We start from the raw sequence: 57,671 nt of genomic DNA on the forward strand, positions 1-57,671 counted from the left end.
TGGTTTGTGAGCACCCATTGAAAATTTAGATTGAAAGTTTTGTGTTCTGTGTTGGTGCTCTGGTTATTAACTTATATATAAGATACGAAAAATAATTGAATTTACCAAATATAATCTTTATCATGTTAAACTATTTTTCGTATACTATCTTTTAATATGACCCCCTGATATTTAGAAATTTGCATAAGCAGAAAGTTGTTTTTATATTGCCGTTTTTAACTTTAATAGGAAAATATGAAAGCAGAAAAATTGGAAGAAAATCGTTTTGAAGTCAATAATTTGGTAAAACAGTTAAGGTCCAAAATTACGAACTTGGAAGAGTTCTATAGTAAAGGGGAGGAAAGTAGATTCAAAGAAGTGCGTGATACCATTCCTGATATGACAAATGAGGAGATAAAACATTCTCTCAAGGAGATGGATGAGTTGTGCCGTGGAATAATATCAGCGAATTTGAGACGTTAGGATGAATAAACTGATGACTGGCATTGTAAAAACTATAGTTATTGTTTCCCATTACTACATGCGGGTCATTAGTTTTCCATTGAATTCTCCACAAGTTAAGGAGTAGATTCAGGTCTTTGGCAATCAACCCAAAGATTTTGGATATATCCCCAACTGTAAAAATGTTATCCCTACCTTTCAGGAAATCTCTGGTGTACTCAGCATCCGGCTTTAGTTCATTTACTCTGGCTCGAGTAAGTTTCAACTCATTAGCAAGACCAATGACCAGATCCGGGTTGTTAATCATTTCTTCCAGTTTAGCGTCGGTAGCTGTAAATCCATATTGTGTTAGTTCGTCAATACGATCATACACCCAGCTTTCAAATTCAGGAGAAAGCCAAGCAGCGAATTTTAGAGCAAGTTTTTTACAAAACCAGGTGCCTTGGGCTATGCCGGATACGTTTCCTCCTTGAATAACCTTAACTATCTGATTATCAACGTCAAGGGAATTCCCTTTTCGTTGATTTTCAAGTACTTGGATAAATGCCTTTGTTTGTCTTAATCTTTGGAAATCGTGAACATTCTTACCAAAACTCTTAGCCATCTCCGTGGCATTCACCATAGTATCACCATTCCCAAGCTGGAATGTGATTTCATTTCCATTGTACTCAAACTTTTTTAAACCCATTGTTTCATTTCTCATTTTATCATTTACTTTAGTTGGTTCTTCAATTTCAATTATCTCACCGGTTTCCACGGAGTAAGGTTCGAATTCGTGGGTTTCAACAGTTCCTGCAAGATCTGGGTTGTGACTACAATCCAATTCCCAGGCAAAAGTTTCTTCCCCATCTTTCTTTTTAAACTCAACAGTGTAAGAATTGTCCTTTGGCTCAGGTTCCCCGAGGAAGAAAGGTTCTTCACTCATTGGTTTCTCTTCCGGTGGTGTAATTGGTGCATTGTCTGGTGCAATCAACTCCCTTGGATATAAAAATACAAAGGCCCAAAACCGCCCCCGATTTGGCCCGAAGGGGCGAATCATTGACTTAAGACTAAATCTAGTTTCTCAATATAGGAACTCAATATAGTATTACTCCGTTTTTTTGTGAGGCGCACTCCGATAATTTTTAGGGCACACTCCGATTTTTTTCACCCTTAGCTTCAGAATAGGTGTAATTGTAGATTTACCGGTTGTCAGTAGCTCCTCCAATTTCTCATCTACCCATACAGAAAAATCTGGAGATAATTTCTGAGCTACCCTTAGTGCTACCCTCTGGTGAACCCAAGTTCCCCCTCCAGTATTTGGTGCTCCCTTTTTCACTGTAATGTACTGAGACTCACTAAAACTACAAATCTGTAGTTTTGAATCTGATTTATTCTCAAGAACTTGCAAGTATTCTATCAATTCCTTGGAATTAAGGATGTTAGTCAAGTTCTTATTAGGAAATGATCTTGCTACTTCCGTCAAATTGATCATAGTATCCCCATTCCCTAACTGGAATGTGATTTCATTTCGGTAAACATCAAACACTGGTCTGACTTTCTTGGCGATGAAATATTCGAGACAGGAGGTGGTGAGCATGTATTTTATTACAGTTGTGGACCCAATTTCTCGCTCAACTTTTTGGTTTATCGTTTGATAATCATGACCTTCGGTGAACATCACATCATCCTTTAAAGCTTTCACAGCTTTGTGCTTGTGAGAGTAGAGTAACCCCCACACCTCATCCAAATCCACAGGGAACTTCTCCCCTGATTCTATAATCTCAAAAATTATACTTTGATAATAAAACAGAGTGTGCCTTTTAAAATTTGCTTTTGAAAAATAGCTCAAAGACCTATAAAAAAGCTTTTGTAATATTTGTAAAATCTCAAAATTTTAAAACCAGTATCTGAAAATTTGGTCACGTTAAAAAATTTGCGTATATTGTTTATAAGTTAATTTCTAAAAACAGAACAAATGAGATACGAATCATCAATCAACAGCGTAAGACAATTCAACAAAGGCTATAAAACAATGGATAGTGCCGAAATAGGACAACACTCTCAGGTTGGGTATTCTATACTCAAACAGAATTTTGCTGCCTCATATAAGCTAATATACGCTTACTTGAGGTCTTTTATGAATCAGAAGACAGGAATAGCAATGGTATCAATAAAGAACCTAATGATGAAGACTGGTTACAGTAATGATACTATTGACAGAGCTATTAAAGCTTTGAAAAATGCCGGTGTAATTGAAGTTGAAAGGAGAAGGAAAGTTACCAAGGACAATGTTACAACCTACAATGTCTATAGATTTCCCAAGTTAGAAGGAGATATGTTTGCCATGATTTCCTTTTATTTCCTGGAGAGTGACCTTCTCACTACAAAGGAGAAAGAGTTCATACTCCTTATTTTCCCAAAAATTCTTACAAATGACTGTATTGGTTCTATCGAGAATCCAATGTTTGTTCCTCAGATAGCTGAATATACTGAGATGTCAAGACCAACTGTGAAACAAAGAATAAAGAGTTTGGAGAAAAAAGGATTGGTTAGAGAGAACTGGTCCAGAATATCTGGCTCACATATCCCTGAAATGGTCGGATATGAGTTCGATATGAAGCAAATCATGCTCAATGCTACTAAGAACCTTATGCAGGAAAGAAATGAGCTTATGGAAGCTCTGTTACAGTAATAGATTCTTTGTGATAAATCTTAAGAAGGAGCCATTGAGCTCCTTTCTTTGTAATGTAGCATTAGTGATGCTGTTAATGTGCTAATATACAATTAAAAAGGAGAACAGATACTTCCTCCGAAGTAAAGGGGTGACAGAAATCGGAAACGAGACCTACTATTATATTAGTAGATTGTATTTCCTATTTCTGTCACTGTCAATTTTTAGAAAACTAAATTTCTCATTTCTGACACTCCTTAAAGGGAGTAATTATAGTGTTACCCGAAAGCACTAAGTAAGGTCTCTTTCTCCGGTTCTGAATATTTCATCAGAGTTTTGATGTCGCTGTGTTGTGAGATCATTTGCACTATATTCAGTGGAATACCTTCTCCAAGTAACCTGGTAATTCCAGTTCTCCTTGCAGAGTGGGAAGAGATCAATTCATGTACTTCTTTTGCCGTATTTACACGCTTATTACCCTTATGCCGGGTAAGATGTTTTTTGCGTGTTAAACCGGCTATTTTTGCTACTTTTTTTATTTCCCGATTAAGGTACTGTTCCACTACTATCGGGAGCTTAAAATCGTATTTCTGGAGTATTTCATAAGCCCTGGCAGCTTTCCCATACAAGGGAACGGTTGTAAGCTTTCCAGTCTTTTGAGCTGTAAATTCCCATATAGGCCCTATTGCACTATCTTGAATCTGTTCCGGAGAGTAACTCTTTACATCCGAAATACGTTGACAGGTGTACATCTGAAATAACCACAGGTCTCTAATCTTATCCAACAAAGGAGACAGCTTAACTTCTTCCAGTTTCTTTATCTCAGATGGAGTTAGGGCCAGAACATCCAGTCTCTTCTCAGAAGAGGTTTGTAGATTTAACTTATATGTGAATAGTTCCGGATTGGTTTTCTTATTTGTCCTTAGAGCAGCTTTCAGAGCAGAGAAGTTTTTACGGATAGTATCATTATTCTGCTTTCTCTTTTCGATTAAGTATTCCCTGAATTGATGGCACCAATCGTGGTTGATAGAACGAATATCAGCATCATTCATTTTAGCTTTCTCCAGGAGAGTTATTAAAATATCATATTTCCTGATTGTTTCAGGCTGGAAAACCGATTTATTGTCCTCCTGATATTTTTGGATTGCTCTCACAACACTGAAGTCTAAATCCCGGTAATTAACCTTCTTAGTCTTGGCAAAGGGAGAGACTTTACCAACTCTTTTACCATTGAATATGTTAATGGATCGGTACTGGGAAGTGTTCAGAATCTCCTTGATTCTGGGCTTTAATTCCTCCAAAGAAACATTCTGATTGTACTGTAGAAGAGATCTCACATTGTAAAGCACATTTTGTATTTGTGCATTAAGGGCATCAACACCTTCGAGTTTGGATTTAATTCGTTGGGTTTTTGTGTCAAATTTCCCGTGAGGACACGAGAAAGGGGAGGAAAAAATCATTTGTTGACCTCTTCCAAAGGAGATACTAAGTCTTAATTTTTCTTCACTTTTTGTTCTCCTGATGTTAAATAGAACTGTCATAAGCTGTAAGTTTTAGTTAGTGAGTCCATTACGGGCCCAAATCCCGTATTACGACCCCCTCTAATAATTAAATGTAATACATTTTTGGGTTTTATACAAGCCTAACAGTCAATTATATCGTGAGTCCTTTACTGGGCACAAAAAAAGCTCTTAATCAATCGATTAAGAGCTTTTTTTGTGTTTGTATTCCTGTCTCAGGACATATCAAGAATGGTTTTTTTGATAATATCGATGGCCTTACGAATTTGTTCCTCGTTGATAACCAGTGGAGGAGCAAATCGAATAATATGTTGATGTGTAGGTTTGGCAATCAGGCCGTTTTCTTTCATGGCAACACATACATCCCAGGCTTCTTTGCCGTTGGTGGGCTTAATGACAATGGCATTGAGTAAACCTTTTCCACGCACCAGTTCAATCATCTTGGAGTCGATTTTTCTCATTTCTTCACGGAATATTTTACCTAAGCGCTCTGCATTTTCAGCCAGCTTTTCATTTTTTATTACCTGCAGGGCTTCCATGGCAACTTTGCAGGCCACAGGGTTTCCGCCATAAGTGGAACCGTGTTCGCCGGGTTTGATGACCAGCATGATGTCATCATCAGCCAAAACGGCGGATACAGGATAGACTCCTCCTGAAATGGCTTTTCCAAGAATTAATACATCCGGACGAACTCCCTCATGGTCACAGGCCAGCATTTTACCAGTGCGACCAATACCTGTTTGCACTTCATCGGCCATGAACAGTACATTTTTTTCTTTACATAGTTCGCTGGCCTTTTTCAAAAATCCGTCATCAGGAACGTAAACCCCGGCTTCTCCCTGGATGGGTTCTACCAGGAATCCTGCCACATTGGGATCTTCCAGTTCACGTTCCAGAGCTTCAATGTCGTTGTAAGGAATGGTGGCAAAGCCCGGTGTAAAGGGACCGTAATCACCATAACTGTCCGGATCGGTTGACATACTGATTATGGTTATTGTTCGTCCGTGAAAATTGCCTTCGCAAACGATGATTTTCGCCTTGTTCCCGGGAATTCCTTTCTTTTTGTATCCCCATTTCCGGCAAAGCTTCAGCGCGGTTTCATCTGCCTCGGCACCGGTATTCATCATCAATACCTTGTCATAATTGAAGTAGTGTGTGACATACTCCTCAAACTCTCCCAACACGTCGTTGTAAAAGGCGCGCGAAGTGAGGGTAAGCTTTGATGCCTGTTCGTTAAGGGCTTTAATGATTCGTGGGTGGCAATGTCCCTGATTGACCGCCGAATAGGCGGAAAGAAAATCGAAGTAACGCTTGCCTTCCACATCCCAGACAAATATTCCTTCTCCTTTTTCCAGTACTACCGGAAGGGGATGATAGTTGTGGGCGCCATATTGATCTTCTCGTGCAATGTAATCTGCGGGGGTGACTGGTTGTTTCATAGCTACTGATTTAAAAAAGTGTGTAGATTATAGACTTGATTACCTACTCAAAATACGGAAATCTAAATGGCAAAAAAACTGAAATTTATCAGTGAGTATAATCATATTCAGACTTGTTTGATTATTCTTTATGAGTTTTTGTGATGAAACTTCAGTCTTAACCTCAGTCTTCGCCTCTTAGAACGCCAGGTTCAGCGACATATTAATCCTGCGGCCGGTAAGATAATTGGGGACGGCATACTGACGGTTTTCCACGTCACTAACCCAATAGTGAGAAATGGTGTTGCTGATGTCGAAAAGATTAAAAACTTCAAAACCCAGCCATAGGTCTTTGATGAAAGCTGCGGTATTGTTTTGGTTAAGCCATGGTTTAAGATCTTTGGAAAACCCCATGTCTACACGCCTGTAGGGAGGCATCCGGTAGGTAGCCATATACCGTGGGGAGCGGGGAGGTCCAAATGGTAGTCCGGTTCCGTAGAAGAGGCTCAGGTGCACTTTAAAGGTGGGATTATTGGGCAGATAGTCCTGAAAAAAGAGCGAGAAATTTAATCGCTGATCCGACGGACGGGGAATATACCCCGGTCTTCCCGGTTTTTCCCAATCATCATTACTAAGATCTTCCTCTGTTTTGAGCAGCGAAAGTGTGGCCCAGGATTCCGTTCCGGGAACAAATTCTCCATGCAGTTTTAGATCAATTCCGGTGGCATAACCTTTGGCTTCATTTTTTCCCGAATAGAGGATTCTTACATTATCCACCTGATAAGGAATAAGGTCGTACAAGTGCTTGTAATAAACTTCGGAAGAGAACTTAAAGGGGCGTTCAAATATGCTGAAGTAATGGTCAATGCCGCCCAGTATTTGTCTGGATTTTTGAGCATAAATGGTGTTGATTTGGCCTGATTGGGCAGGCCTGTACTCTTTGTAAAAAGGAGGTTGAAAATACCATCCTCCGCTCAGTCGGAAACGGGTGTTCGGAGTTGCTATCGGACGAATGGTCACCTGGAATCTTGGTGTCAGATGTAGTTTTTCTTCCCGGTCAGAATAGATCAGGCGGGCTCCATAGTTGAGCCGTATATTTCCCCATCCGGGTTGAAAGGTTGTCTGATGAGCCACATAGGTTTTTATGTGCCGGGTGGCCACTTCAAAATCTGCATTTCGGCTGTAACTAAGCTCCAGATTTTGATTTCTGGGAATTGAGTAGCCGGCCGAGTCAATCAATTCCCATTCATTAATGCGGTCTTTAAAATTTTCTTCTTCCAGTGATATTCCCCAATTGACAGAATGGTTTTCGTTCAGATGATGGTCTCCCTTAATCGAAATGGTATTAACTGTTGCAAAAAGGTCGTTTCTGGCATGCTGAAGGTATTCGCCAATGCCAATATTGGTGGCTGCCTGTGTTTCGTCAAATCCCTGGATTTCCTGCAGCCAGTAAGCACCGGCAATGTCGAATGTTTCTTCCTCAAAAGCACGGTAGTGGCTGAGCATTAGTTCGTACCGATTGGTTGAGGATGGGGTGAAATTTAGCTTGACGGCTCCCATGCCCGTTTCAAATATGTCTTTTTCCTGTCCTGCGAAATAAATTTTCAGTCTTTTGATATCACTCATGGTACCAAAATCTGTTTCGCGGTCGGTGGGAATAAACCGGTATTTATTGAGCGCATAATAGCCAAGTGCCTCAACAGAAAGATTTTTGTTGACCTGATATGCAAAAAAGGCCTGAGCATCGGTGAAATCGGGCTGATAATCTCCCTTGGTATCAAGAGTACCCAAAAGATATCGGTTGGTTTTGTGACGGGCGCCGGCAAGCCAGGTCAGTTTTTCTTCTGCTGCCACCCCTCCGGCGTACGCGCTTACTCCCATGAGGTTGATGTTGGCTCCTGCCGAAACAGAGTCCGGTTTTTTGTAACGCACGTCCAATACCGAACTCATTTTATCTCCATAATCCACACCAAAACCACCCGATGAGAAGTAAACAGATTCCACCAGATCGGGATTGACGATGCTGAGTCCCTCTTGCTGACCGCTTCTCACCAGCTGGGGTCTTTGAAGTTTAAATCCGTTAAGATAGACCAGATTTTCATCGAAGTTACCACCTCTTACGCGGTACTGGCTACTTAACTCGTTGTTGGAAGAGACACCCATCTGTGATTTTACTATTCCTTCAATTCCATAGCCCGCAGCAGAAGGGAGTTGAATGGTTAAATCCGGGTTAAGGCGTTGTGAAGATTGGTCTGATTCTGAACGTGCGGTAACCTCCACTTCGCTTACTTCGCGAATACGCTTTTGCAGAATAATTAACAACGGTTTTTTGTCAGACTTCCCGGCTTCTATAGATATCTCTTTGGGCAGGTATTCGAGATGAGAAAATTGCAGAATACCTTTGAAGGCAGGGGGAACTTTGATTTCAAAAGATCCGTCAGCTTTGGTTGTGGTACCGGCAGAACTTCCGCGAATTATGATGTTGACCAACTCCAACGGATTTCCCGCTTCATTGACCACGTGACCATTTATATGTATGTTGTCCTGTGCCGAGACATTCATACCAATAAATAGAAAAAGTATAAGTAGTTGTTTTATTTTCATATTTGCTGGTGGTCACCAAGTCTAACCTGATCAATTGACTCTATTGAACTTCGTTTTATGAATTATCGTTATGAGATGGTAAAATACCAATAAATGCAGGCAGCTGCAAAGAAAATTGATGACAGGAATAATTAAATTTTTGCCTGTCAATATTCTTAAGGATTCCACTTTTTTATTGGTAGTTGAACATCTCAACAGTTGATTTGTGAATTTTTCAGTCCTCCCAAAAGCGAGGCTTTTTCCAGTTAAAGGAATACATAATGTTGTTACATTTTTTAAAGGCCGAAGGTCTTTAAGCAATAGCCTGGGGCAAGGCCCCAGGGAAATTGTAACAACTCCCCCTCTCATTATTGGGCGCGACGCGACCAATAATGAGAGGGGGAGTGAGGGATACCTCAAACTGGGATCTTGCTCTCAGGATTTCAGCCTGTTTACACCTTACCTGTCTTTTGTATAAGGTAGGTTTAACTTTTAAACGCAAAAATAACCAAAAAATTGGCAGGACAGAGATATTGATTTCTATACATTGGTGTCTGATAAAAATTTTGGGATTGCTTCACGGAATGGTCGGGATTTTCACTGACAGGTTGAAATTAGTGAAGGAATTTAGTAATTGCCACACTAGATACTCATAATTGTGATTATCCGACTTTTTATTAACAACCGATTTTTTCGGATTCCTTATCATTTTTGACTGCACAAAGATTGCCACACATGGAGCAGTGGTCTTCGTCGTGGCTTTCTGATTCCTGTTTGCGTTTTCGGGCCATATCCGGATCCAGGGCCTGATTGTACATGGTTTCCCAGTTAAGATCACGGCGCGCTTTGGACATGGTATAATCTTTCTCCGTCGCACCCGGGACTTTATTGACCAGATCTGCACTATGTGCCGCAATTTTGCTCGCAATAACTCCATTTCTGACATCCTCGGCATTGGGCAGACATAAGTGTTCGGCAGGGGTTACATAACAGAGAAAGTCTGCCCCGTGGATGGCTGCCACAGTTCCTCCAATGGCGCCTGTAATATGGTCATATCCCGGCGCGATATCAGTGGTTAGTGGCCCTAATACATAGAAAGGAGCTTCGTGACATACCCGCTTCATAAGGCGCATATTGGTCTCAATCTGGTCGAAGGGCATGTGTCCCGGACCTTCCACCATTACCTGCACCCCTCTTGCCCGGGCACGATCAACCAGCTCCCCCAGTACAAGGAGTTCGGCTATCTGGCCCCGGTCAGTGGCGTCTGCACCAGCTCCGGGTCTTAACCCGTCACCCAAACTGATGGTCACATCATGTTTTTCGCAGATGTCGAGGATGCGATCATATTGTTCATAAAGAGGGTTTTCAGCATTGTTTTGAGCCATCCATCGCTTGATGATGGCACCACCGCGACTTACAATTCCACAAACACGCTCATCCTTTTGCATAAAAGAAACGGTGGATCGGGTAACCCCGCAATGAAGTGTCATGAAATCAACACCCGCCTTCGCCTGAAATTCGATTTCCCTGAATAATTCTTCCGGATTCAGTTGGGCTACATTTTTTTCATCTGCCAGCAGGCGTGTTGCCACACTGTAAATGGGTACTGTTCCCACCATTACCGGGGATGTTTCAATGATTTTTTGGAGTATTTTTCTTAGATCACCTCCGGTAGAAAGGTCCATAATGGCATCTGCACCGTATTTTACGGCAATATTCATCTTTTCCAATTCCTCCCTGAGGTTACAGTGTTTTTCAGAGGTACCCAAATTGGCGTTTACTTTGGTGGTTAAACCGGCTCCAATGGCACGTGGTTCAAAATGGTGATTTGTGTTTTTGGGGATTACAATCCTGCCCCGGGCGATTTCGTGGCAAAGCCATTGCACATCTGCCTTTTCGTCGTTGGCAACGGCTTTCATTTCGGGAGTGATTTTTCCCGACATGGCGTATTGTAGTTGTGTTGGCATTTTTTTGATTTTAAGTGATTTTTTGAAGTTGGTTATAAAATGGATGAGTCCAACCTTTTTTGAAGTTCCTTTATGCGGCCTTCAAAATTTTTGGTTTGCATGAAATGTCTTACCATGGCAATATTGCGGGCTCCGGTTTCTAATACTTCATCCAGATTTTCCGGAAATATGCCACCAATGGCTATTACCGGAACATTGGCAAATGCCAGGACTTCTGCCAGAAGCTCTGTGCCGACCGGAGGATCGGGATTGGCTTTTGCATTGGTGGGATAGACAGGCCCGAAGCCAATGTAATCCGGTTTTTGCTTGAGAGCTGTTCGAGCTTGCTCCAGTGAGTGGGTCGATAGTCCGATTTTTATATCTCCAACAATTTTTCGGGCATCCTTCAAAGTCATATCATCTTGTCCCAAATGAAGCACATCGGCTTCACACAATCGTGCGATATCGGGGCGGTCATTGATAACCAGCCGGGTATTGGTGCCCCGGGTAACGGCCCGCAGGTCTTGTGCAATCTTTAGAAGCTCCCGGTCAGGGAGTTGTTTTTCCCGCAACTGTATCATGCTGATGTTGTTTTCCACACATTTTTCAGCGATGGTGATGTAGGGGAGTTGTGGTTGGGTAATTATGACATAAATACCCGGGTTTTGGATTTTTGAATGCAGCATCACAATTCAGTTTTTGACAGTTTCCATGGACGGTTCTTTGTCGAGTTTTTCTGAAATTATCCGGGCAACTTTTTGTCCTGAGAGCAGCATCCCGCCAAAAATTGGTCCCATGCGGTAACTCCCGCTGGTTCCGTTGGCCGCCATGCCCGAAACAAATAGCCCGGGGAAGACTTCCTTGGTATTATTAACGGTGGTTCTTTCAGCTTCTTCCACCGCCAGTGAACGTTCTCCCATGACCGCACCTGAAGGTGTATCAATCTTAATATCGTTTTTGCGTGCCACCGTGTGTACAATCTCACAATCGTGCCCCGTCCCGTCTATAACCGCTTTGGCCATGATGATAAGCGGATCCACATGCATTCCTTCGCGGTGAACAGGGGCCCAGTTGATTACCAGGCCGCTCACTTTGTTGTTGTGAAAGACCACATCTTCGATGGAGGTACAGTTGAAAATTCTGGCTCCGGCTTTGGTGGCATGATAGGTAAGGGCTGAGGTTGCGTGCACCGAGTCAACAGTGTAATAATCGTCGCGGTAATGTTTGTATTCGATCTCCAGCTCCTCAAGAATGTGCAGGGCTTCTTTCTGTACCATAATCTCGTTGAACATCATGGCACCACCCCACATGCCACCGCCGGGAGCCAGTTTACGTTCAAAAAGGGCCACCTTTTTTCCGGTTTTGGCAAGATAATAAGCAGCAACCAGTCCGGATGGGCCACCCCCGACAATGGCAACATCAACAGCAAGGTTCTCTTTGAGTTTTGAAAAGTAGGAATCAATGATTCCTGAAGAGACAATTTGTTCCATAGTGATTTATTTTAATTGATTGGTTAATAATCAAATATGCGTAAAGTATAATAGGCCTGCTTTTGTCAAAATCGAGGCTTTGAAAATTCTTGATCCGGAGTTAACTTGTTGTTAATTAGGGATTAAAAATTTCAATAGCAAAGAGTTTGGCAATAAAGCAGCCTTTTAGACAAAACTCATAAATCTATGGAGTGCATAATTAAAAAGGAGAGCATACGACGAAACACGTCTTCCCTTCGCAGGCATTACCCTGAGCAGGTTTAAAGGGTATGATCTCAGCCTTAAAATAAGGCACCCCCAGATTGTTTTGGTTAAACAAATGTAAGATTAGTTTTTTCAGGAATGAAGAGTAACAGCAAAAAAAAAACGCTGTGATCATGCCACAGCGTTGAAAAGTCTTTGCAAGAAAACACCAACTACTTCGTTATTCTTGTTTTTAAATCAGTCATTTACGAAAAGTAAACTCCTTGGATTTAAAAACTTCGAAAGCCTCGTATTTGGCGCTTTCTTATCAAAGACTGGAAAAGCTTAATTTCTTTGCCAGCATTAAATAAAATCTTTACCGGTCAATGCTACCAGCGTTGGTGTACATCACCCTTGATGTATTTCTCATAAATGTCATTCATCGCCTGAAATTTTTCCTGTGGTAGTTCAGGCAGATCGAAAACCGATAAGTTGGATTTGACATGATCAACCGATGAAGCCCCGGGGATGATACAACTGACTTCCTTGAATTGCAAAATCCACTGAAGGGCTATTGGAGCCAGATTTTCCTGTCCGGGGAACAGAGCCTTAAGTTCGTCCACTGCTTTCAGACCTTTTTCAAAATCTATTCCTGCAAAGGTTTCTCCTTTATCGAAGGCAGCCCCATCGCGGTTGAAATTCCGGTGATCTTCGGGGTCAAAAGTTGTGTTGGAGTCAAACTTTCCGGTGAGCAGGCCACTGGCCAAAGGTACCCTGACAATGATACCTACGTCCTTTTTAGCTGCTTCTTTGAAGAAGAGTTCTTTAGGACGTTGGCGAAAAACATTGAAGATAATTTGTACCGTATTGACATTGGGGTATTCAATCGCTTTGATTGCTTCTTCAACTTTTTCAACACTCACTCCGAGATTTTTGATTTTTCCCTGATCTTTCAGTTTGTCGAAGCGTTCGAAAATCTCCGGACGATAATAAACATCGGTGGGAGGGCAGTGCAACTGTATAAGATCCAACGCTTCCAGTCCGGTTCTCTTCAGACTGTCTTCCACAAATTTTTGAAGGACATCGGGCTGATATCCTTCGTTGACATGTGGATTGATCTGGCGTCCGCACTTAGAGGCCACATAAATATCCTCTGATCGTGAGCGCACTACACGTCCTACAGCTTTTTCGCTTAAGCCGTTTTCATATACATCGGCGGTATCGATGAAATTTACACCATTGTCGATGGCAGTGTTGATAATTTCGTCAGCTTTTTTATCGTCAAAGCCTGAACCCCATTTTCCTCCCACCTGCCAGGTTCCAAGAGAAATTTCCGAAATTTTCAGTCCTGTTTTTCCTAATGTTCTGTAATTCATGATTAAGTGGTTTATTTTTATTCTATAGCATTTCGAAGTATCAATACAGTGCAATCGATTGCTTTATTTGGTAAGTCAAATTTACAAAATAATAACGAGCTTAAAAATGGAAGGGCGCCTGATTATTTAGTGCCCGTCTATAAAGTCAGGAAAGTTTCTGGCTGGAGCTGTGTATGTTCAGAAAGTGCCAGTTACAAGGCTTGCGAAGCCGCCAAAAGCGGAGTTTACTTGGGTAAATGAGTCTTTTGGCGGCAAGCAGAACAAAGCAAATGGTACTTTATGGACAGACACTATTTAGGTGTTAGGTACTCAGTCTTTTAAACTGATTGATGAAGGTGCTGTTTTTTATCTGTTTATATATTTCAATTTTTTTTCAAGAGCTGAAATACTATTTTTGTCACTCACTTTTTTCAGGCAATATGAGTATTTCTTCTTTTATTATTCTCGGGGTAGGATTGTCTGTTGACAGTCTGGCAGCAAGTATTACCACAGGGGCATGCTCCATAAAACTCAGGGTTTCACAGATTTTTAAAGTGGCTCTTTATATGGCAGTTTTTCAGGCATCCATGCCCTTGATTGGTTGGTTCATCGGAAGCAGTTTTAAAGGTCTTGTTGCAGCATATGATCACTGGATAGCACTTTTTTTATTAGGTTCTATTGGTGGGAAACTGATTTATGATGGATTGAGAAAAGCAGAAGAGGAAACTTCTTGTTTTTGTCCCTCCAATCATCTTGTTCTTGCAGGTATGGCCCTGGCTACAAGTATAGATGCTCTGGTGGTTGGTATTGGTTTCGGGGTTTTAAGTATTCACATCTGGATGGCTGTTTTCATAATTGGAATCACTACTTTTTTCTTCTCTGTTGCTGGTGTGTTATTAGGAATGACCATCGGTGAACGACTCAATAGAGGACTTGAAGTACTGGGCGGACTAGTGCTTATAGGGATGGGATTTAAAATTTTTCTTTCTCACACTATTGAATTCATAAAATAAATATTTTAATTTAGGGAACCCTTTTTGAACGGTATTTTTATTGAAGCGGATAAGCTTTATTCGTTAATAATGATTGGGTTGCTTGTTTTTTAATTGTTGCATTTATTTCTGGTTTTCGGATTTTTTCAGTAAACCTATTTATTTCTAATCAATAAGAGTCATTATGAAGAAACAAGCTATTACATTAGGGCGTATAGGTATTCTTTTGCCTATCGCAAGTTTTATCCCTTTATTGGGGTCTGTTGCCGGATTGGCATCTTTTATTTTATTGCTGATGTCGTATCATCAGTTTTCTAAAGCATATGAGAATCCTCCGATTTTTAAGAAAGCATTGATTGGATATTTGGTTCCGATAATTGCTTCCATTATTGGAACAATAGTAATCTTGATAGGTGCAGGATCTGCTTTTGTTTCTTTATCAGCCGATGGTTTTGATCCTGAAAATATTCAACATTTAATGACTGTTTTATTTGAAAGCGGTGTGACCATTTTCGGCCTTTTGTTGCTTTTAGGGGGTAGTATTATTGGAGCTTTCTATATGTTTCAGGGTTTGAAAGCTCTGGCTGCTTCATCAGGCGTAAACAATTTTAAGACCGCCGGGCTGCTCTATTTTATCGGAGCTATTGGCCTCTTGTTGTTTGGTTTGGGAGCTCTTGTTATGTTTGTTGCATGGATTATCCACATTGTGGCTTATTTCTCCATTCAGGCCGAAGAGCCGGTAGTTGAACAGGCGGCATAGGAATCTTTTTTTACTATAATAGAAAGCCCGGCCATTTATCAGCCGGGCTTTTTTAATATGTAAACAGCACTGGTGGCTTTTTTAAGTTCAACTATTAGTGTGTTCGTAGAATATGAAATAGTATTTTTTAATTGCACTAGTGAGGTACAGGTGGATTTGTTAAGACATAAAAAAAGCCCGTCAACAGACGGGCTTGATATTTTTAGCGAAGTAGAAAAATCTGACTAAGCTAATTTCACATCTACAGCATTAAGTCCTTTTCTACCTTCGGTAAGTTCAAAAGTTACTTCATCGCCTTCGTTGACTGTGTCAATCAAACCTGTGGCGTGTACAAAATACTCTTTCTGCGTGTCGTCTTCTTTGATAAAGCCAAAACCTTTGCTTTCGTTGAAGAATTTTACTGTTCCTTTGTTCATGATAAAAATTTAATATAATTTGAAGGGTGCAAGGTATGGTTTATTTTTGAAAATCACATCTTTTTCCAAAAAAAATGACATTTTCTTCCCTGATTTATTCTTTTTTACAAACCGGAAACTTTCCTTCATAACTTTTGTAATGCTGACCGACTGGTCTTGAATGGAGCATGTATAATCTGACTTGAGAGGAGTATTACCCGGGTTTTATAATACTTTAACGTTCTTTTACCCCCCTTTGTTTATCGGGGCATTACATTTGTTGCGTTCACTATCATAGAGTTATAGGAAAGATAAACGTAAACTTTTTGGTGGTAATTGCGTAATTATCCGGGTTGAATAGAAATTTTTACTGAATGAGATATCATCTGGCTTTTTTGTGGGTATTAGTGTTGTTGGTGGGGATCATTGATTGGTTTTTGTGGCGGATTGTAATGACCGAAAAAACACGGTCAGGTTGGCGTAGATGGCTGGGGATATCTGGATTGATAGTGCTTCCGGTATTGTTTATATCCGGGTTTTTCTATTTCGGAACTCAGATTCCGGACGCTTCCTCACACGAAGTTTACAATGCATTCAGCACTTTTCTGATTGTTTTTCTTCTGGTATATCTTCCAAAAGTCTTTTTTCTGCTAATTTACGGTATAGGGCGTATTCCTGATGCTATTCCCCGAAAGCCTGCCCGGCAGCCGGAACGTCATTATCCCCGTATTACAAGAGCAAAATTCTTAAGTCAGGTAGGCATCATCATTGCCACGGCACCTTTTGTATCGCTTCTTTTTGGCGTATTGAAAGGACGTTATGCTTTTTATACCCGTCATGTAAAACTTATTTTTCCCAATTTGCCAACATCTTTTGATGGTTTTCGGATTGTCCAGATTTCGGACCTGCATTTGGGCAGTTTTGGCTCTAATCGGGAACCAATGAAGGAAGCCGTGGAACTGATCAATGCCGAAAAACCTGACCTCGTTCTATTTACCGGCGATTTGGTGAATAATTTTGCAGGAGAAACCCGTGGTTGGGAAGAGATATTGGGGAAAATCAGCGCTTCGATGGGCAAATATTCCATTCTTGGGAATCATGATTATGGTGATTACAGTACCTGGCCTTCGGAGCAAAGAAAAGCAGCCAATTTTAAAAGTATCGTTGCGTCTAACCGTAGATTGGGTTTCCAGTTATTACGTAATGAGTCGGTTACTTTAAAAAAGAACGGAGAATCTGTTGCATTAAGTGGTGTTGAGAATTGGGGACATCCGCCCTTTCCGCAATATGGTGATTTGGAGAATGCCTGGAATCAGACAAATGGCGAATCATTTAAAATTTTGATGTCGCACGATCCCGACCATTGGGATGCTGAAGTAGTTGGCAGGAAAAAGTATGATCTTACACTCGCCGGACATACCCATGGAATGCAGTTTGGATTCGAAATTGGGAAATACAACTGGAGTCCCGCAAAATATAAGTTTAAACGATGGGCCGGACTGTATCAGGTCGGCAGGCAGTTTCTCTATGTGAATCGCGGTCTGGGTTATCTGGGAATGCCTGCACGTGTTGGCATGCCTCCGGAAATTACGGTATTTACCCTGAAGAAGGGATAGGATTTCTGATAGCTTTTCCTCTGCTTTCTGTCTGGGTTACTTTTTCTTATTTACCAGGAAACTATTGAAACTGGTTGAAAACACAGCTTCATGGAAAACCGTATTGTTTGCCTCTCTCCATCCGCCACGGTATCCAATGCTGAAAGGCAATACAAATCGAAACAGGTGAAGGTCTGTCATTAACTCAATTCCTGAAGTAGTATAGGTATCCGAATATGTTTGTGTTTCTCCGCTGTTTATAAAACTGAGTTGATAATTGGTTCGTGCAGCATCAAAGAAAATGTTCAGTCTGAATCGTTTGATATAAGCAATGCCCGACAGTGACCAGTCCGGGTTCCATAATGGCATTTGATAGGTTGTATTCAGTACCAATAACTGGTCATTGTATATGGAGTTATACCCCCGTGGCAATCCTATTGCGTCACTAAATCTCTGAAAATTGCGGTAGGGGAGGTTGGTGTTAATTTCATCTCCTTTACTTTTCTTCTGCCAGCCGCCGCCAATGGTAAAAGCATCATGCCTGCCAATTCCCGGAAGGTAAAGTCGGCCGACTGCGGCAAGTGCTTCTCCCGAATTGTAGTTTCCAAAAGGAGTGTGCTTGTATATGAAACTGAGGGTTTGTCCCCATCGGGTGTTGACATCTCTGTAAGTTCCTCTTTGCTTATTGTGAAAATAAATGGAATAATCCATTGCCCAATAATCCAGCTCGGGATATTCAATGATGTTGGTTTCTCCGGTTTCGTAATATTGATCATTTGGGAGAACTTCAATGATATTTTGCTGATAAATTCTATTGCTTATATTTTGCCATGATAGTTGCACCCGGGGTTGAATCAGTCTGGACCATTTTCCACAACTCAAATCCAATGGTAATTTGATGCCCGTTTCCACTTTTATATGATTTTCTTTGCCGAGCTGATCAATGGTGAAAAGTTCATCTTCTCCAATGTAGATATTGTCAAATTCTTCGTTGAAATCTCCCCATTTTACATCGAAATCAATGATGGGAAACCAGCCTCTGTAAGTAAACCCGGCGTTGAATTTTTCGCGGCTTTTGGAGCCGGCAGCATTGTAGGCCATTCTGGCAACGGCTGTTCCCAGAAGGTTTTGATTCATCAGGGTTATACCGGGATAGAGTTCACTGTCGTCAATATTAACGTAGGCAGGGGCCCAGCTGTGGAGGTTAATGAGGTCCCATTTGCTGTAATTTTCAACAACGGGATCAAAATTACTTATGTTGGTTTTTCTGTTGGGTTCCTGATTGGTCAGCCTTTGCACCAACGGGTTGTTCAGTTTTGACGGCTGTGTCTTTTCTTTATAGGTTTGGTTTTTATTGATCTTTGTTATTTCATATCCCATTGGAGTGTAATGTGCATAATACAGAGAGGGGGCTGTTGGATGCACAGCAGGTGAAGTTGCCCCAAATCTTGACCGTGTTAATTGCCGTGTGATGTTCTTATTCAGGTCAATGCAGAAAATTTCCTCAGAATAAACTGTTGAAGCCGTAAACCAGAGGTTATTTCCGTTCTTAGTTGGGTGTTTAGGTTCATCCAAAGCCGGAGTACGTAACGTTTTCCATGTTTTATCAAAGGTATTCAGAGACACGATACTTTTTTGATTGTCCTGAAGGAGCACCATGACCAATTGTCCTGGAGTATTACTCCATGATGGATGCATAGGGAATGCGTTGTCGGGGATGGAAATCTGCTCAATAGCATTTCCTGTATTCAAATCAATCAAAGTAATGTAGAACTTATAAGATTTGGTAGTTTCAACAACTGCCAGGGTATCGCTTCCGGTTGAAAGTGCGGGAGCAAAATAGCGGGAATTTCGTGTTAATGTTTTTGTTTTTTCGTTGGCTCTGTCATAAAGCCTGATGATAGAATAATCTGCATTGGGCCAGCGAATGTGTGGTTTTGTTTCGCTCCAGGCAACCCATCGCTCATTGGCGGTGATGGGGTCTTCATCCCGATAGCCTGTGTAGGCGAGTGTTTTAGGCGAAGTCGCCGGATTTAATTCCACAATTTGTTTTCTGATGCCCGGACCGCTCATTTCTGCAAAGAGGTGCCCCTTGCGGGTAATAACCGGGAACCGAAAATCGGTATGGGTACCTTCCTGTGATGCGACAGGGGTTTGTTTTGTTAATTTTATGGTATCTTCGTGTTGCTTCCAGTAGGTTGAAATGCTGTCATATACAGACATATACAGTTTTTCCGGGGATGTATAGCCTGTTTTCTTTAAGCCTCTGCGAAAAGGAATTAGTGACCAGCTGTTTTTCCCCACATTATCGAGTACATCTTCCCAAATCCTGGTTCCATAACGGTTTCTTACTTCTGCTGTCAGGTGATACCCCATTTTGTAATAATCGGGCACAAAATCTTTGTAAGAACCCAGATAAGCCTTGTCGTAACTATCGGGGCCAAAGTGCGAGATTCTGGCCCGCAGAGGTTGTGTGAAAACAGGAAGTCTGCCACGTCCACTTTTGCTAAGGGTCGTTTCGGTAATAACAGCATCGCCTTCGATGAACCACATGGGCAGATAAGCGCCAAGAACAGCCCCAACAGCCTGTTGACCGGTGAACCAGGATGCTACTTTGGTAAATCCCTGATTCAGTTTGTCAATCTGAACGATGTGCCGGTATTCGTGAACGGCCAATTGTTGTAGCCAATCTGTGCTATAGTTACTTTGCGAAGGATTGGGATAGAGTTCTATTCGTTTGGGTGCCCAGGAAACAAAACCATTGCTGTAGGTAGAATGGCTGTGAATAAGAATGTCAATTTTTCCGGGATTGTGGTTCAGGGTGGCTTCAATCGAAGGGATAATGCTGTCCATAAAAATGGCGAGCTCCCGGGCGGGTTTGGAGAACTCTTCCGGAAATACCATCTTAAACTTTTCATGGTCAATTTTTTGCCAGGTGATGGAGGCCGGGTCGGCTCCGGAGGAATAATATTGTGCAGAGATTCCCCGAAGGAGAAGCAGAAAGAGCAGGAGAAGAATTATTTTATGATGCATAAGCGTTGGCTGTCGTCTGATGGTATTTAACCTGAATAATTCATAAATTTATAAGTCCTCCTAAAAGCGAGGCTTTTTCCTTTTAAAGGAATTCATAATATTGTTGTGTTTTTAAAAGGCCGAAGGTCTTTAAGCAATAGCCTGGGGAAACGCCCCAGAAAAATAGTAATAAATACTCTCTCCCCTCTCATTATTGGTCGCATTGCGACCAATAATGAGAGGGGGCGTGGGGATACCTCAACACCCATGGCGTTGCCCAGGGTTATTGCTCTCAGGCTTTCAGCCTGTTTACACCTTGCCTGTCTTATGTATAAGATAGGTTAATTGTTTTAAAACAACGCGGTGATAAAAATAGTTGTATTTAATTCAAGGTTGTCCCGGGTTTCACAAATGTAATATTTTTGAGATTATGGTGGAATGGGAAGAAATAAAACCACTCAGGACTCAGAGATTCACGGAGGAACGAGCAGGAACCGTGGGTTCTCTTCGTTTATGTCCTCTGTTTTTCACCGTGCGCTCTGTGGTAAAAAAAGAAGAATAAAGAAAGGTTTCGGAATTTTTACATGTTTTGGTTCAATATATTTGTCCAATTTTACAGACATTGTAAGAGTTATTTTTATGGAATTAAATTGAATATAGAAATGACAATAGAACAACAACATAGACGCCCGGTTATATATCAATTGTTACCCAGGTTGTTTGGGAACCGGAGCACAGCCAATATTCCAGGAGGAACCAATGAGCAAAACGGTTGCGGGAAATTCAATGACATTAGCAGTTACGCGTTGGAAAGCATCAAAGAGCTCGGAAACACCCATCTGTGGTATACGGGAATTATTGAGCATGCGCACCTGACCGATTACTCCAAATATGGCATTGCAAAGGACCATCCTGATGTGGTGAAAGGCCGGGCGGGTTCTCCTTACGCCATAAAAGATTACTATGATGTAGATCCTGATCTTGCCAATTCGGTGCCCGACCGGATGCAGGAATTTGAGGCATTGGTAAAGCGCACTCATGATGCAGGTTTGAAGGTTATCATCGATCTGGTGCCGAACCATGTGGCCCGGCATTATGTTTCTGATGCAAAGCCTGATGGAGTGACTGATTTTGGGGAGGATGATGATGTCTCCAAAGCATTTCACAGGGACAATAACTTTTACTATCTGCCGGGAACAAAATTTCAATCTCCCATAGTTGTACCCGGAAGTGAAAGTTGGAATGAGGAACCTGCCAAAGCAACAGGCAATGATTGTTTTAAGCCAAATCCTTCTGTAAACGACTGGTATGAGACCGTGAAACTGAACTACGGGGTTGATTTCCTAAAGGGAGAGAACCATTTTTCACCGGTTCCTGATACCTGGAAGAAAATGCTGGATGTGGTGCTTTTCTGGGCTTCCAAGAAAGTGGATGGTTTCCGCTGTGATATGGCGGCCTTGGTACCTGTGGAGTTCTGGACCTGGATGATTGATGAGGTAAAACGTCAATACCCATCGCTGCAGTTTATCGCTGAGATTTATGATTCAGAACGGTACCATGAATTTATTTTTAAAGCCGGATTTGATTTTCTTTATGATAAAGAGTTGTTCTACAATACTATGAGAGGAGTCATTAAAGGGCATCGGCCTGCCATTGAACTTACCTCCTGTTGGCAATGTACCGATGGTTTTCAGCATCATATGGTTTACTTTCTGGAGAATCATGATGAACAACGAATCGCTTCTTCTTTCTTTGCGGATAATCCGCAGAAAGCTCTGCCTGGTGTTGTGGTTATGGCAACGATGCAGCGCAATCCTCTTTTGATTTATTCCGGACAGGAGCTTGGGGAAAAAGGTATGGACAAGGAAGGATTCAGCGGTATGGATGGTCGGACTTCTATTTTTGATTACTGGAGTCCGGAGCGGATTCAACAATGGGCAGGAGATGGAGATTTCAAGGTAGACAATCTTCCTGATGAGGTACGGCAGTTGAGACAGAATTACTCTGTTATTTTGAATTTGTCCCATAAAGCACCGGCACTGATGAAGGGATTGTTTTACGATCTTTCCTGGAGTAACGTCCGCAATGAAGCTTTTAACTCTTCCTCTGTTTATGCTTATTTTAGATATTGCAGTGAGCAAATATTGTTGGTCATTGCTAACTTCTCCGGCAAAGACCTGGATTATCGTCTTCATGTTCCTCCTCATTTTTTCGACCTGGCCGGATTGTCCGAACGTTTTTATTTTACCGGACACGATTTGCTGAAGAATAATAAAATGCTTCAGTTTCCTGCTGAAGTAGCTTTAAATGCCGGACTAGGAGGGCATTTGAAAAAACATTCAGCCTCGGTTTATGAACTGAAATATGAGATGATGAAACGAGGTTAATAGTTAATTATCTGATGATTTTTCTATTTTTGTGATAGAAAAAATATACTAGTGTTCTATGATAGATTACTCACAGGTTACTATAGAAAATGTTGTTGTTCACCAGATTGGGAATCGTACCGAAGGCGAACCGGTAAAATTTTCCAAAAGCCCTCTGCGACTTTTCGACGAAGAAGTAGTAGGAGATGTATTGTTGTCTTACTTTTTCAAGCCTTTTAAAACGGAAGCCTATTTCAATTTTACAGATGAGAATGAGGAACCTGAGAATAACCCCGTTTTTAAATGGGTATCAGCAGTATTCGAAAGTCCTGATAAATTGTACGACACATCCATTGAGGTAGCTGAGTTTTTACATGAGAACTCCAACCATCCCAAAATCAGGGGAGGGGAATTTTATATGGCCTATTTCAGCAATTGTGTGGTTGATGGCGAAGTTACCGATGGCATCGGCATATTTAAAAGTGAGAACAAGGAAACTTTCCTTAAAGTCTATCTGAAAGACCAGACTTTTGAGTTGGGAACACAGGAGGGTATCAATATCAAAAAACTGGATAAGGGATGTATTGTCTTTAACACCGAGCGGGAAGCCGGGTTTAAAGTTTGCATGGTGGATAACATCAACAAAGGACATGAAGCTCATTTTTGGAAAGATGATTTTCTGGGCCTCATGCCCCGCGAGGACAATTATTATTTTACACGCAACTACCTGAATCTCTGTAAGGATTTTGTGACCGATGTGTTTAACGATGACCACGATGTGCCCAAACCCGATCAGATTGATATGCTCAACCGTTCCATCGATTTTTTCGATAAGAATAATAACTTCAAAAAAGAAGATTTTGAACAGCAGGTCATCCGGCAACCCGAGGTGATCGAAGCGTTTAACGATTATCAGGGAGAATTTGAAACCGAGAAAGCACTTCCCCTCAATGACAACTTTGACATTTCAAAAAGTGCCGTTAAAACCGAGAAAAAACATTTCAAGTCCATTCTGAAACTGGACAAAAATTTTCATGTATATGTACATGGCCGGCGTGAGCATATTGAGCGTGGCTTTGACCGCGACCGGGGAATGAATTATTATAAGCTTTATTTTGATGTGGAGCATTGATGGGATTGGTTGGTAGCTGTTGCTTCAGAAATGAGTAAAAAATTATTGTTTTCTTCTTACTTATTATTGATACAGGATTATTATATTTGTGCTACGGACAGTTAAATGTCAGCAATTTTCAGAATCAATTTGAATTTATTAATCTTTAAACTCTGTTTGATTATGGGAAAAGGTGATAAAAAAACCCGTCGGGGAAAATTGTTTATGAAGTCTTACGGTAAAACCCGTCCAAGACATGCAGATAAAAATAGTAAAGGAGCTGTGAAGAGCTCATAACTATTGTTTTTAATGTTTGAGAAAAGGCATTCCAGAGGGAGTGTCTTTTTTTATTGCTGAAAATTCTGTATTGTTTATTAAGAGGCTGTTGATTACTACGATCGTCCGTTAAAAGAAGCATAAACGCATAGGCATTATAATGCAAAGTCTTTATTGTGAGGGGGGTATGCATCATGCAATCAATAGTATAAATAAATAATTGCCAAATTCTTGAAAAAGTTTAAAGGAGTATTGTCCTCAGGTGTTAATCACTCTATTCGCTCCATTGCCCTAAACAGCTGATTGGCATTCAAGATGCAGCAGCTTCGGTTTCCCAGTCCTGCCTGTTTGAAGGCCAAAGCCACCCAGGTATTGCAGGTTCTGAATAAATGGTATTTTCTTTTGGACCGAAAAAAATAGCGGCTTTTTCGATACACTTCGCTGGCGACGGGGGCATTGGATTCGTCGCGCACCAGACTACAGGCAAAAAATCGGGTGAGCCGGTCAAATTGTTGTTTGGTTAGTTCCAGTTCCAGAAATCTGGCTTCACTGGAATAAGTCGATGAGATAGATCTGCTAAACGGGTAAATTCGCATTACACTCTGAGTCGGCCAGAGAATAGCTCTGGTAGCCAGTAAAACGGGACTTCCCGGAGTCTGGTAGAATTTTTCATCTCCCCAACTGACATCCACATACTGTTTATCCTTAAAAGTGGAGACTTCCGGCCATATTTCCGGATTAATTTTGTTAACGGGAAGGACAATCCCGGTATGCCAGGCCTGTTGTACCACATAAACCGTGATTTTATCGGACTCCCCAATTTCTGGTTCCTGTCCCCAGAGCACCCGGCTTATCAGGAAGAGAAAAAGTATGAGGTATTTTATCTTCATTAATACTTCGTTATGGCTTTTTTATAGCCTGGTAAATAGTTAATTGAAGAGAAAGGGGGGTAATTCTCTAATAATAAATCCTTTGCGTCTTTGCGTTTAGGCTTTTTTGAACGAACTATTGTTTCTGCTTTACTAATATAATGATTCTTTATATAAATTCTTGCCGGACAGATTCTTCACTACGTTACCAATGACATATTTTTTGTAATATGCAAAACATCAGTGGGTTAATAGTTGGCCCCCATTCGGGGACCTGGTTTCATTTGTTCCAGTTACCCCGGGTTATCCACCCGGGGTTATTCAAATTTGTCCCCTGCGGGGACGGGACAATTCAGTCATATCCGCATTATGACCCAAAATTATTTGGGGTAGCCACTCAGAATGACAAAAGGCTGAATATTTATAACTTTTTGGGGAGCATGATTATACAGCCTTTATGTTTTGAAAAAAGCTGTAAAACAGCTTTTAAATTCGTGCAATTCGTTAAATTCGTGGACGAAAAATAAGAAATGGCTTGAGCCATTTTTAATTTCTCAGATATCATATAATAATTTTTTGAATATGCATTTGTAGGATGTACCAATAAATAAAAAAAATGGGTAAACCACTTCCTGAAGAATTTTTGTTGCGTATGGGGCAACGGTTTGATAAAGAAGAGTTTGAATCCTTTGTGGAAAGTTTTGACAATGCCTCATCGCCTTCGGTTCGGGTGAACCCTGCCAAAAATGAAGAGCGGTTTTTGCAGTACGAGCAGGTTCCCTGGTGTCCCCATGGATTTTATCTTCAGGAAAAACCAGTTTATACGCTGGATCCTGCCTTTCATGCCGGAGCCTATTACCCTCAGGAAGCCAGTAGTATGGTGCTTTGGCATCTTCTGAAGAAAATAGAAAGAGAAGAAAACAGTCGGGATCTTAAGGTGCTTGATCTGTGTGGTGCTCCCGGCGGAAAATCCACTTTAATTGCTTCATTTCTGGATGGTCACGGGATGTTGGTGGCCAATGAGGTAATTCAATCGAGAGCGCGCATTCTTCGTGAGAATATCATCAAATGGGGGGCTCCTAATGTGGTGGTTTCACAGTCCGATCCCTCCGCTTTTTCTAAATTGTCAGGGCTGTTTGATGTAATGGTCGTAGATGCACCCTGCTCGGGCGAAGGAATGTTTCGCAAAGGCGAGGTGGCTCGTCGCGAGTGGTCGGTTGAGAATACCCGGCATTGTGCGGTGCGTCAACGCCGCATTCTTTCTGATTCCTGGGATGCACTGAGGGAAAACGGCTGGTTGATCTATTCTACCTGCACTTTTAATCCCGAAGAAAACGAAGAAAATCTTAAATGGTTGATGGATGAGAAGAGGGCAGAGATAATGAAATTGGAAGTGCCGGATGATTGGGGCATTGCACCGGTAGCAATCAACGATGGCAACGGACTGGCTTTTTATCCGCACAAAGTGCAGGGCGAAGGCTTCTTTGTGGCTTTGTTGCAGAAAAAGGACAGTCCCCGTTCTTTTAAAACCAACAGCGTCAAACGCAAACCGGTGAAAGTTCCCCGGGAATTAAGTGCGCTCATTAGAAATCCTGACCGATATACATATTTTGACCGAAACGAGCTTTGGTCAGCTCTTCCGGAAATGTATATGAATATCTTTCAGGCTATGCAGAAACAACTTTATCTGTTACACGCAGGTATTCCCCTGGGAACGATTGGCCGTAAAGGCTTTGTGCCCGATCATGCATTGGCGATGAGTTGGGAATTCAGTGACAATTTTCCTAAGTTGGAACTATCAGAGCAAAATGCATTGCGTTATCTTAAGGGAGAACCACCCATGGCTGAAAAGAGAACGGAGCGTGGTTTTTTTGCAGTAACCTGTAACCGAAATAGTTTGGGATTCGTTAAAAACGTGGGCAATCGCTTTAACAATCTCTATCCCAAAGAGTGGCGCATCAGGATGAATATTGAGAACAATCTTGAATAAATAAAATGTCAGAAATGCATGTGACCGACCGAGTTTTCTGATATTTGAATATTTTAGTGTGGAAACGCAAAAATAAAGCAGGTTAGAAAGTTGCCACATTTCAACTATTTTACTTTTTTTGTTTTATAATCGGATTACAATACTGTCGGGGCAATTGACAAGCTCTGCGGTTGTATAAGGGTTTTTGTATTACAAACGACAAATTTATTATGAAAAAATCTTTGTTTTTTTTACTGGCATTCGTGTTTATCCTGGGTTCTTGTGATGAAGATTCCAATGGAACTGTTACAAACGACAGTCCTTTTGCCGGTTGTGTAGCGAGTTTTGAGCAGAATGATGATCTGGAGATTGTGACCTTCAATTTGGAGAACTTTCCCAAATCCGGCAATACCATTATGCATACTGCCGAATTGCTGGAACATTTGAATGCAGATGTGGTGGCAGTACAGGAAATCAGCAATGCAGGTGCTCTGAATGAGCTTGCCAACCAAATGGATGGTTGGGAGGCCGTTTTTACCACATCTCCAACTTCTTACGGTCAATCGTTGGGATATCTGTTCAAGGCTACCGAAGTGGAATTGCTGGAGGAATCTACTCAGGTTTGGTTTGAGGAGGATACTTACAATTTCCCGCGTACTCCGTTTGTAATTAAAATAAAGCATCGCGACAGTGGTATGGAAACCATGTTGGTAAATCTTCATTTGAAAGCCATGGGGGATGATACATCAGTAGGTCGACGTCGTACGGCATCAACAATGCTTCAGGAATATATTGACACCAATCACCCTGATGATTTTGTGATTGTACTGGGCGACTGGAATGATGAGTTGAATGAGGACAAAGCCATAGATGATGTTTTTTCCAACTTCTCCGAAGCTTCAGAGTTATACCGTTTTGTTGATGAGACCATTGCTGACGGGGGAGAGCAATATTGGTCTTACCCTTCCTGGCCCAGTCATATCGACCATATCCTGATTACCGATGAGTGGTTCAGTTATTTTGAATCTGCGATGACCATCCGGGCTGACCAGTGTTTTGAAGATTATGAGGACTATATTTCTGATCACCGGCCTGTGGTTGCTGTTTTTGATGTGGATTAATTTTATTAACTTGAATGTTTCTAAAAAACCATTTTACCCTTTAACAGGGGATGCCTGATAGGCAAACAATGCAATAAAGCACTATATTTGCCGCGGCAAAATCAGACAGGCATGAACATTCGATTTGTACTGAACATATTGGGCAGGGTATTGATTATCCTGGGACTTTTTATGTGCACCAACTTTATATGGGTGGCTGTGTATGAGGAAGCTACTTTTTGGGGGCATTTTTATGCCTGCTTAATCACCTTGCTGGGAGGTGCAGGATTATTCCTCGGGTCATCTATTAATCTGAAGCCGAGTCTCGGGTTACGCGAGAGTTATCTGACGGTTACTTTTGCCTGGGTGGTTATATCAGCTTTCAGTACTTTACCTTATTTGTTTACCCAATCTATTGCTACTTTTGAAGATGCCTTTTTTGAATCGGTTTCCGGACTTACAACTACGGGTGCATCTATATTAAACGATATTGAAGCTTTGCCGCGCAGTGTGCTCTACTGGCGCAGTATGACCCACTGGATCGGAGGTATGGGAATCATCGTATTGGTGGTTGCCATTCTGCCAATGCTGCGGGTTGGTGGTTACAATTTGTTTAAGTCGGAAGCCACCGGAATATCCTATGAAAAACTAACTCCCCGTACTGCCAGTACCGCCAAGCGCCTTTGGGGAATCTATCTGGGACTTACTTTTTTACAAGTGGTTTTTCTGATGTTTGGCAATATGGATTTTTTTGAATCTTTGTGTCATAGTTTTGGAACCATTGCAACCGGTGGGTTCTCAACGCAAAACGACAGTATTGCGGGGTATTCTCCTTACATTCAGTATGTCATTACCGTGTTTATGTTGCTGGCCGGAGTTAATTTTACGCTGCATTATTTTCTGATTAAAGGAAAGTTTAAAAAACTGCGGCGCAACGATGAGTTGAGGACCTATTTGGGTATTATTTTAATTGCAGGTGTTGTTGTCACTGTTATTCTGGTGCGGCATCTGAATTTGGGAGTAGAAGAGGCATTCCGGAAAGCATTCTTTCAGGTGGTGTCTATTATTACATCTACCGGTTTTATTACCGATGATTATTTATTGTGGCCAACGCGGGGATGGTTTGTAATTTTCCTTTTGTTTTTTGTGGGGGCCAGTGTGGGAAGTACCGGTGGAGGGATCAAAGTGATTCGTTTGGTGGTTGCATTCAAGAGTTTCTATGTCAATTTTCTGCGCCTTTTGCACCCTAACTCCGTTATTGTTCTGCGAGTAAACGGAGAAGTGGTGGATGATGAAAAGGTCAGTACTATTCTGGGTTTTATTGTTCTTTACTTTGTGACTGCTTTTGTTGGTACTATTGTGATGATATTTATGAATGTGGATGCCATGACAGCAATGGCGTCGGTAATTTCATCCATGGGTGCCATAGGACCCGCTTTTGGAGAGGTAGGCCCGACCAGCAATTTTGCTATGATTCCGGATGGCGGAAAATTCTTCCTCTCTTTCCTTATGATTCTTGGGCGTCTGGAGCTTACCACTGTGTTTGTCTTGTTTACACTTGATTTCTGGAAAGACTGATTTTTTATTCCACTTTGTTTTTATTTCCTTTGTGCCCAAAATCAGACAGATAGCAGAGCAAGGAAGTCATGAATGTAGATATTGAACCAAAACCAACGAGGGAGATTATTCCAACCAATGTATTACAACAGACTGCCTTTTGGGCCCGTTTGAAAAATAAGCAGGGATGGGGAACTCATGCTTTTGATCTTTCATTGGGAAAAAGTGAGGCATTTTCGGGCACCCGCTTGAGGAAGCATGAGCGGGAAGGTGATATACTCATTACCTTGCGTGCTATTGGTGGCGGACGGTACATGGCTTATGTACCTTTTGGCCCCGAACAGTTGCCCGACGAAGAACGACGCGGTATTTGGCTGGAAGAGATCTCAGAGCAGCTGCGGAATTTTCTTCCTGAAGATTGTCTGTTTATTCGATATGATCTTTGTTGGGAATCTCCCTGGGCCAGAGAGGAGGAATATTTTTCGGAAGATGGAATGTGGCTGGGGCCTCCTGATGCCTATGTTCAGGAGATGCGCATGAATTTTGATACCAGAAATTTTAATCTGCGTAAAGCACCTTCCGATATGCTTCCTGCGCATACTGTGATGTTGGATTTGGATAAAGAGGAGGATGCCCTGCTTTCTGAAATGAAGTCAAAAACACGCTACAATATTCGCTTATCCCAGAGAAAAGGTGTTGAAGTGCGACGTGCCGGTATGGATGAACTGGATAAATGGTTTCGTTTATATGATGAGACATACACCCGGAACCGATTGGCAGCGAATGATTTGTCTTTCTTTGAACAGGTGTTTCAGACACGTGCCGATGATACAAAATCACCGGGTGAGGTGGATTTGCTTCTTGCAGAGAAAGATGGGGAGGCTTATGCCGGAATGTTTTTGGCCCGTTCAGGAGAAAGGGCCACCTATTTGTATGGAGCTTCCAGTGGTCAAGACAGGAATCTTCAGGCAAGTCATGCCCTTCAGTGGGGAGCTATTCAGCACAGCAAAACAGCAGGGTGCAAAGAGTATGATATGTTTGGTATTTCTCCAACGCCGGATCCCGAACATCCTATGTACGGACTTTATCGCTTTAAAACCGGATTTGGCGGATCAAAGGTACACCGACAGGGCTGCTGGGATTATTCTCTTGATGAGGAAGGTTATGAGCAATATCGGTTGGCAGAAATGAATGCTACCGGTTATCATCTTTGATAAAAGGGGATAAACCGCTTAAAAAAGATTAAACCATATAAGGCCTATGAGTATTTTTGGTTTTGTCTGTAATATTCGGCTTTTAGCGGCTAGTATTTTAATCTTTAAAAAACCAAACCTGACTTTAACCTTAGGCCAATCAATTTTCTGTGTATCTGAAATGTGAAAGATCACACATGATGGTTAGAATGCCCCATTGCCCACGCTCTCTGCTATCATGGCGCCAGACAGACCATATACCCTGCAAAAAACGCCACAAAAAGTCCCGCTTCCCATCGATCAGATTTTTTCCTGACACCTGTGAATATGGCAATAAAAAGGGCTACAGTTGCTCCCAGTAAAATTGTAAAGTCAGTGTTGAATGCAATACTAAAAGGCATTGGGCGAATGTTGGCACTGATTCTCAGAATTAGAAAAATGTTGAATGTATTGGAACCGAGGATGTTGTCCATGGCTATGTCGTTGCTTTTGTTTTTCACCGAATCCTGTGAGGTTACCAGCTCTGGCGGTGAAGTTTCGGCTGCCACGATGGAGAGTCCGATGGCCGGTTCATATTTGTTATTTTCTGGCAAGCGCTGGTGCACCGTCCACTAGCCAGCAGCCTCTTATAAGAAGGAGGACCAATCCTATTACCATAAACAATGAATTTATCAACCTAAAAACACATATACATCCATTCTAAGATATGTTGTTTGCGCTTTTTCTATTAATTTAGAGAAAAAATGTTGCCATGAGTCTCAGGAACCGATTAAACATCATTGTTTTTTATTCGAATACCAAAGCTGGAAAAACCTTTGATGTGGTTTTGCTCTGGGCCATTCTTCTCAGTGTTCTCACGGTGTTGTTTGAGAGTGTACCTGTTATGAATATTCGTTTTGGTGGTTTTTTAGAAAGGGTTGAATGGTTTTTTACCTCTCTTTTTACCCTCGAATATTTGTTACGGATATATATTAGCCCCAAATCTAAAAAATATGTGTTCAGTTTTTGGGGTGTGATTGATTTTCTGGCAGCCATTCCTTCCTGGTTGAGTGTCCTTTTTCCTGCTGCACAATTGTTGTTTGTTATTCGTTTTTTAAGGTTTATCCGGGTTTTCAGAGTGCTGAAATTGGCTCGATTTACTTCGGAGGCAAAAACTTTAGCCAGCTCTTTAAAATCAAGTTTGTATAAAATCACCATTTTTTTTACGGCTATTCTTATTCTTGTATTGTTTTTGGGAACACTCATGTATGTTATCGAGGGTGCTGATGAGGGGTTTGACAGCATACCCAAGAGTATTTACTGGGCAATCATTACCATTACCACGGTGGGATATGGTGATTTAGTACCTCAGACCGATTTGGGAAAATTTATTGCTTCCTTCGTTATGCTTATTGGTTACGCCATTATTGCCGTTCCTACAGGAATCGTGACAGCAGAGATATCACGTCAGAACAATATTCGCGTCAGATGCAACAAATGTGGCAGGGAAAATTTATCGGATGCCAGTTATTGCAGTCACTGCGGTGAGGTTTTAAGATGAAAATTCCGTTACAGAACAGTATATTAGGATGTTTGATTGGGGCTCTGTCTTGGTTTGTATTACTCCGTATATTATCTTTGCAATCGATTGCTGAAAATATAACTCTCCTTCCCAAAGGTTATTAGTTTAAAACTTCACTTTATTACTATGATTTTTCGTTTGCGTGAATTGGGATTTCATTTTTCGATTCGGTTATCTTTTATTATTGCGACCTTGTTTCTTTTTACACATCAACAGGCAAAAAGTTGTGATGAGCCCGGAGAGGTCCATGCTGTTGACATTATCTCCGTCTTTTTAGATTTTCCATATTTCAATCAATACATTCGGGAGTCGCTTCCGGTAATCAATTATGTTCGGGATCCTCAGGTATCGCAGGTACATGTGAAAATCAGTCGTCAGCGGTCAGGTGCAGGCGGTGAAAACTATGTCATAAGTTTTCTGGGCCGTCAACAATTTGAAGGGATGAACAATGAAATCACCTATTGGGCCCCAGCCTCCAATACACAGGATGATACCCGACGCGGATTGATAGAACGCCTGAAGTTGGGACTGGCACCTTATCTGGCAAATACCGGGTTGAACAGTTTAATTACCGTGAATATCAGTGACAGTATAATGAATATGGATCGAAAACCCGTCGAAGATCCCTGGAAGAACTGGGTATTTGAAATTTATGGTGGGGCTAATTTGTATAAAGAGGCATCCCAAACCAAGTTTAATTCCCGTTGGGGATTTTATGCTGATAAAGTATCTGATGAGTGGAAAATGAGAATGCGACCCTATTTTAATCTGAACAATAGTAGTTATATTTCTGAGGAGGACGGAGAAAGAGAAAGTCATAATTATCGTCATGGTTTTCAGGGGTATATGATTCGAAGCCTGGGGCAGCACTGGTCGGCTGGTTTGTTTTTGAATATGCTGGCCAGCACTTTTCATAACATGAAGTTCAATATAGAACCCACACCAGGTATTGAATACAGTCTTTATCCTTATTCTGAAGCTACTGAAAAAGCCATCACTTTTGCATATACCATGGGGGCTGCCCAGAATTACTATCTGGAGGAGACAATATTTCTAAAAAAGCAGGAGACTCTTTTTAAGCATGCCTTGCGCATAGCTGTTGACTTTGATCAACCCTGGGGGGCTCTTTGGGGAGGAATTAAGGGGTCTCATTATTTTCATGATTTTGATGCCAACCGGCTGGAGTTTTACTCCGGGTTCAATCTGCGGTTGATCAAAGGTCTTTCGCTAAGTTTTCGAAGCGACCTTGATTTGACAAACGATTTGTTGACCATCCCTGCCGGAGAAGCAACTCTGGAAGAACTCCTGCTTCAGGAAAGGGCGCAATCCACCAGCTATCAAATCTATACCAATGTGGGGATTTCTTATCGTTTTGGTTCTGAATTTTCGAATGTTGTGAATACCAGATTTTAATTTATACGGAAAACAGATAGATCCACTCTTCCCGGGATTGCCTAATCGCGCCGGGGAAGGGTGGTTTTTTTTTATTAGAATGCTGGATTTTATCTGTTTGGCGGTATTTCTTTGCAAAATAAGTTTAAAAAGTAAAAAATACTTTTTAAATTAGCGGGCTCTTAAGCAAACTCACACAATCTATGGAAAAGTTTAATTTTACAGAGCATTCACATCGCCGGTTTAACCCGCTGAACGGTGAATGGATTCTGGTTTCACCACATCGCACTAAACGTCCCTGGCAGGGAAAAGTGGAGAACCTCAATGAGGAAAGACGACCCGAATACGATCCGAAGTGTTATTTGTGTCCGGGAAATGAAAGGTCAGGGGGACAAAAGAATCCCGATTATGCCGACACCTTCGTTTTTCAAAATGATTTCAGTGCTTTGGTGCCTGATGTCCCCAATGGCGAATTTTCGGATGGAGAGTTGTTCTATGCCAAAAGTGAACAGGGTTTTTGTAAAGTGATTTGTTTCTCGCCGCGCCACGATCTGACTATTCCCGAGATGGATGTGACGAATATCAAAAAAGTAATTGATCTTTGGCAGAATGAGTACCGTGAATTGGGAAAACTCGATTTTGTCAATTATGTGCAGATATTTGAAAACAAGGGAGACATTATGGGATGCAGTAATCCTCATCCGCATGGGCAAGTCTGGTCACAGAATTCCATCCCCGGTGAACCAGCTAAAGAGCAGGAGCGGCAAAAAGCCTATTATCAGAAACATGGGCGAACGATGTTAGGCGATTATGTGAAAAGAGAATTGGAGCTAAAAGAACGGATTCTGGTTGAAAATGATTATTTTGTAGCATTGGTTCCCTTCTGGGCTACCTGGCCTTTTGAAGCGATGATTCTTCCCAAAAAGGAAGTGGCAAATCTGATACAGCTGTCGGATGAGGATAAAAAGGCTTTTGCTGATTGCTATAAAAAGCTGACTGTGATGTACGATAATCTTTTCGAAACTTCTTTCCCGTACTCGGCGGGTGTGCATCAGGCTCCAACTGATGGAGAAGAGCATCCCGAGTGGCATCTGCACATGCACTTTTATCCACCGTTGCTTCGTTCGGCTACCGTCAAAAAGTTTATGGTTGGTTATGAAATGATGGCCAATCCCCAGCGGGACATTACGGCTGAGCAGAGTGCTGAAAGACTCCGAAGTCTGCCTGCAGAACATTACAAAACGAAGTAATTTGGACAATAATCCAAAAAATAATCGTATTATGGCAAAAATAGAATCCCTTGTTCAGCGCATTAATAATGGTGACAATAAAGCGTTTCAGCGCTTGTACGGAACCGATGCCGGCGAATTGAAAACTCAGGCTGAACGTTACACCCAATTGATGGAGGAATTCAGATCTCTCTTTGGTCAGGATGATGTGGAATTGTTTTCTTCTCCCGGAAGGACTGAAATAGGTGGAAACCATACCGACCACAACCACGGGCGTGTACTGGCAGGAGCTGTCAACCTGGACAATATCGCAGTTGCTGCGCCCAACGGCACAGATATCGTTCGAATTAAGTCGGCAGGATACCCAGAGTTTCAGGTAGATCTATCCAATCTGGAGCCTGATGAAAAAGAGCATTATACCTCCACGGCTTTGGTCCGTGGAATTGTGGCTAAAATGAAGGCCAATGGATATAAAGCAGGTGGTTTTGATGCCTGCATCGAAGGTCGGGTGCCTAAAGGCTCCGGACTCAGTTCATCTGCCTCGTTTGAAGTTTTGATTGGAGCCATCGTCAATCATTTGTTTAACGATGGAAAGATGGATGCGGTTGAGAATGCTATTATCGGGCAGTGGGCGGAAAACAATTTCTTTGGAAAACCTTGTGGCCTGATGGATCAAACAGCCTGTTCGGTAGGTGGTTTGATTACCATTGATTTTAAAGATCCAGCTGAACCAATAGTAAAACCCATTGATTTTGATTTCGTTTCCTCCGGTTACTCCTTGGTGATTACTGATGTGGGAGGGGGACACGATGATCCCGCTTCCCAACAGGAATATGCTTCGCTTCCCACAGAGATGAAATCGGTAGCCCGGGAATTGGGAGCCGGGGTACTCCGTGAGGTCAGTCTTGAGCAAATAGTGGAAAAAATCCCGGAAATCCGTGATAAAACCGGAGATCGCGCTATTCTGCGTGCGATTCATTTTCAGGGTGATAACCAGCGGGTGGCCGATCAGGTGGAGGCACTGGAAAATAATGATTTTCAGGCATTCCTGAAGATGGTGGTTGAATCGGGTCAAAGCTCCTACATGTACAATCAGAATATCTATGACATCACCCATAAGGAGGAACAGGTAGTATCTCTGGGGCTGGCCCTTAGTGAAATGGTGCTGAAAGGCAAAGGTGCCTGGCGGGTTCATGGAGGTGGTTTTGGTGGCACCATTCAGGCTTTTGTCCCTCAGGAGAGCTTGCAGGAATATGTGGCAACGCTGGAACATGTTTATGGGCAGGGAAAATGTCATACCATGTTTATCAGGCCAGAGGGATCCATAAAAGTGGAACTTTAATCATTTCAAAGAGGACATATTTTTTTAAAAGGGTGAAAAAAATCATGATTTTTTTAAAGCCCGGGAAAATAACCATACTTTTGTATAACCACCGGAGGTGGTAAGACTTCCACTCCGGTTGTTTACACATTTTTGATATTTTGTTTATTTGCAGAAAATGAAAAACAAAGTTATTGGAATTGCTTCTGATCATGCCGGATACGACATGAAAGAAATGGCCAAAAAATACCTCGAAGGGAAGGGATTTACGGTGGAAGATTTCGGTGCTCCGTCGGCAGAAAGTGCTGATTATGCCGATTTTGCACATCCTCTGGGGCAGGCCATTTCAGGAGGAGAATTGAAACAGGGGATTGCGTTTTGCGGAAGCGGAAATGGCATCAATATTACTCTGAATAAGCATAAAGGTGTTCGATCTGCTTACAGCTGGAATCCCGAAATTGCACGTCTGGGAAGGGCTCACAATGATGCCAATATCTGTGCCATGCCTGCCCGTTTTCTCGAAGCAGACCAGATCAAAGATATCATAGATGCTTTTCTGACTACTGAATTTGAAGGTGGCCGACATCAGCGGCGTATTGATAAAATCGATTTGTAATTAGTGTCTGTCCATAAACTAAGCGTTTTTCACGTGTTTGAACTAGAAAGTTCAAATTCAAGGCGTGTGAAAAATCTAAACCGCAGAATACTAATGTATTTGAGGATTTAGATTTTGAGCAACAACGCAGAAGTTGGACTTTATAGACGGGCACTAATTAGTCTTTGCAAGAAAATACCAACGACTATTCTTTTTGAGGAACCGTAACGGTTTGCTGCACAATTGCAGAAACCTGAAAAATTCCCAGAGCACCATTCCTGATGTTTCCGGTGATAGGGACTCCCGGCGGAGGGGTGAACGGGTTGGCGCTGACCCGGTTTTTCTCAGCGGCCTGAACAAAGTTATAGTATTCTGTGCTTACAGACAATGCATAAACATCAATGGTGTCTCCGGGATTGGCTTCTATGTTTCCAAAGAGTTGGGCATCCTCAAGCCAAAGGTTGTTGCTCAGCTGATCGGTATAATGTGACCAGACCTGCACCGAATCATACCGGATATCGTTGATGGTGTATTTAAAAAGAAATCTTTCATCTTCCCGCTCGTTGTCTTTCACCCAGCCGGTGACTTCATATATGTTATTGTCGTCTGTTTCCCACCGGTCTTTCTGCACTTTTAGCGAATGCATGTTAACAGAGGGAGGCATGATGGATTGAGCTGCATAAACTTCTTCATCAATTTCTATATTCAGATAATAGGTGGTGTCTATTCCCGGTTGAAAATTTTCAGGAGCAATGTATTGTCCATTTCCAATCCATTCAAATGAATAGGTGGTTTGCTCATCTGAAACAGTCACCTCTGCATTATCGATTGTTGCAATTTTCGATCCGTCCATATAAGGGGCAGTGCGTGTGAGTTCAATGGTACGATAATCGGGATGCTTGCCCAATATGCCGTACACCACCGGTAACTCCTCATTCAGGATTTCTATACCCGGATCAAAGGCGATGCGTTCACAGGCAATGGTAGATATAATCACTAGAACAGGAAATATAATTTTCTTAAACGAATTCATTACTTCAAAATGTTTATTTTTCATATTCTCAAATTTCTAACTTCTAACCTCCAGCTTCTAACTTCTAAGATCCAGCTTACAACCTACAACGTCTAAGCTCTAACTTCCAACATCTAACCTCTAAGATCCAGTCTCTAACTTCAAAACTTAAAATTATAGGTGACCGATGGCACAATGCGAAACATAACCGTTTTGTAGGCTTTCATTTTATTTGGGGTATCCGGATCTTCTTCGAATTGCACCGAATAGGCGTTGGCACGGTTGTATGCATTGTAGGCTCCGATGTGCCATTCACCTTCCCATTTACGGTCGGGTTTGTTTTTATCTTTGATGGTGACTGATAAATCGAGTCGGTGATAATCGGGCAGTCTGGCACTGTTTTTATCTCCATAAATGGGCAGGCTGGAATCGGCGTGTCTGAATCGCATGGTGGGATAGGTGATAGGTGCTCCTGTGCGGTAGGTCCAGGCCGAGGATATTCCTACTCTTTGAGATACTTGATAATTGAGGATGATGTTCAGATTGTGTGGAATGTCGTAGTTGGCCCGGTATTCTTTTCCATTGTTGATGTCAGGAAACTGACGGAATGCCCGTGACCAGGTATAGCCAATCCAGCCGGTGAGATCGCCTTCATTTTTTCTAAGAAGAAATTCAGCTCCGTAAGAGTGTCCCTCACCAAAGCGAATGTCTTTCTCCAGCTGATTGTTGAGCATCAGATTGGCATTGGGGTCAAAATCTATCTGATGATCCATCCATTTGTAAAAAGTTTCAACGGAAGCCTCGTAAGTATTGTTGCTGAAGTTCCGGAACCATCCTACAGATACCTGGTCGCATATTTGAGGTTTTACATGCTCCGAAGCCGGAAACCATACATCCAGTGGTGTGCCACTGGTAGAGTTAGAAGCCAACTGTATGTATTGGTAGGTACGACTGTAGGAGGCTTTGAGCGAGTTTTGCTCATTCAGCAGGAAGCGCGCACTCATTCTGGGTTCCAAACCTGTGTAGGTGTTGAAAATTTTGTTGTGACCATAATTCACAGTGTCTGAAACCTGGAAGTTATCATCGATACGGTAAACCGTTGCTTTGCCCATATTTTGAAACGCGGAGAATCGCAGCCCTGCATTTATTTTTAACTTGTCGCCAATTTTTTGTTCCCCAAGAAGATAAATACCATACTCAAGGGCTTTATTGTCCGGCACTTTGTAGTCACTCACCTGGTTGGATACTTCGAAGCGTCCCGGCTGAATAAAATGCCTGATGGCCTGGCCTCCGAAACGGATTGTGGTGGCAGGGCTCATTAACCAGCTGAAGTCGTATTTGGCACTCAGGTTCTCCAGGTATGAGGTCCAGTCAAATGTAGGGCTACCATCATTGACCTCCACCTGGTAGTTGTATTTACTGTACAGAAGTGTGAGGTTGGAGAACAACCGATCGGAAAAAAGGTGATTCCAGCGGGCCGTAAAAGTGGCATTGCCCCAGTTCATTCCCATATCATCGGCATATCCGTATTTGTCTTTTCCAAAATAGCCACTTAGAAAAATCCGGTTGTTGCTGTTGAGCTCATAATTGAGTTTGGCATTCAGATCATAGAAAAAGAGGGTGTTGTTGTTGATGGCCGAATCAGGAGATAATTTCAGGAATACATCGGCATAAGTTCTGCGTCCCGAAAGGATGAAGGAGCCTTTGTCTTTTTTGATAGGCGCTTCCAGTGTCAGTCGGCTTGATATCAGGCCTAAGCCTCCTTCTGCATTGAAGTCTTTTTTATTGCCATCGCGCATTTTTACATCGAGTAAAGAAGACAGCCGGCCTCCGGCAGAAGCTGGAATATCTCCTTTGTAGAGCGTCACATCTTTTACCGCATCAGAATTGAATACAGAGAAAAACCCCATCAGGTGACTGGGATTGTAAACCGTAGCTTCATCCAGCAATATCAGGTTCTGATCCATTCCACCTCCACGGACACTAAAACCACTGCTTCCTTCCACCGGTGTTTGTATACCAGGCATCATCTGAATGGACTTCATCAGATCCGACTCCCCAAAAATCACCGGAAGATTTTTCAGGGTTTGGGCATCCATCTGAACCATGCTCATTTGAGTGCTTTTGAGATTGTGGTCATTGGCTCTTCCTTTGATTTCGACTGCCCCCAGCTCAATAGTGGTGGGAGCAAGATCTACATTCATCTTGATGTTGCTGTGCAAATCCAGAGATTCCTGCCTGCTGGCATATCCTACAAATCCATACTCAATATTGTATTTTCCGGAAGGGATGGTCAGGGAGTAAAAGCCATAGTCGTTGGAGGTGGTTCCTGCCAGAAGTTCTTTAACGTAAATGGTTGCTCCAATCAGTGTCTCTCCTGTATCCTTGTCCTTTACATATCCACTGATGGTAAAATTATTTTGTGCGAAGATGATTGGGGAACAAAGAATCCAAAACAGGAGCGTCCATAAATATCGTTTCATAAAAAGGTATTAGGTAATTTTGGTTTAAGCGTTTATTAAAAAAAAGAATTACATTTTTCACGGAATAACAAAAACCATTCGTGATTTCTTCCTGTTTATGCCTGCAAAAGTAGAGAATATATTATAGTATTGATAGGCAAATTGGATGAGCAGCCTATTGGGCCCGGCGAACTGCGAAATTAACCTGATAGGATATTTTGCTACCTTTGCAGGCAAAATCTGGTGTGCCGAAGAGGTACCAGCCGTCACACCATTTATTGCACACTGATAATTGATCATTGATAATTGAACACTGATAATTGCACCATGTGGCTGATACTAACACTTGCATCTGCATTTTTTCTTGGATTTTACGATATACTCAAAAAGGTTTCACTGAAAGAGAATGCTGTGTGGCCCGTGCTGTTTTTTGGTGCGCTGACCAGTAGTCTGATATTTCTTCCGTTACTGATATTGTCGAATCAGGGAGTGATTGAACCTGAAGCCATGTTGCATGTCCCGTCTATGACAGCCAGAGAGCACTGGATGGTATTGCTGAAAACCGCAATTGTACTCACCAGTTGGGTTTTTAATTATTTTGCATTGAAGCATTTACCACTGACCATTGTGACGCCTGTCAGGGCTACAGGGCCTTTGTGGACTTTAATTGGAGCCCTCATTATTTTCGGAGAACAACTAAATTTCTTCCAGTGGAGCGGGTTGTTACTGACGCTCTTTTTCTTTTTTCGTTTTTCCACAGTCGGAAAACTCGAAGGTCTTTCCTTTCGTAACAATAAATGGATGTGGTTTGTGATTATAGGTACCCTTGCAGGAGCTGTCAGTGCGCTCTACGATAAACACATTCTTCGTCAGATGGACAGAGTGGCTGTACAGGCCTGGTTCTCATTTTATCAGGTGGCGTTGTTGCTTCCCATTTTGTGGATTGTTCGCCGTAAACGACCCTCTCGCACGCCATTTTTCTGGCGGTGGACCATTCCCCTCATCGGCCTCTTTCTGGTCATTGCCGATTTCTTCTATTTTTATGCCATCAGTGAGCCAGAATCGCTCATTTCAGTTATCTCCGCACTTCGTCGCAGCAGTGTAATTGTTCCATTCGTGTTTGGTGCGCTGATGTATGGGGAAAAGAATGTCAAGAAAAAGGCGATTTATCTGGGAGGAATTTTGGTTGGTATTGTGTTGTTGTTGATGGGGTGATCAAAACACAAAAAACACTACAACCCCCACAACAGCAATAAATGCCCCGATAACTTCCTTGGTGGTAATCTTCTCCTTAAAAATATACCGGGCAGGCAGGATTATCATAACAGGCGTCAGGGCCATCAGTGTGGAGGCAATTCCGGTGGTGGTGTACTTAACGGCCAGAAGACTGAAAGAAACACCCAGAAACGGACCAAAGAATGCTCCGATACCGATGCGGCCCATGGCTGATTTGTTCTTCAGTGCGGCCCACACATTGCCCCATCGGCGCCAGCCAAAAAAGACAAGAACAAAACCAACGATTCCGGCAATAACGCGTATTTGGGTGGACATAAAAGCATCCAGATCTCCCATTCCCAGCTTGCTAAGAACGAGTCCGAGGGCCTGGCCTGCAGCTCCGCCAAAAGCCAGTAGCAGGCCCGCCAGAGGAAAGTTCAGGGATAACCGCTTGCCTTTCATAGGGCGACCCAGTATTACCAAAGCAATTCCAATTATCGTCAGAACCATTCCAAAGGTATTGATCAATGTCATTTGTTCACCCAAAATGAGCCAGCCAAACAGTGCAGCCAGGGGAGGGGTAAGAGCCATAATGAGCATGGAAACCCTGGCACCAATGACTACAAAAGCCTGGAAAAGCAGAAGATCTCCAATCACAAAGCCTACCAGTCCTGAGAGACTTAGCCAAAACCAGGCGTGCATACCTGCATCTATCGGCCAGAAATGACCACGTGTAATGGTGGTAAAAATGCCCAGCAACACCAATGCCATCACCAGACGGATAAGGTTGACCGATAAAGACCCGACTTTTTTCCCGGCCGACTCAAAGGCCATGCTGGTGGCTGTCCAGCAGATTGCAGTGACAAGGGCTGCAAGCTCCCCAAGATGCGATGTGATGTATTCCATGTGAATTTAATTCTGAACTTTGTATGGTTTGAGGCGTTAAAGAAAGTAATTTTGGGGCAAATTAAACCCGATATTCACAGAAACTAATTTGTCTTTGCAAGAAAACACCAATTACTGCATTTCGACAGGCTCAATGTGGCACATTGTTCTCTGTTTTGAATCAGTTGTTTGCAAAAAATGTAAACTCCCTGGATTCAAGAACTTTGAAAGCTTTATATTTGGCAATTCTTATCAAAGGCTAAAAAAGCTTGGTTTTATTGTTGGTACTAAATTAAACGATTTGTGTTTTTGCAGGTCTATGCTAACTGTAAAATTATAGCCGGTGCAGAGATTATTGGGCATTAATGACGAGAATAGAAAAGCTGGCCACAATAGGAATATGTTTAAAGAATATTATAAGAGAGCGAAGCGGTTCTATTTGTTTTTAAGTTGTTAAATAGATGTTTATCAGATAATTATAAAGTTTTAAATGGATGAAACGAGCATGGAACTTTGATTCCTCCTTCGGCTTTGCCGCTTTGTTTACAAAGAAACTTGCCACTAAAGAGCATGTATAAAAGGATTGCGAGTTTCATCCAACCATAATAAGTAAATTTTATACGAATGAAAAGGAAAATCTGGATTTTCGCCATTGCAGCAGGGATTGTTTTAGCTGGTGTTGTTGTAATGTTTGTGTTGTTTTCGCTCAAAAAGGAACCCAAACCAACCCCTAAGCCTCAGGTGGATGTTTATGTGAAAGCAGAAACGGTTCAGTATAAGGATTTGCAGGCTGTGGTATCTTCATCAGGCCGATTGCATGCTTTAAATGAGGTGGTGGTGAGTTCTGAGGTTACGGGTCGGTTGAGTGAAGGGGATGTCCCTTTTCGCAATGGCCAGAAATTTCAGAAAGGACAGATTTTGGCAGAAGTGGTCAACCCTGAGTTTCCCTTAGGCCTGAAAGCTCGTAAAAGTCGTTTCCTTCAAAGTTTGGCGGTAATCCTACCCGACTTGCGTCTTGATTTCCCTGATTCCTTTTCTCGTTGGGAAGCTTTTTTTGAAAACATCAATATTGAGAAACCCTTGCCGGAGATGCCTGAACCTCAGTCATCCAAAGAGCGTATTTTTCTCGCGTCGCGGAACATTATCAGCGATTATTATTCCATTTTGGCAGATCAGGCACGACTTGAGAAACATCAGATAAAAGCTCCGTTTACCGGTGCCTTCAATAATATTATGCAGGATCCGGGTGTGGTGGTCAACCCAGGAAGTCAGTTGGCAACCATCGTTCGCACAGATGTTTATGAGTTGGAAGTACCCGTAATTCTGGATGAAGTCAGGTTTATATCAGTGGGTGACTCTGTGCAGGTAGAGAATGATAACTCTTCAGCCGCATGGAAAGGTGTTGTGAAGCGTATTGGGTCGGTGGTCAATCCCTCATCGCAGGCAGTTAGTGTATTTGTATCTGTTCCGGGAAGCCATGGATTATTTGACGGAATGTATCTGACCGCTCATCTGTATGGAAGTAAGGTAAAGGAGGTGATGGAGATGCCCCGGAATGCTGTATTTAATAACAATCATGTGTATGTTCTCGAGGAGATGCGGTTGATTGAAAAGCCTATTGAAATTGTGAAGCGGAATGATCAGACACTTTTCCTGAGAGGGTTGAATGAGGGAGAAGAACTGGTGGTAGAGCCGTTGTTGAATGTTACAGGAAATCCAATCTATAAAATTCTTCGATAAAGAGAGTTATGCGCAGACTGATAGAAACATTTGTACGATACCCTTTTTATGCCAACCTGTTTATTGTGGTAATTCTTGTATCGGGGATTTTTGGTTTTTTGCAATTAAAAAAATCTTTCTTTCCTGAACGGGAAACCCGTAACATCTACGTTACTGTTACCTATCCGGGAGCCAGTCCAAAAGAGATGGAGGAGGGTATTACTGTTCGTATTGAGCAGGCCATCAGAGGGCTGGTTGGGATTAAAGAGATTAATTCCACCTCACGCGAAAATTTCACCAGGGTAAATATTGAAACCACAGGTGAATACGATATTGATGAGGTGCTGCAGGAAGTAAAAAATGCTGTGGACGGTATTTCAAGTATGCCCGTGGATGCTGAGCGTCCGATTGTTTTTAAACGGCGTTCTACAACGCCTGCCATCAGGTTGGGATTGTATGGGGAAGCCGATATGTTGCGATTGAAAACACTTGCCCAAAGGATAGAGGATGATTTTCTGGCAAGCGGCCTGATGAGCCAGATTAATATTGGAGGCTATCCGGCGCTTGAAATAGCAGTTGAGATTAAGGAAGAGGTGTTGTTGAGATACGGTCTCACACATACTGATATCAGTAATGCCATTTCCAGAAATAACCGGGATGTGTCGGGAGGTCAGTTGCGTAGCGACGACCAGTATCTGATTATTCGATCCAGGTCACGAACTGTTGACCCGGATGAGATAGCCGATTATGTGGTGACCGCTGACCCAAACGGAAGGCTTATCCGTATTCGTGATTTGGGAAAGGTATTTTTACAGTTTTCTGAAACCCCAAGTGGTGCCTGGCTCAATGGAAACCGGGCGTTATATTTATCCGTTGATAAACTGATTACGGAGGATTTGGAGGCCATCTCCGATTTTGTTCACAATTACGCTGAGGAGTTCAACAGGACACATGATGATGCCGAACTGATTGCAACATTTGATTTCCTTGATTTGCTGAACTCCAGGCTTCATCTTTTGTATAAAAACGGTGGTTTTGGATTGTTGCTGGTAATTATTATTCTGGCAATTTTCCTAAGCTTCAGGCTTTCCATGTGGGTGGCCTGGGGGATTCCTTCATCGTTTTTAGGGATGTTTCTGGTGGCCGGAATGTATGGTGTTACCATTAATATGATATCCCTTTTCGGGATGATTTTGGTAGTAGGTATTTTGGTGGATGACGGTATTGTGGTGGCTGAAAATATCTTTTCTCATTTTGAGAAAGGTAAATCTCCCCGTAAAGCTGCAGTTGATGGTACTTTGGAGGTGTTGCCAGCGGTTATCACCTCTGTATCAACGACCATCATCGCTTTTGTTCCGCTGATGCTAATTGAGGGAAATATGGAAATGATGGGCGAAATGGCTTTTGTCGTTGTTGCCAGTCTGGCCTTTTCTCTTATTGAGGCTGCGTTGGTATTGCCCGCTCATATCGGCTCACCACATATTTTGCAGCGCAAGAAAGAGGCTGTGAATTTCGGGAATCGTTTTCGTGACCGTCTGGAGCGTTACATACTGTGGATGCGGAATCGTTTATATGGACGGTCGCTGGCATTTATTCTTCGTCACCGACATATAGCTCTTGCGGTACCTCTGACATTGTTACTGGTAACCATCGGTTTGTTTGGAGGAGGTTTCATCTCTTCCACATTCTTTCCTAATATTCCTCCCGACAGTTTCAATGTGAACGTCGCATTTACCCCCGGTGAAGGAGAAAAGCAGACATACGAATATCTGATGGACTTTGAAAAAGCTGTTTGGGAGGTAAATGACAAACTGATGGAGGAGTATAACGACACAGCTAACTTTGTGAATTATACTTACCTGGTAATGGGTAGTTCCTTTGATGGCGATGAATCGGGATCACACGCCGGTCATATTGCAGTGAACCTTAGAAATCTTGAGGGGAGTGAAATATCTGCCTTTGATATTGCCACCAGGGTAAGAGAATATATAGGTGCAGTTCCTGCTGCGGATAAATTTTCAGTTGCCGGCCGAAACCGCTGGGGAGAACCTGTTTCCATTAGCCTTATGGGGGATAATCTGGAAGAGCTGGACCAGGCCCGCGACTTTTTATTGGAAGAACTGCAGGATATTCCTGAGCTAACCGATGTTGTGGACAATGAGGCACCCGGCGCTCAGGAAGTTCGGATCAAACTGAAACCCAAAGCGTATTATCTGGGATTGGATATGTTTACCATTATGAACCAGGTAAGAAATGCCTTCTTTGGTGCACAGGCTCAGCGATTGCAACAGGGGAAAGATGAAATCAGAGTCTGGGTGCGTTATCCTCCCGGAGAAAGAGAGGAAATTGGTCAGTTGGAAGATATGAAGATAAAGACACCGCAAGGTGAATATCCGCTAACCGAGTTGGTAACCTATAATCTGGAACGTGGTCCGGTAGCAATACAACGCTTTAATGGTAAACGTGAGATGCGCGTTGACGCCGATCTGGTAGATCCTTATGAACCGGTTCCGCCAATTCTGGAGCGCGTGAGCAATGAAATCATGCCACAGATTCAGGCTAAATATCCCGGAGTTAGCTACTTCTACCAGGGACAACAGAAGTATGCTGCCGAATCGCAAAATGAAATTGCCAAGTATTTTCTTCCGGCATTTGGAATCATTATGGTTCTTATTATGTTTCATTTTAGGTCATTCGGTCAAGGGGCTATTGTGTTGGTGATGATTCCTCTGGGGTGGTTAGGCGCTGCCTGGGGACATGCAATACATGGTATTCCTTTGTCTATGCTCAGCGTGTGGGGAATGGTGGCACTTTCCGGTGTAATCGTCAACGATGCGGTGGTGTTCCTTCAAAAATACAATCAGTTGCTGGAGGAGGGGTTATCGGTGAAGAATGCTGCTTTTGAGGCCGGATTGGCCAGATTTAGGCCTATTGTGCTCACGACCCTTACTACCACCCTGGGATTGTATCCTATTATATTGGAAACCAGTCGTCAGGCCCAGTTTTTGATTCCGATGGCGATGGCACTGGCTTATGGTATTTTGTTTGGAACAGCATTTATCCTGATTTTTTTCCCGGTTGTTATTATGGCTCTTAACGATGTGAGGGTTTTAATGAAGTGGCTGTTTACCGGCCGTCGGCCATCTCCCGAAGAGGTGGAGAAAGTAAACGTATTGAAAAATCGTAAATTAGACTAGTGTCTGTCCATAAAGTACCACTTGCTGCGTTACGCTCGCCACCAAAATGCTCATTTACGAAAGTAAACTGCGCTTTTGGTGGCTTCGCAAGCCTTGCAATTGGCACTTTCTGATCAGACACATGACTAAAAGAAGACTTTACTATACTTTATAGACGGCCACTAGACTAGAGAAGTGAGGTGAAACTTTTTCGATTGGAAGGTGTGGATTCATTGCAATAAAAGCAGCAGAATTGAGTGCCAATCCGCACCATTAAAAACGGATGCAGATTACTCGTGAAAAAATAAAGGAAGGTAAATAATTACCTTCGTTATTTGCGGCAAACAGGCAGATTCAGGAATCTGTCAAAAAACGAACATATAAAACAAAAAAATCTGTGAAACAAACGATCACATATCTGATACTAACGCTGTTTTTTGCCTTCCCCGGTGCGGGACAGGAGCAAAGTAACAGCTATACGCTGGATCAACTGATTTCTGAATCTCTTGAGAACAATTATGATATCAGGGTTAGCCGTACCGACCTTGAGATCTCTGAGTTGAATAATACCTTAGGGAGTGCAGGTATGCTTCCAACATTGATGTGGGAGAGTAGTCTGAACAATAGTTTTAATGATCGTTACGATGTTGATAATCAGAACGGAAGTTTGCAAAATGGTGTGCGACTCAACTGGGTGTTGTTCAAAGGCTTTGCTGCACACATCAGGAAAGACCGGTTGGAAACGATGGAACAGTTGTCGGGTGGTAACCTTGTATTAGTGGTGGAGAATACCATTCAGGCAGTTGTGATGGCCTGGTATCGTGCCCTGATGGCCAAAGAGCAATTGGAGCTGTTGAAAGAGGTGATGCAGTTGTCAGAAGACCGACTTGGCTATATGGAAGATCGTCGGGATCTGGGAGCAGCTACCAGTTATGAGATATTACAGGCTCGTACAGCCTATTTGACCGATAAAACTGCTTATCTCGAGCAGGAGGTGGCTGTTATCAATACCATCCGTGAGCTGAAATACCTTGCAGGTATGGATGAAAGCGTATCGCTAAAGCTGGACGGAGAAATGGATTTTGATGGAGGCGAATATGCACTTGGTGAGTTGCTTGCACAGTTGGACAACAGTAACCGAAGTATTCAGAATCAATTTGTGAATCTTGCACTTTTGGAAAAACAGCGGGTACTGGAGCAACGAGCCCGGTATCCATCGTTAAACGCAACGGCAGGTGCCGGACATAATGTTCATCCTGAGTCGCTTAACAGCAATAGTGCAACTCCTGGGTTTTCTGATGGTTATTTCTCTTATTTTGCTAATTTCTCTCTGAGTTTTACCCTCTTTGATGGCGACCGTATCAACCGGAATATACAAATTGCCCGAATGGAAGAGGCCATTGGCCAGACCAACCTGGAAGAGATGAAGCACCGTTTGAAAAACAGGTTGCTCAATCTTTATGATACCTACCAGGTTCGGAAAGAGCTGGTTGAGGTAGGAAAAGAAAATATGGAAACAGCCCGCGTTAACATGGAGTTATCGGAAGAGAAATTCCGGACAGGAGCTATAAACTCTTTTAATTACCGGGATGTGCAGCTGGGGTATCTTCAGACTTCAATAAATTACTATCGCTCAGTATTAAACCTGGTAGATACCCATACCGATTTGGTGCGCATCACCGGAGGTATCGTAGAGGAGTATGAGTAGGTCAGGTGTGTAACCCCTGCCGGGGCTTTGGTTTTTGTGTCACAACATTTTTTCTACCATACTTTCGCCCCTCCGGGGCTGTCCCATTTCAGAAAGAGGTAACTCAACTTAACTCAGAGCTCAAAACCCAGAACTCAGAACTCAAAAACTCCCCATTGGGGGCCAAGCAAAAGCCCCGGCAGGACTTTTCCTGCCGGGGCTTCTCTTCAGGCAACTTCACTTCCTTCAAAAACCCAAAGATAGAAAGCGTTTACTTGCAGTCACATTCTCCGCCGCAACTGCACTCGTGAGCACCATCCGTTTTGCAGCCGCAATTGCCACCACATTTACATTGATGCCCTTGTGCATTTCCGGCATAAGAGTAACCCTGTGAGTTGCTTGGTTCGTGTACTTGTCCCATATTTCCTATTCCTTTGATTTGATATATTGCAAAGTAAAGCACAATTTTTTGTAAAATCAAGATAAATTTGTCCGGAATTACATCTTTTTCTTTTTGCATTGATATATAAGGTTTGCTGGAAAATACTTAAAAGTATAGGAATAAATTATTTACGAAGAGATATTTTGTTCCGGATGTAATTTTTTTTTGAGAAATTATAATGCTGATATTTGGTAAACACCTGATTGAGGCTGGTGAAACAAACTGGCTGTATGTCATGTTTTAAATGGTAAAAACCATACTTTCATGAAAATACTTTTAACAGGGGCTACTGGTTATATTGGCAAACGATTGTTACCTGTGCTGGTAGATCAGGGACATGATGTGGTGTGTTGTGTAAGAGACAAGAAAAAGTTTACTCCTGGTAACTCTGTCAGGCACAAAATAGAAATTGTGGAACTGGATTTGACAGATAAAGCATCTTTAAAAAGAATACCTTCCGATGTTGAATGTGCATTTTATCTGGTTCATTCTATGGCCACATCATCTAAATACCAGGAGTTGGAAAAACAATCAGCCATCAATTTCAGAGAAGCTTTAAGCGATTTGTATATCCGGCAGGTGATTTATCTTAGCGGTATTGTCAATTCAAAGACACTATCTGCTCATCTTCAATCACGAAAAAATGTGGAAGATGAACTTGGAAAAGGAAATTATGCGCTTACCACTATCCGGGCTGGAATCATTATTGGTTCGGGAAGTGCCAGTTTTGAAATTATCCGGGATTTGGTAGAAAAACTGCCTGTGATGATTGCACCACGGTGGCTCAATACCAAATGTCAGCCGGTGGCTATTTCTGATGTCATAAAAGTTTTAACGGGTTGTATCAATAACCGGGAAACATTTGACCAGCATTTTGATTTATCGGGCCCGGAAACGCTTACTTATAAAGATATGTTGCAGGGACTTGCACGGGTGAGGGGTTTGAAACGGCATATTTGGACGGTTCCGGTGATGACGCCACGCCTTTCTTCTTACTGGCTCTATTTTGTGACAGCCACATCCTATAAATTGGCCATTGCTCTGGTGGATAGTATGAAAGTGGAGGTTGTTGCTCAGGATGATCGTATTAAGGAATTATTGAGCATGGATCCGTTGTCGTATGACGAAGCAGTGCGCCGTGCCTTTATGAAGATTGAACAAAACGAAATTGTTTCCAGTTGGAAGGATTCTACCATTAGCGGTCGGCTGAATTACAAAATATCAGATTATATCAGTGTCCCCACCCATGGTTGCCTGACTGATCAACGCCGTAGGAACATTGTGAATCGCGAAGATACAATCCACAAGATATGGAGTATCGGAGGCGACAACGGTTGGTATTTTGGCAATTGGCTATGGCGTTTACGTGGTTTTCTTGATAAGCTGGTTGGTGGAGTGGGATTGCAACGGGGGCGCACCAATGTCCATGAGATTCAGGCAGGTGATACCCTCGATTTTTGGCGTGTACTGTATGCCAATAAAGAAGAAGGCAGGCTGCTGTTGCTGGCTGAAATGAAATTGCCCGGAGAGGCTTGGCTTGAATTCAGAATTGAAGAAGATACTTTGATTCAGACGGCCACTTTCAGGCCCAAAGGTTTGGCCGGGCGCTTATACTGGTATGTACTTTTTCCTTTTCATTTTTTTATTTTTGATTCTATGGCGGAGCGGTTGGTGTAGAGGAAATAGCTACACCTCCGTAATGAGGCGCATCTACAAGTATTACAAACGTACTTATGGGAATGATAAAAACACGCTGTATCTTTTCTTTATCAATCATCCCAACCCCGACAAAGCTGGTTTTATGCCTGTGGCAGGAGATTACGGATTTATTTTTAATTTTGGAAAGGATTACCGGACAAATTATGACATTCTGGCTCACGAGCTTGCCCACGGTGCCTTTAACCTACGCCATCCCTTTAGCCCTAAAAGTACCTATCAGCTACCCCGGGGTTCCACCGATAACCTTATGGACTATGGGAAGCCCGCTCAAGGGACAGGGCTGTGGAAGTACCAGTGGGATTTGATTCATAACCCGGAATTTGTGTTGTTAGCGCATGCGGAGGAGGAGGAAGAGGGGGCTTTAAAAGGGAAGAATGATTATGACAAAGTAATAAATGTAATTGAGATGCTCCGATGTGGGTACAATTCAGATAGGAAGGTGCAATTTCAAAAAGATGTCTTTTCTTGGTTTAATGAATCTGCAACAGTCAGAGATTTTGATGGTTTATACGATAACATAACATACGGATATATTTATGTTCAACTTAACGATGATGATGAGTTGATAAAATATCCTTCAGATTTGGAATTAGAAGAACCAGATAATATTCTTAATTCATTACTTAACTTAACAAGGGGAGAAGTATTGAAACTTGATTTTGGGGGATTATTTATTTTAGTGGATAAAGGTAATGCTGAATATTTATTAAATTATTTAACTCCATCCAAACAGGAATATGAATTACAACAGAGACAGTTTGTTACATCCATTAAAGACTTATATGATAGTAAGCAATATACCAGACAAAGAGTTTTAAAAATTCTACGAACTTCATCTCAATGTTTATATGAGTCTTTGACAAAAGATCAACGAATTAGTTTGTTGGGATTTATTAATGATGGAAGCAATATCCCGGAAGTTGCTGAAAAGATTGTTATTGACATAATAAGAACGACGCCTGAGGAACAAATCAGGCTATTTCTTGAAGATTTTTCTAAAACTGGGTTGTTGGCTGAATATAATGAAATAATGAATGATTTTGGAGGCGACGATAATTATACACAATTTATTTTTGAGCTTTTAAAATTATATTTGAAGGAGTTTTCAGATGATTTGGATTGTTTTTTTTCAAACAACTCCATGGGGCCAGCTCTTTGTAGATAATCAGGTTCGTGGTTTAGGTAACTCAATATATGAATACAAAACTCCCTATTACTGGTGGCAAAAAGGATGTAAATTCCCCACCTGGAAGTATGGAGATAAAGGTGTTTTTGTTTCGAACCAGAATACTTGTGGTTACTTTAACAAATCAGGTGTTGAATTAAACCCTCTGGAACCTGTAGTCGTGTATTTTGAGGAGGATCTTGATTTTTATTCGCTTCCACCTGAAAGAGAAGAACGGGTTGTTTCTATGCCGGCCTTTGTGTTACCATGGTTACGACAAAAAGCTTCAGACAGTGAGGGGCTGCGGATTGCAGGTAATGCCGTAACAATTGTAACATCTTTTGCAACTCTTGGGACAACTGGTGTTGTGGCCTCTGGGTTGCGGGGTACCTTGATTAATGCTTTGACTTATATCAACAAAGTTGATGCGGCAATAAATATTCTTTTAACAAATGAAACAATTAGAGAGAGCATCGGAAATATTGGTGATGGGAAAGGACAAGATTTTATTGATAAATATCAATCTATTAGAACTTATTTGAGTTTAAGTACCCCAACGATTGAAGGTTTGTTAAAGAAAAAAGCGATAAAAGATCTTGCCTTTGATTATATTACTCTAAGCAACGCTTGGGAATTAATAAAACATTCTTCTGAGATCAAATCAATTTTACCTAATGGCGAAATTGATAAAATATCAATTGATATAAAAAAAATAATTGAACTTGTAGAAAATGAAGAAGATGTTGTTAGGTGAAATGAAAGTATTGCGTTCATCCTGGGATAATGCTTTCTTATTGAGTAAGATTATTTTGATATTAACAATTAATGCCAATATAATCTTAGGAATAAGAATATTACCATTATATAAACAAATTGAAGGTTCAGTTATTGAGATTGTTAAGAATGGAAGTTACACATTGACAAATATTGGTGGAGCTGATAGACCTTCTAATTGTATGTATTTAAAAATAGACTCCTATAATTCAAGGGTTATACATAGTAAAAACGAATATGCGGATCTGTTTTCAATTGGAGATAAGGTTAAAGTATGGGTGTATAAACAACATGGCGAATATCAAATAGTCAAAGCCCAACGAGGTCAGGAAGTTTTAATTGAGCATAATGATGTTTGGGCAACAATTGTGTTTGTTTTAATGGTTGGAAGTCTGGCTATTGTGTTGTTCGAAATTGTAGTCAAAAAAGTTTTGCCAAAAAGAAAAGGTAGGTGATTTTTTCCTTTTCCCCTGCTCGGCGAAGTTTGCAACTTCGTCGTTTAAACCTTTGTAGTTTTTAACTACAACAGATGATGTTGTGATTGAGCTTTAACTTTAAACAGCAAATAACCTTTATCTTTAATTAACTCTTTCCTATATAATTATTTAAATAAGGCTGTCGGGCTTGTAGGGAACCGACCTTGGCAGGTAAGCCTAAAAACCGTAGTTTTTAGAGTGAAATCTGGCTCAGTCTTGATTTTCTTTGCCTACCCCCTGCTCGGCGAAGTTTGCAACTTCGTCGTTCATACATCTGTCGTTTTCAACTACCATAGAAAGAATAGCGATTAAACTTGGTCATATTTCCACCTTAACCAGACAGATGGGAACCACGCTCGGGGAAGTTTAGCTTCGCTGATTTCCGCTTCGCTCCAATTCTTTGATCTCCTGAAACCGGGATTTCGTAAATTCAAAAAGTGGCATAGCTGAGCGGTAACTTCATCGCCTAAAATTTCAATATCTATCTTGTTGTTTTGACAACTAACTGTACGCCTGTTTAGTTTTAAAGTTCTGGATGACGTTGTCAATCAGGAAGAATAAATTTTTTCGGGTCTCCGGGTCGAGTTGCTCCCCGCTCGGCGAAGTTTGCAACTTCGTCGCTCAAACCGCTGTAGTTTTTAACTACAACAGATGATGTTACGATTGATCTTTAACTTTAGACAGCAAATAATCTCTATCTTTAAAGGTAAAATGTTTCCAAAATGAGCACAGGTTATCAAATCAAAGATCAGGAGGGATTATACTTTCTAACATTTCAAGTCGTAGAATGGGTCGATATATTTACTCGTCCTGTATACAGGGATATTGTTATAGATAGTTTGAAGTATGCTATTGAAAACAAGGGGTTACAGGTTTTTGCATACGTGATAATGAGTAATCATGTTCATTTGATTATGCAAAGCAGTACAGGACAATTAAGTAACACTATTCGAGACATTAAAAAATATACCTCCAAGCAGATAATTGATGCTATTCTGTCAAATGCAGAAAGTAGACGAGAATGGTTGCTCAACTGTTTTCAGTATGCAGCTCAAAAACATAAACGTAATTCACAATATCAAGTGTGGACACATGAGAACCATGCTGTTTATCTTTATAGCCCTGATTTTATAGCCGAGAAAATTCAATATATTCATAATAATCCAGTAAGGGCTATGGTTGTTCAGGATCCAGAAGATTATTTGTATTCCAGTTCCAGAAATTATGCATCTTTGTCAGCAGTTTTGGATATCGAGCCATTGGTGTTACCAGTTATAGTTGTTCGGTAGTTAAAAACCCCCCGCTCGGCGAAGTTTGCAACTTTGTCGTTTAAACCGCTGTAGTTTTTAACTACCTCAGAAAAAATCACGATTAAATTGGTCATATTTCCACCTTAAACAGCCAGATGGGAGCCGGATATTTTCTACTTTAAAGGTAAAAAAAATTTTATGTCTACCGGCTATCAAATCAAAGATCAAAATGGATTGTACTTCCTAACTTTTCAGGTGGTAAATTGGGTTGATATTTTCTCACTGGATTCACAACAATCCGGTGTGTTTAAGGATTGTTCAAAATTCTGAAGACTACTTATATTCATCTGCTCGAAATTATGCCGGTTTAAGTGATTATCTGGAGGTAGATGTCTTAAGTTTGCCTGCAAAGACTGTTTAAAATGGTAGTCTGGAGACTACAGGAGGTCATTCGACGAAGTTGCAAACTTCGCCGAGCGGGGGTAGTCTGGAGACTACAGGTGGGAAACGACGAAGTCACAGACTTCGCCGAGCCGGGGGGATATTTATCGGGATATCGTATTGGATAGTTTTGACTTTGCAATGAAAAACAAAGGTTTTCAATTATTTGTCTATGTGATAATGTCAAATCAAGTACATCTGGTTGCCAATAGTAGCGAAGGAAACTTAAGTGCCTGCATTAGGGATATCAAAAAATATACAAGTAAGAAAATTGTTGAAGCTATAAACTTACAGACCGAAAGCTGACGTGACTGGTTGCTCCCTTTATTTCTACGAGCAGAGTCACAACACAAGCGAAATAACTCTTATCAGTTTTGGACTCATGAGAATCATGCCATATTGTTATATTCTAACGATTTTATAACACAGAAAATTGATTATATCCATAACAATCCGGTACGCTCAAGAATTGTTCAAAATCCTGAAGATTATTTATATTCATCTGCTCGAAATTATGCCGGTTTAAGTAATTATCTGGAGGTAGATATCCTGAGCTTGCCTGCAAAGACTGTTTAAAATGGTAGTCTGGAGACTACAGGAGGTCATTCGACGAAGTTGCAAACTTCGCCGAGCGGGGGAATGAGTTTTTATTGGCTTTAGATGCAAAACTTAATGCCATTCGAAAGAACCTCCAAAACATTTTCAGCTGGTGTATAAGAATATTCATAGGGCTTTAATCGAACGTTTTCCTTGTGGAATATTCTTTATTGTTGAAGATGGAGCTATTTATGTTTTAGCCATTCAACATACCAGCAGAAACCCCAAACTCTGGAAGAAACGTAAATAAACTCCCCCCGCACAAGTCGGTAAATGCGGTGTTCATCCTCGTCAGTCAGCAAAAAAACCACCAAAACCGTACCTCCTATTTCTCCTTGTAATATCTCTCCACATCAACCTCCGGGTGAATTTGAAAGTTGTTGTTCTCGATTTTTTGTATCAGTTGATTGGCTGACCAGGGAGCTAGGAGCAGGCCTTTAGAACCAAGGCCGTTCAATATTCCAATGTTTGGCTGGTTTTTAAGAAATCCAATTACCGGTCGTCTGTCATGTGTAGTGGGCCGGATGCCGGCTTCCTGATGAATAATGGAAAAGGGGAAGTTACTAATCTTCTCAAGTTTCTTAATTATTTCGTTTTTCGCTTCATTTGTGATGTTCGTATCGGTGTATTCCCATGCATAAGTTGAACCTACTTTATATTTTTGGTTATGTATGGGCAAAATAAAGAGATTCTTTGTGATGATTTCTTTGTGGTTGTAGACCTGGCTGTTAAGGGTCAGTATTTCACCTTTTGTGTGTCTGTATTTTACCCGGTTAAATGGTTGCTGGTCGTTGTTAAAACTCCCCTGGCACAGTATTACTTTTTGGTATGTTTGGTTATTGAAGCGAACCTCATTATCATCTGTCTTTAAATCTTTGCTGATATCAATATTTTCATGAATGAGTAATCCATTTGTTTCCAGATATTGCCTGAAACACGTAATTAAAGTCTGGATATCATACCAGCCGCCTTTATGAACCGTCCCATATCCATTGGGAGTTTTAATGTATGGTGAAATGGGGGCGTAAGATATTCGGGGATCAATATACTTCTCTAATCCGTTTTCTTTGTATTTCCTGCTCCAAAAAAGATCTTCTCCGGGACCTAAAATTCTTTGTATCGGTGTTGGATAGAAAAATTCTTGGCCTAGAAAGTCCTCTAATTCATGAGTTGTTCTTAAAAATTCAGGATACAAATCGTCAATCAACCAGGATTTGGTCATTCGTCTGAAAACAATCGGGTTTACCATTCCCCCGGCTTTCAGTGAAGCCTTTTGCTGATTGTTGTCATCGATAACCGTAATGGCGTACCCTTTTTGAAGAAGCTTAAAAGCCAATATTGTTCCGGCCAGCCCTTGTCCTATGATTAGTGTTTTCAATTTTTTTAAAGAGGAAACATTTAAAGGGGTAAATGGTTTTGATATTGAAAGGATGTTCTATTGTCATCTTCATGCAACTCAAAAAAAAATCCTACTTTCGCTGTCATGTTCTTGTGCGGCATTTCATTCTTTGGGATGGTATTTTTTCGCATGAAATAAAGAGATATCCTAAAATCTAATAAAAAACAAATGAACCGAAATTTTATCACAGCCATTGCCCTGGCAACGATTATGTCGGCCTGTGGCAATGGCAAAAGTGCTCATCAGGAGGATGAGGCTTTGAAAAACAATCCGTTAATGAAAGAGAGTACGTTGCCCTATGGGGCGCCCGATTTTGGGGCAATCAAAGACAGTGATTTTAAACCGGCCCTGGAAGCCGGAATCAATGAGA

The 57,671-nt window shown here is 41.7% G+C and carries 44 protein-coding genes and 1 riboswitch (1 of these 45 cut by a window edge); of the genes, 26 read left to right on the forward strand and 18 right to left on the reverse strand.

The window, feature by feature from the left end:
- Positions 1–406: 406 nt before the first annotated feature.
- Together W7W_RS22765 and W7W_RS22770 are read right to left on the reverse strand one after the other, a co-directional pair.
- Complete coding sequence (locus W7W_RS22765; RefSeq protein WP_157202438.1) at positions 407–1,366, reverse strand: KilA-N domain-containing protein; 960 nt, start codon at positions 1,364–1,366, stop codon at positions 407–409.
- Positions 1,367–1,528: 162 nt separating this feature from the next.
- Positions 1,529–2,272 (reverse strand): KilA-N domain-containing protein, encoded by a 744-nt coding sequence (locus W7W_RS22770; RefSeq protein ID WP_010662564.1) that lies wholly within the window; start codon positions 2,270–2,272, stop codon positions 1,529–1,531.
- 126 nt (positions 2,273–2,398) lie between these two features.
- Here W7W_RS22770 and W7W_RS0104075 point away from each other — a divergent pair, with 126 nt between their 5' ends.
- A complete protein-coding gene (locus W7W_RS0104075) occupies positions 2,399–3,115 on the forward strand; it encodes a helix-turn-helix domain-containing protein (protein WP_010662565.1) in 717 nt (238 codons plus the stop codon).
- 257 nt (positions 3,116–3,372) lie between these two features.
- On the opposite strand, the gene W7W_RS0104080 is transcribed toward W7W_RS0104075, so the two are convergent.
- The 7 genes from W7W_RS0104080 to W7W_RS0104110 form a co-directional block, all read right to left on the reverse strand.
- Complete coding sequence (locus tag W7W_RS0104080; protein WP_010662566.1) at positions 3,373–4,635, reverse strand: tyrosine-type recombinase/integrase; 1,263 nt, start codon at positions 4,633–4,635, stop codon at positions 3,373–3,375.
- A 194-nt stretch (positions 4,636–4,829) separates the two neighbouring features.
- The gene (gene rocD, locus W7W_RS0104085) at positions 4,830–6,053 is read right to left on the reverse strand and encodes an ornithine--oxo-acid transaminase (RefSeq protein ID WP_010662567.1); all 1,224 of its coding nucleotides are present in this window, start codon (positions 6,051–6,053) and stop codon (positions 4,830–4,832) included.
- A 177-nt stretch (positions 6,054–6,230) separates the two neighbouring features.
- Positions 6,231–8,636, reverse strand: a complete 2,406-nt coding sequence (locus tag W7W_RS0104090) for a TonB-dependent receptor (RefSeq protein ID WP_025006775.1) — start codon at positions 8,634–8,636, stop codon at positions 6,231–6,233.
- Positions 8,637–9,292: 656 nt separating this feature from the next.
- On the reverse strand, positions 9,293–10,582 hold the full coding sequence (gene thiC, locus W7W_RS0104095; RefSeq protein WP_025006774.1) for a phosphomethylpyrimidine synthase ThiC: 1,290 nt from the start codon (positions 10,580–10,582) through the stop codon (positions 9,293–9,295).
- Between the two features lie 32 nt (positions 10,583–10,614).
- Positions 10,615–11,247 (reverse strand): thiamine phosphate synthase, encoded by a 633-nt coding sequence (thiE, locus tag W7W_RS0104100; RefSeq protein ID WP_010662570.1) that lies wholly within the window; start codon positions 11,245–11,247, stop codon positions 10,615–10,617.
- Between the two features lie 6 nt (positions 11,248–11,253).
- Positions 11,254–12,051, reverse strand: coding sequence for a sulfide-dependent adenosine diphosphate thiazole synthase (locus tag W7W_RS0104105; protein WP_010662571.1), 798 nt, complete (start codon positions 12,049–12,051; stop codon positions 11,254–11,256).
- A gap of 214 nt (positions 12,052–12,265) precedes the next feature.
- Positions 12,266–12,360, reverse strand: a riboswitch (TPP riboswitch).
- A gap of 263 nt (positions 12,361–12,623) precedes the next feature.
- Complete coding sequence (locus W7W_RS0104110; protein WP_010662572.1) at positions 12,624–13,610, reverse strand: aldo/keto reductase; 987 nt, start codon at positions 13,608–13,610, stop codon at positions 12,624–12,626.
- 419 nt (positions 13,611–14,029) lie between these two features.
- On the opposite strand from W7W_RS0104110, the gene W7W_RS0104115 reads away from it, so the two are divergent.
- Together W7W_RS0104115 and W7W_RS0104120 are read left to right on the forward strand one after the other, a co-directional pair.
- Positions 14,030–14,602 carry a manganese efflux pump MntP gene (locus W7W_RS0104115; protein ID WP_025006773.1) on the forward strand — a complete coding sequence of 191 codons (573 nt, stop codon included), beginning with the start codon at positions 14,030–14,032 and terminating at the stop codon, positions 14,600–14,602.
- Positions 14,603–14,765: 163 nt separating this feature from the next.
- Entirely contained in the window at positions 14,766–15,341 is a 576-nt protein-coding gene (locus tag W7W_RS0104120; RefSeq protein ID WP_010662574.1) for a DUF996 domain-containing protein, read from the forward strand.
- Between the two features lie 224 nt (positions 15,342–15,565).
- On the opposite strand, the gene W7W_RS0104125 is transcribed toward W7W_RS0104120, so the two are convergent.
- Positions 15,566–15,757: a cold-shock protein gene (locus tag W7W_RS0104125; protein ID WP_010662575.1), complete on the reverse strand. Its 192-nt coding sequence runs from the start codon at positions 15,755–15,757 to the stop codon at positions 15,566–15,568.
- Between the two features lie 353 nt (positions 15,758–16,110).
- On the opposite strand from W7W_RS0104125, the gene W7W_RS0104135 reads away from it, so the two are divergent.
- On the forward strand, positions 16,111–17,352 hold the full coding sequence (locus tag W7W_RS0104135) for a metallophosphoesterase (RefSeq protein WP_010662576.1): 1,242 nt from the start codon (positions 16,111–16,113) through the stop codon (positions 17,350–17,352).
- A 36-nt stretch (positions 17,353–17,388) separates the two neighbouring features.
- On the opposite strand, the gene W7W_RS0104140 is transcribed toward W7W_RS0104135, so the two are convergent.
- A complete protein-coding gene (locus tag W7W_RS0104140; RefSeq protein ID WP_010662577.1) occupies positions 17,389–20,364 on the reverse strand; it encodes a TolB-like translocation protein in 2,976 nt (991 codons plus the stop codon).
- 641 nt (positions 20,365–21,005) lie between these two features.
- On the opposite strand from W7W_RS0104140, the gene W7W_RS0104150 reads away from it, so the two are divergent.
- From W7W_RS0104150 to W7W_RS24025, 3 genes are all read left to right on the forward strand, one after another.
- Positions 21,006–22,730 carry an alpha-amylase family glycosyl hydrolase gene (locus tag W7W_RS0104150; RefSeq protein ID WP_036162884.1) on the forward strand — a complete coding sequence of 575 codons (1,725 nt, stop codon included), beginning with the start codon at positions 21,006–21,008 and terminating at the stop codon, positions 22,728–22,730.
- Between the two features lie 58 nt (positions 22,731–22,788).
- Positions 22,789–23,841: a nucleoid-associated protein gene (locus W7W_RS0104155; protein WP_010662580.1), complete on the forward strand. Its 1,053-nt coding sequence runs from the start codon at positions 22,789–22,791 to the stop codon at positions 23,839–23,841.
- Positions 23,842–24,003: 162 nt separating this feature from the next.
- Entirely contained in the window at positions 24,004–24,117 is a 114-nt protein-coding gene (locus W7W_RS24025) for a 30S ribosomal protein THX (RefSeq protein WP_081485154.1), read from the forward strand.
- Between the two features lie 248 nt (positions 24,118–24,365).
- On the opposite strand, the gene W7W_RS0104165 is transcribed toward W7W_RS24025, so the two are convergent.
- Entirely contained in the window at positions 24,366–24,986 is a 621-nt protein-coding gene (locus W7W_RS0104165; RefSeq protein ID WP_010662581.1) for a DUF2459 domain-containing protein, read from the reverse strand.
- Between the two features lie 595 nt (positions 24,987–25,581).
- On the opposite strand from W7W_RS0104165, the gene W7W_RS0104175 reads away from it, so the two are divergent.
- The 4 genes from W7W_RS0104175 (at position 25,582) to W7W_RS0104190 (ending at position 30,805) form a co-directional block, all read left to right on the forward strand.
- Complete coding sequence (locus W7W_RS0104175) at positions 25,582–26,955, forward strand: methyltransferase RsmF C-terminal domain-like protein (RefSeq protein WP_010662583.1); 1,374 nt, start codon at positions 25,582–25,584, stop codon at positions 26,953–26,955.
- Between the two features lie 209 nt (positions 26,956–27,164).
- On the forward strand, positions 27,165–28,055 hold the full coding sequence (locus tag W7W_RS0104180; RefSeq protein ID WP_010662584.1) for an endonuclease/exonuclease/phosphatase family protein: 891 nt from the start codon (positions 27,165–27,167) through the stop codon (positions 28,053–28,055).
- 111 nt (positions 28,056–28,166) lie between these two features.
- Positions 28,167–29,612 carry a TrkH family potassium uptake protein gene (locus W7W_RS0104185; protein ID WP_010662585.1) on the forward strand — a complete coding sequence of 482 codons (1,446 nt, stop codon included), beginning with the start codon at positions 28,167–28,169 and terminating at the stop codon, positions 29,610–29,612.
- A gap of 68 nt (positions 29,613–29,680) precedes the next feature.
- Entirely contained in the window at positions 29,681–30,805 is a 1,125-nt protein-coding gene (locus W7W_RS0104190) for a lipid II:glycine glycyltransferase FemX (protein ID WP_010662586.1), read from the forward strand.
- A 215-nt stretch (positions 30,806–31,020) separates the two neighbouring features.
- Here W7W_RS0104190 and W7W_RS0104195 read toward each other — a convergent pair whose 3' ends face one another.
- Positions 31,021–31,377, reverse strand: a complete 357-nt coding sequence (locus W7W_RS0104195) for a sodium:calcium antiporter (protein ID WP_025006772.1) — start codon at positions 31,375–31,377, stop codon at positions 31,021–31,023.
- 158 nt (positions 31,378–31,535) lie between these two features.
- Here W7W_RS0104195 and W7W_RS0104200 point away from each other — a divergent pair, with 158 nt between their 5' ends.
- The 5 genes from W7W_RS0104200 (at position 31,536) to W7W_RS0104220 (ending at position 36,903) form a co-directional block, all read left to right on the forward strand.
- The gene (locus W7W_RS0104200; RefSeq protein WP_010662588.1) at positions 31,536–32,324 is read left to right on the forward strand and encodes an ion transporter; all 789 of its coding nucleotides are present in this window, start codon (positions 31,536–31,538) and stop codon (positions 32,322–32,324) included.
- A gap of 147 nt (positions 32,325–32,471) precedes the next feature.
- The gene (locus W7W_RS22775) at positions 32,472–33,758 is read left to right on the forward strand and encodes a hypothetical protein (protein ID WP_010662589.1); all 1,287 of its coding nucleotides are present in this window, start codon (positions 32,472–32,474) and stop codon (positions 33,756–33,758) included.
- 182 nt (positions 33,759–33,940) lie between these two features.
- Positions 33,941–34,987 (forward strand): UDP-glucose--hexose-1-phosphate uridylyltransferase, encoded by a 1,047-nt coding sequence (locus W7W_RS0104210; RefSeq protein ID WP_010662590.1) that lies wholly within the window; start codon positions 33,941–33,943, stop codon positions 34,985–34,987.
- A 31-nt stretch (positions 34,988–35,018) separates the two neighbouring features.
- Positions 35,019–36,308, forward strand: a complete 1,290-nt coding sequence (locus W7W_RS0104215; RefSeq protein ID WP_010662591.1) for a galactokinase — start codon at positions 35,019–35,021, stop codon at positions 36,306–36,308.
- A gap of 157 nt (positions 36,309–36,465) precedes the next feature.
- Positions 36,466–36,903 carry an RpiB/LacA/LacB family sugar-phosphate isomerase gene (locus W7W_RS0104220; protein WP_010662592.1) on the forward strand — a complete coding sequence of 146 codons (438 nt, stop codon included), beginning with the start codon at positions 36,466–36,468 and terminating at the stop codon, positions 36,901–36,903.
- 184 nt (positions 36,904–37,087) lie between these two features.
- Here the strand turns inward: W7W_RS0104220 and W7W_RS0104225 are convergent, their stop codons facing one another.
- Positions 37,088–37,939 carry a DUF4249 family protein gene (locus W7W_RS0104225; RefSeq protein ID WP_010662593.1) on the reverse strand — a complete coding sequence of 284 codons (852 nt, stop codon included), beginning with the start codon at positions 37,937–37,939 and terminating at the stop codon, positions 37,088–37,090.
- 116 nt (positions 37,940–38,055) lie between these two features.
- On the reverse strand, positions 38,056–40,377 hold the full coding sequence (locus W7W_RS0104230) for a TonB-dependent receptor (RefSeq protein WP_010662594.1): 2,322 nt from the start codon (positions 40,375–40,377) through the stop codon (positions 38,056–38,058).
- A gap of 306 nt (positions 40,378–40,683) precedes the next feature.
- Here W7W_RS0104230 and W7W_RS0104240 point away from each other — a divergent pair, with 306 nt between their 5' ends.
- Positions 40,684–41,571 carry a DMT family transporter gene (locus tag W7W_RS0104240; protein ID WP_010662596.1) on the forward strand — a complete coding sequence of 296 codons (888 nt, stop codon included), beginning with the start codon at positions 40,684–40,686 and terminating at the stop codon, positions 41,569–41,571.
- Here W7W_RS0104240 and W7W_RS0104245 read toward each other — a convergent pair whose 3' ends face one another.
- Positions 41,572–42,477 carry a DMT family transporter gene (locus W7W_RS0104245; protein WP_010662597.1) on the reverse strand — a complete coding sequence of 302 codons (906 nt, stop codon included), beginning with the start codon at positions 42,475–42,477 and terminating at the stop codon, positions 41,572–41,574.
- Positions 42,478–43,080: 603 nt separating this feature from the next.
- Here W7W_RS0104245 and W7W_RS0104255 point away from each other — a divergent pair.
- The 3 genes from W7W_RS0104255 (at position 43,081) to W7W_RS0104265 (ending at position 49,059) form a co-directional block, all read left to right on the forward strand.
- Positions 43,081–44,196: an efflux RND transporter periplasmic adaptor subunit gene (locus W7W_RS0104255; protein WP_010662598.1), complete on the forward strand. Its 1,116-nt coding sequence runs from the start codon at positions 43,081–43,083 to the stop codon at positions 44,194–44,196.
- An 8-nt stretch (positions 44,197–44,204) separates the two neighbouring features.
- Entirely contained in the window at positions 44,205–47,372 is a 3,168-nt protein-coding gene (locus tag W7W_RS0104260) for an efflux RND transporter permease subunit (RefSeq protein WP_010662599.1), read from the forward strand.
- Positions 47,373–47,748: 376 nt separating this feature from the next.
- On the forward strand, positions 47,749–49,059 hold the full coding sequence (locus tag W7W_RS0104265) for a TolC family protein (protein ID WP_010662600.1): 1,311 nt from the start codon (positions 47,749–47,751) through the stop codon (positions 49,057–49,059).
- A 250-nt stretch (positions 49,060–49,309) separates the two neighbouring features.
- Here the strand turns inward: W7W_RS0104265 and W7W_RS0104270 are convergent, their stop codons facing one another.
- Positions 49,310–49,558, reverse strand: a complete 249-nt coding sequence (locus W7W_RS0104270) for a hypothetical protein (protein ID WP_010662601.1) — start codon at positions 49,556–49,558, stop codon at positions 49,310–49,312.
- A 186-nt stretch (positions 49,559–49,744) separates the two neighbouring features.
- Here W7W_RS0104270 and W7W_RS0104275 point away from each other — a divergent pair, with 186 nt between their 5' ends.
- The 5 genes from W7W_RS0104275 to W7W_RS0104295 all read left to right on the forward strand — a co-directional run bounded on the left by W7W_RS0104275 (position 49,745) and on the right by W7W_RS0104295 (position 54,903).
- On the forward strand, positions 49,745–51,157 hold the full coding sequence (locus tag W7W_RS0104275) for an SDR family oxidoreductase (RefSeq protein WP_010662602.1): 1,413 nt from the start codon (positions 49,745–49,747) through the stop codon (positions 51,155–51,157).
- A 124-nt stretch (positions 51,158–51,281) separates the two neighbouring features.
- Positions 51,282–52,364, forward strand: coding sequence for a hypothetical protein (locus W7W_RS0104280; protein WP_148660827.1), 1,083 nt, complete (start codon positions 51,282–51,284; stop codon positions 52,362–52,364).
- Entirely contained in the window at positions 52,309–53,118 is an 810-nt protein-coding gene (locus tag W7W_RS0104285) for a hypothetical protein (RefSeq protein ID WP_010662604.1), read from the forward strand. The genes W7W_RS0104280 and W7W_RS0104285 overlap by 56 nt, the downstream gene beginning before the upstream one ends.
- Complete coding sequence (locus tag W7W_RS0104290) at positions 53,096–53,593, forward strand: hypothetical protein (protein ID WP_010662605.1); 498 nt, start codon at positions 53,096–53,098, stop codon at positions 53,591–53,593. The genes W7W_RS0104285 and W7W_RS0104290 overlap by 23 nt, the downstream gene beginning before the upstream one ends.
- Positions 53,594–54,336: 743 nt before the next feature.
- Positions 54,337–54,903, forward strand: a complete 567-nt coding sequence (locus W7W_RS0104295) for an REP-associated tyrosine transposase (protein ID WP_010662606.1) — start codon at positions 54,337–54,339, stop codon at positions 54,901–54,903.
- 1,324 nt (positions 54,904–56,227) lie between these two features.
- Here W7W_RS0104295 and W7W_RS0104305 read toward each other — a convergent pair.
- Positions 56,228–57,280, reverse strand: coding sequence for an NAD(P)/FAD-dependent oxidoreductase (locus tag W7W_RS0104305; protein WP_010662608.1), 1,053 nt, complete (start codon positions 57,278–57,280; stop codon positions 56,228–56,230).
- Between the two features lie 189 nt (positions 57,281–57,469).
- On the opposite strand from W7W_RS0104305, the gene dcp reads away from it, so the two are divergent.
- Positions 57,470–57,671, forward strand: the beginning of a protein-coding gene (gene dcp / locus W7W_RS0104310; protein WP_010662609.1) for a peptidyl-dipeptidase Dcp. Its footprint extends 1,919 nt past the window's final position; 202 of the gene's 2,121 nt are visible here — the first part of the coding sequence; it begins with the start codon at positions 57,470–57,472; its stop codon lies beyond the right edge, outside the window.

The sequence above is a fragment of the Marinilabilia salmonicolor JCM 21150 genome, assembly GCF_000259075.1.
Classification (GTDB): domain Bacteria; phylum Bacteroidota; class Bacteroidia; order Bacteroidales; family Marinilabiliaceae; genus Marinilabilia; species Marinilabilia salmonicolor.

What these genes read in the sequence shown, in the direction of transcription:
- W7W_RS22765 (WP_157202438.1), bottom strand. Translation starts at nt 1,366, where the DNA reads ATGAGTGAAGAACCTTTCTTCCTCGGGGAACCTGAGCCAAAGGACAAT.
- W7W_RS0104075 (WP_010662565.1), top strand. Translation starts at nt 2,399, where the DNA reads ATGAGATACGAATCATCAATCAACAGCGTAAGACAATTCAACAAAGGC.
- W7W_RS0104080 (WP_010662566.1), bottom strand. Translation starts at nt 4,635, where the DNA reads ATGACAGTTCTATTTAACATCAGGAGAACAAAAAGTGAAGAAAAATTA.
- rocD (WP_010662567.1), bottom strand. Translation starts at nt 6,053, where the DNA reads ATGAAACAACCAGTCACCCCCGCAGATTACATTGCACGAGAAGATCAA.
- W7W_RS0104090 (WP_025006775.1), bottom strand. Translation starts at nt 8,636, where the DNA reads ATGAAAATAAAACAACTACTTATACTTTTTCTATTTATTGGTATGAAT.
- thiC (WP_025006774.1), bottom strand. Translation starts at nt 10,582, where the DNA reads ATGCCAACACAACTACAATACGCCATGTCGGGAAAAATCACTCCCGAA.
- thiE (WP_010662570.1), bottom strand. Translation starts at nt 11,247, where the DNA reads ATGCTGCATTCAAAAATCCAAAACCCGGGTATTTATGTCATAATTACC.
- W7W_RS0104105 (WP_010662571.1), bottom strand. Translation starts at nt 12,051, where the DNA reads ATGGAACAAATTGTCTCTTCAGGAATCATTGATTCCTACTTTTCAAAA.
- W7W_RS0104110 (WP_010662572.1), bottom strand. Translation starts at nt 13,610, where the DNA reads ATGAATTACAGAACATTAGGAAAAACAGGACTGAAAATTTCGGAAATT.
- W7W_RS0104115 (WP_025006773.1), top strand. Translation starts at nt 14,030, where the DNA reads ATGAGTATTTCTTCTTTTATTATTCTCGGGGTAGGATTGTCTGTTGAC.
- W7W_RS0104120 (WP_010662574.1), top strand. Translation starts at nt 14,766, where the DNA reads ATGAAGAAACAAGCTATTACATTAGGGCGTATAGGTATTCTTTTGCCT.
- W7W_RS0104125 (WP_010662575.1), bottom strand. Translation starts at nt 15,757, where the DNA reads ATGAACAAAGGAACAGTAAAATTCTTCAACGAAAGCAAAGGTTTTGGC.
- W7W_RS0104135 (WP_010662576.1), top strand. Translation starts at nt 16,111, where the DNA reads ATGAGATATCATCTGGCTTTTTTGTGGGTATTAGTGTTGTTGGTGGGG.
- W7W_RS0104140 (WP_010662577.1), bottom strand. Translation starts at nt 20,364, where the DNA reads ATGCATCATAAAATAATTCTTCTCCTGCTCTTTCTGCTTCTCCTTCGG.
- W7W_RS0104150 (WP_036162884.1), top strand. Translation starts at nt 21,006, where the DNA reads ATGACAATAGAACAACAACATAGACGCCCGGTTATATATCAATTGTTA.
- W7W_RS0104155 (WP_010662580.1), top strand. Translation starts at nt 22,789, where the DNA reads ATGATAGATTACTCACAGGTTACTATAGAAAATGTTGTTGTTCACCAG.
- W7W_RS24025 (WP_081485154.1), top strand. Translation starts at nt 24,004, where the DNA reads ATGGGAAAAGGTGATAAAAAAACCCGTCGGGGAAAATTGTTTATGAAG.
- W7W_RS0104165 (WP_010662581.1), bottom strand. Translation starts at nt 24,986, where the DNA reads ATGAAGATAAAATACCTCATACTTTTTCTCTTCCTGATAAGCCGGGTG.
- W7W_RS0104175 (WP_010662583.1), top strand. Translation starts at nt 25,582, where the DNA reads ATGGGTAAACCACTTCCTGAAGAATTTTTGTTGCGTATGGGGCAACGG.
- W7W_RS0104180 (WP_010662584.1), top strand. Translation starts at nt 27,165, where the DNA reads ATGAAAAAATCTTTGTTTTTTTTACTGGCATTCGTGTTTATCCTGGGT.
- W7W_RS0104185 (WP_010662585.1), top strand. Translation starts at nt 28,167, where the DNA reads ATGAACATTCGATTTGTACTGAACATATTGGGCAGGGTATTGATTATC.
- W7W_RS0104190 (WP_010662586.1), top strand. Translation starts at nt 29,681, where the DNA reads ATGAATGTAGATATTGAACCAAAACCAACGAGGGAGATTATTCCAACC.
- W7W_RS0104200 (WP_010662588.1), top strand. Translation starts at nt 31,536, where the DNA reads ATGAGTCTCAGGAACCGATTAAACATCATTGTTTTTTATTCGAATACC.
- W7W_RS22775 (WP_010662589.1), top strand. Translation starts at nt 32,472, where the DNA reads ATGATTTTTCGTTTGCGTGAATTGGGATTTCATTTTTCGATTCGGTTA.
- W7W_RS0104210 (WP_010662590.1), top strand. Translation starts at nt 33,941, where the DNA reads ATGGAAAAGTTTAATTTTACAGAGCATTCACATCGCCGGTTTAACCCG.
- W7W_RS0104215 (WP_010662591.1), top strand. Translation starts at nt 35,019, where the DNA reads ATGGCAAAAATAGAATCCCTTGTTCAGCGCATTAATAATGGTGACAAT.
- W7W_RS0104220 (WP_010662592.1), top strand. Translation starts at nt 36,466, where the DNA reads ATGAAAAACAAAGTTATTGGAATTGCTTCTGATCATGCCGGATACGAC.
- W7W_RS0104225 (WP_010662593.1), bottom strand. Translation starts at nt 37,939, where the DNA reads ATGAAAAATAAACATTTTGAAGTAATGAATTCGTTTAAGAAAATTATA.
- W7W_RS0104230 (WP_010662594.1), bottom strand. Translation starts at nt 40,377, where the DNA reads ATGAAACGATATTTATGGACGCTCCTGTTTTGGATTCTTTGTTCCCCA.
- W7W_RS0104240 (WP_010662596.1), top strand. Translation starts at nt 40,684, where the DNA reads ATGTGGCTGATACTAACACTTGCATCTGCATTTTTTCTTGGATTTTAC.
- W7W_RS0104245 (WP_010662597.1), bottom strand. Translation starts at nt 42,477, where the DNA reads ATGGAATACATCACATCGCATCTTGGGGAGCTTGCAGCCCTTGTCACT.
- W7W_RS0104255 (WP_010662598.1), top strand. Translation starts at nt 43,081, where the DNA reads ATGAAAAGGAAAATCTGGATTTTCGCCATTGCAGCAGGGATTGTTTTA.
- W7W_RS0104260 (WP_010662599.1), top strand. Translation starts at nt 44,205, where the DNA reads ATGCGCAGACTGATAGAAACATTTGTACGATACCCTTTTTATGCCAAC.
- W7W_RS0104270 (WP_010662601.1), bottom strand. Translation starts at nt 49,558, where the DNA reads ATGCAAAAAGAAAAAGATGTAATTCCGGACAAATTTATCTTGATTTTA.
- W7W_RS0104275 (WP_010662602.1), top strand. Translation starts at nt 49,745, where the DNA reads ATGAAAATACTTTTAACAGGGGCTACTGGTTATATTGGCAAACGATTG.
- W7W_RS0104280 (WP_148660827.1), top strand. Translation starts at nt 51,282, where the DNA reads ATGCCTGTGGCAGGAGATTACGGATTTATTTTTAATTTTGGAAAGGAT.
- W7W_RS0104285 (WP_010662604.1), top strand. Translation starts at nt 52,309, where the DNA reads ATGATTTGGATTGTTTTTTTTCAAACAACTCCATGGGGCCAGCTCTTT.
- W7W_RS0104290 (WP_010662605.1), top strand. Translation starts at nt 53,096, where the DNA reads ATGAAGAAGATGTTGTTAGGTGAAATGAAAGTATTGCGTTCATCCTGG.
- W7W_RS0104295 (WP_010662606.1), top strand. Translation starts at nt 54,337, where the DNA reads ATGAGCACAGGTTATCAAATCAAAGATCAGGAGGGATTATACTTTCTA.